This window comes from Streptomyces vulcanius (genome assembly GCF_042653945.1).
Taxonomy (GTDB): domain Bacteria; phylum Actinomycetota; class Actinomycetes; order Streptomycetales; family Streptomycetaceae; genus Streptomyces; species Streptomyces mangrovi.
The window spans coordinates 114361-172031 of sequence record NZ_JBHSFK010000019.1 but is presented as its reverse complement, the minus strand read 5'-3'; the positions used below and the strand labels follow the sequence as shown (position 1 = coordinate 172031).

At 70.3% G+C, this 57671-nt stretch carries 44 protein-coding genes and 2 tRNA genes (2 of these 46 only partly in view); 6 read left to right on the top strand and 40 right to left on the bottom strand.

Translation table 11 applies throughout. The features are described 5' to 3' along the window. The 4 genes from hemW to lepA all read right to left on the bottom strand — a co-directional run. Positions 1-789, bottom strand: the 5' portion of a protein-coding gene (gene hemW, locus ACFPIH_RS27980; RefSeq protein ID WP_381172873.1) for a radical SAM family heme chaperone HemW. 444 nt of this gene lie to the left of the window's left edge; the window shows 789 of its 1233 coding nt (coding positions 1-789); its start codon is at positions 787-789; its stop codon lies beyond the left edge, outside the window. 30 nt (positions 790-819) lie between these two features. After that, positions 820-2799 (bottom strand): SpoIIE family protein phosphatase, encoded by a 1980-nt coding sequence (locus ACFPIH_RS27975; RefSeq protein ID WP_381172876.1) that lies wholly within the window; start codon positions 2797-2799, stop codon positions 820-822. A gap of 170 nt (positions 2800-2969) precedes the next feature. Next, the gene (locus tag ACFPIH_RS27970; protein ID WP_381172878.1) at positions 2970-4844 is read right to left on the bottom strand and encodes an AMP-dependent synthetase/ligase; all 1875 of its coding nucleotides are present in this window, start codon (positions 4842-4844) and stop codon (positions 2970-2972) included. A gap of 252 nt (positions 4845-5096) precedes the next feature. Further along, complete coding sequence (lepA, locus tag ACFPIH_RS27965) at positions 5097-6965, bottom strand: translation elongation factor 4 (protein ID WP_381172880.1); 1869 nt, start codon at positions 6963-6965, stop codon at positions 5097-5099. A gap of 198 nt (positions 6966-7163) precedes the next feature. On the opposite strand from lepA, the gene rpsT reads away from it, so the two are divergent. Next, positions 7164-7430 (top strand): 30S ribosomal protein S20, encoded by a 267-nt coding sequence (gene rpsT, locus ACFPIH_RS27960; protein ID WP_381172882.1) that lies wholly within the window; start codon positions 7164-7166, stop codon positions 7428-7430. A gap of 191 nt (positions 7431-7621) precedes the next feature. Here the strand turns inward: rpsT and ACFPIH_RS27955 are convergent, their stop codons facing one another. From ACFPIH_RS27955 to leuS, 10 genes are all read right to left on the bottom strand, one after another. Continuing rightward, the gene (locus tag ACFPIH_RS27955) at positions 7622-8017 is read right to left on the bottom strand and encodes a nuclear transport factor 2 family protein (RefSeq protein ID WP_381172884.1); all 396 of its coding nucleotides are present in this window, start codon (positions 8015-8017) and stop codon (positions 7622-7624) included. A gap of 78 nt (positions 8018-8095) precedes the next feature. Next, complete coding sequence (gene holA, locus ACFPIH_RS27950; RefSeq protein ID WP_381172886.1) at positions 8096-9082, bottom strand: DNA polymerase III subunit delta; 987 nt, start codon at positions 9080-9082, stop codon at positions 8096-8098. A gap of 81 nt (positions 9083-9163) precedes the next feature. Beyond that, positions 9164-9409, bottom strand: a complete 246-nt coding sequence (locus ACFPIH_RS27945) for an RNA-binding protein (protein WP_381172888.1) — start codon at positions 9407-9409, stop codon at positions 9164-9166. 22 nt (positions 9410-9431) lie between these two features. Continuing rightward, the gene (locus tag ACFPIH_RS27940) at positions 9432-10313 is read right to left on the bottom strand and encodes a YceI family protein (protein WP_381172890.1); all 882 of its coding nucleotides are present in this window, start codon (positions 10311-10313) and stop codon (positions 9432-9434) included. Positions 10314-10469: 156 nt separating this feature from the next. Then, positions 10470-11345 carry an arylamine N-acetyltransferase family protein gene (locus tag ACFPIH_RS27935; protein WP_381172892.1) on the bottom strand — a complete coding sequence of 292 codons (876 nt, stop codon included), beginning with the start codon at positions 11343-11345 and terminating at the stop codon, positions 10470-10472. Between the two features lie 4 nt (positions 11346-11349). Continuing rightward, on the bottom strand, positions 11350-14079 hold the full coding sequence (locus tag ACFPIH_RS27930) for a ComEC/Rec2 family competence protein (RefSeq protein WP_381172894.1): 2730 nt from the start codon (positions 14077-14079) through the stop codon (positions 11350-11352). Continuing rightward, complete coding sequence (locus tag ACFPIH_RS27925) at positions 14076-15014, bottom strand: ComEA family DNA-binding protein (protein ID WP_381172896.1); 939 nt, start codon at positions 15012-15014, stop codon at positions 14076-14078. Before ACFPIH_RS27925 ends, ACFPIH_RS27930 begins: the two co-directional genes overlap by 4 nt. A 101-nt stretch (positions 15015-15115) precedes the next feature. Next, a complete protein-coding gene (locus ACFPIH_RS27920) occupies positions 15116-15961 on the bottom strand; it encodes a DegV family protein (protein ID WP_381172898.1) in 846 nt (281 codons plus the stop codon). 108 nt (positions 15962-16069) lie between these two features. Beyond that, entirely contained in the window at positions 16070-16849 is a 780-nt protein-coding gene (locus ACFPIH_RS27915) for a hypothetical protein (protein WP_381172901.1), read from the bottom strand. A gap of 129 nt (positions 16850-16978) precedes the next feature. Continuing rightward, on the bottom strand, positions 16979-19864 hold the full coding sequence (leuS, locus tag ACFPIH_RS27910) for a leucine--tRNA ligase (RefSeq protein ID WP_381172904.1): 2886 nt from the start codon (positions 19862-19864) through the stop codon (positions 16979-16981). Between the two features lie 421 nt (positions 19865-20285). Here leuS and ACFPIH_RS27905 point away from each other — a divergent pair, with 421 nt between their 5' ends. Together ACFPIH_RS27905 and ACFPIH_RS27900 are read left to right on the top strand one after the other, a co-directional pair. Further along, positions 20286-21614, top strand: a complete 1329-nt coding sequence (locus tag ACFPIH_RS27905) for a ferric reductase-like transmembrane domain-containing protein (RefSeq protein ID WP_381172907.1) — start codon at positions 20286-20288, stop codon at positions 21612-21614. Next, a complete protein-coding gene (locus ACFPIH_RS27900) occupies positions 21611-23221 on the top strand; it encodes an NADH-ubiquinone oxidoreductase-F iron-sulfur binding region domain-containing protein (RefSeq protein ID WP_381172910.1) in 1611 nt (536 codons plus the stop codon). The genes ACFPIH_RS27905 and ACFPIH_RS27900 overlap by 4 nt, the downstream gene beginning before the upstream one ends. A gap of 121 nt (positions 23222-23342) precedes the next feature. On the opposite strand, the gene ACFPIH_RS27895 is transcribed toward ACFPIH_RS27900, so the two are convergent. The 3 genes from ACFPIH_RS27895 to ACFPIH_RS27885 form a co-directional block, all read right to left on the bottom strand. Next, a tRNA-Ala gene (locus ACFPIH_RS27895) sits at positions 23343-23415 on the bottom strand. A gap of 88 nt (positions 23416-23503) precedes the next feature. Continuing rightward, positions 23504-23737 carry a hypothetical protein gene (locus ACFPIH_RS27890; RefSeq protein ID WP_381172913.1) on the bottom strand — a complete coding sequence of 78 codons (234 nt, stop codon included), beginning with the start codon at positions 23735-23737 and terminating at the stop codon, positions 23504-23506. A gap of 246 nt (positions 23738-23983) precedes the next feature. Next, positions 23984-25453 (bottom strand): MFS transporter, encoded by a 1470-nt coding sequence (locus tag ACFPIH_RS27885; RefSeq protein ID WP_381172916.1) that lies wholly within the window; start codon positions 25451-25453, stop codon positions 23984-23986. A 94-nt stretch (positions 25454-25547) separates the two neighbouring features. Between ACFPIH_RS27885 and ACFPIH_RS27880 the strand changes: the two genes are divergently transcribed. Then, the gene (locus ACFPIH_RS27880) at positions 25548-26399 is read left to right on the top strand and encodes a helix-turn-helix transcriptional regulator (RefSeq protein ID WP_381172919.1); all 852 of its coding nucleotides are present in this window, start codon (positions 25548-25550) and stop codon (positions 26397-26399) included. Between the two features lie 41 nt (positions 26400-26440). Here the strand turns inward: ACFPIH_RS27880 and ACFPIH_RS27875 are convergent. From ACFPIH_RS27875 to ACFPIH_RS27845, 7 genes are all read right to left on the bottom strand, one after another. Beyond that, positions 26441-26513, bottom strand: a tRNA-Ala gene (locus ACFPIH_RS27875). A 97-nt stretch (positions 26514-26610) separates the two neighbouring features. Then, the gene (locus tag ACFPIH_RS27870) at positions 26611-27252 is read right to left on the bottom strand and encodes a histidine phosphatase family protein (protein WP_381172922.1); all 642 of its coding nucleotides are present in this window, start codon (positions 27250-27252) and stop codon (positions 26611-26613) included. Further along, complete coding sequence (rsfS, locus tag ACFPIH_RS27865) at positions 27249-27695, bottom strand: ribosome silencing factor (RefSeq protein ID WP_381172925.1); 447 nt, start codon at positions 27693-27695, stop codon at positions 27249-27251. Before rsfS ends, ACFPIH_RS27870 begins: the two co-directional genes overlap by 4 nt. 72 nt (positions 27696-27767) lie before the next feature. Further along, a complete protein-coding gene (locus tag ACFPIH_RS27860; RefSeq protein WP_381172928.1) occupies positions 27768-29573 on the bottom strand; it encodes an LCP family protein in 1806 nt (601 codons plus the stop codon). A 16-nt stretch (positions 29574-29589) separates the two neighbouring features. Then, complete coding sequence (gene nadD, locus ACFPIH_RS27855; protein WP_381172931.1) at positions 29590-30216, bottom strand: nicotinate-nucleotide adenylyltransferase; 627 nt, start codon at positions 30214-30216, stop codon at positions 29590-29592. 79 nt (positions 30217-30295) lie between these two features. After that, positions 30296-30460: a hypothetical protein gene (locus tag ACFPIH_RS27850; RefSeq protein ID WP_381172934.1), complete on the bottom strand. Its 165-nt coding sequence runs from the start codon at positions 30458-30460 to the stop codon at positions 30296-30298. Positions 30461-30570: 110 nt separating this feature from the next. Then, positions 30571-30720 (bottom strand): hypothetical protein, encoded by a 150-nt coding sequence (locus ACFPIH_RS27845; RefSeq protein ID WP_381172937.1) that lies wholly within the window; start codon positions 30718-30720, stop codon positions 30571-30573. Positions 30721-30859: 139 nt separating this feature from the next. Here ACFPIH_RS27845 and ACFPIH_RS27840 point away from each other — a divergent pair, with 139 nt between their 5' ends. Next, positions 30860-31999, top strand: coding sequence for a M48 family metallopeptidase (locus tag ACFPIH_RS27840; protein ID WP_381173350.1), 1140 nt, complete (start codon positions 30860-30862; stop codon positions 31997-31999). A gap of 47 nt (positions 32000-32046) precedes the next feature. Here the strand turns inward: ACFPIH_RS27840 and ACFPIH_RS27835 are convergent, their stop codons facing one another. The 5 genes from ACFPIH_RS27835 to proB all read right to left on the bottom strand — a co-directional run bounded on the left by ACFPIH_RS27835 (position 32047) and on the right by proB (position 37101). Further along, entirely contained in the window at positions 32047-33117 is a 1071-nt protein-coding gene (locus ACFPIH_RS27835; RefSeq protein ID WP_381172941.1) for an SCO2583 family membrane protein, read from the bottom strand. Between the two features lie 88 nt (positions 33118-33205). Next, positions 33206-33772 carry an SCO2584 family spore wall biosynthesis protein gene (locus ACFPIH_RS27830; RefSeq protein ID WP_381172944.1) on the bottom strand — a complete coding sequence of 189 codons (567 nt, stop codon included), beginning with the start codon at positions 33770-33772 and terminating at the stop codon, positions 33206-33208. Positions 33773-33880: 108 nt separating this feature from the next. Further along, entirely contained in the window at positions 33881-35167 is a 1287-nt protein-coding gene (locus ACFPIH_RS27825) for a glutamate-5-semialdehyde dehydrogenase (RefSeq protein ID WP_381172947.1), read from the bottom strand. Positions 35168-35261: 94 nt separating this feature from the next. Continuing rightward, positions 35262-35804: a hypothetical protein gene (locus tag ACFPIH_RS27820; protein ID WP_381172950.1), complete on the bottom strand. Its 543-nt coding sequence runs from the start codon at positions 35802-35804 to the stop codon at positions 35262-35264. 190 nt (positions 35805-35994) lie between these two features. Next, a complete protein-coding gene (gene proB, locus ACFPIH_RS27815) occupies positions 35995-37101 on the bottom strand; it encodes a glutamate 5-kinase (RefSeq protein ID WP_381173353.1) in 1107 nt (368 codons plus the stop codon). 253 nt (positions 37102-37354) lie between these two features. Here proB and ACFPIH_RS27810 point away from each other — a divergent pair, with 253 nt between their 5' ends. Next, positions 37355-38758, top strand: coding sequence for a polysaccharide pyruvyl transferase family protein (locus tag ACFPIH_RS27810; protein WP_381172953.1), 1404 nt, complete (start codon positions 37355-37357; stop codon positions 38756-38758). 1 nt (position 38759) lies between these two features. Here ACFPIH_RS27810 and ACFPIH_RS27805 read toward each other — a convergent pair whose 3' ends face one another. The 11 genes from ACFPIH_RS27805 to ACFPIH_RS27755 form a co-directional block, all read right to left on the bottom strand. After that, entirely contained in the window at positions 38760-39989 is a 1230-nt protein-coding gene (locus ACFPIH_RS27805; RefSeq protein WP_381172956.1) for a glycosyltransferase family 2 protein, read from the bottom strand. A gap of 184 nt (positions 39990-40173) precedes the next feature. Further along, complete coding sequence (locus ACFPIH_RS27800; protein WP_381172959.1) at positions 40174-42285, bottom strand: hypothetical protein; 2112 nt, start codon at positions 42283-42285, stop codon at positions 40174-40176. A gap of 157 nt (positions 42286-42442) precedes the next feature. Continuing rightward, positions 42443-43942 carry an SDR family NAD(P)-dependent oxidoreductase gene (locus tag ACFPIH_RS27795; RefSeq protein ID WP_381172962.1) on the bottom strand — a complete coding sequence of 500 codons (1500 nt, stop codon included), beginning with the start codon at positions 43940-43942 and terminating at the stop codon, positions 42443-42445. 189 nt (positions 43943-44131) lie between these two features. Then, a complete protein-coding gene (locus tag ACFPIH_RS27790; protein WP_381172965.1) occupies positions 44132-45301 on the bottom strand; it encodes a hypothetical protein in 1170 nt (389 codons plus the stop codon). 78 nt (positions 45302-45379) lie between these two features. After that, positions 45380-46942: an alkaline phosphatase D family protein gene (locus ACFPIH_RS27785; protein ID WP_381172968.1), complete on the bottom strand. Its 1563-nt coding sequence runs from the start codon at positions 46940-46942 to the stop codon at positions 45380-45382. A 157-nt stretch (positions 46943-47099) separates the two neighbouring features. Beyond that, positions 47100-48536, bottom strand: coding sequence for a GTPase ObgE (gene obgE / locus ACFPIH_RS27780; RefSeq protein ID WP_381172970.1), 1437 nt, complete (start codon positions 48534-48536; stop codon positions 47100-47102). Between the two features lie 117 nt (positions 48537-48653). Beyond that, positions 48654-48908, bottom strand: a complete 255-nt coding sequence (rpmA, locus tag ACFPIH_RS27775) for a 50S ribosomal protein L27 (RefSeq protein WP_010041940.1) — start codon at positions 48906-48908, stop codon at positions 48654-48656. A 14-nt stretch (positions 48909-48922) separates the two neighbouring features. Continuing rightward, complete coding sequence (gene rplU, locus ACFPIH_RS27770) at positions 48923-49243, bottom strand: 50S ribosomal protein L21 (protein WP_006374708.1); 321 nt, start codon at positions 49241-49243, stop codon at positions 48923-48925. A gap of 204 nt (positions 49244-49447) precedes the next feature. After that, entirely contained in the window at positions 49448-49858 is a 411-nt protein-coding gene (locus ACFPIH_RS27765; protein ID WP_381172976.1) for a hypothetical protein, read from the bottom strand. A 47-nt stretch (positions 49859-49905) separates the two neighbouring features. Further along, positions 49906-56787 (bottom strand): polymorphic toxin-type HINT domain-containing protein, encoded by a 6882-nt coding sequence (locus tag ACFPIH_RS27760; RefSeq protein WP_381172979.1) that lies wholly within the window; start codon positions 56785-56787, stop codon positions 49906-49908. A 123-nt stretch (positions 56788-56910) separates the two neighbouring features. Beyond that, positions 56911-57671 carry the 3' end of a LamG domain-containing protein gene (locus ACFPIH_RS27755; RefSeq protein ID WP_381172982.1) on the bottom strand. 2839 nt of this gene lie beyond the right edge of the window, so 761 of the gene's 3600 nt are visible here — the last part of the coding sequence; its start codon lies beyond the right edge, outside the window — the gene reads right to left on this strand; its stop codon occupies positions 56911-56913.

Here is a 57671-nt window from a genome sequence, read left to right as displayed (position 1 = left end):
GACCTCGTCGGCGATCAGATAGCGGTCCGCGTGGACGTCGTCGTCGGTCATGGGGACCTCGCCCCGGCGGATGCGGCGGGCGAGCTGGGTGCCCTCCTCGACGATCAGGGCGTAGGCCGAGATGTGGTCCGGGCCCGCGCCCAGCGCCGCGTCCAGGGACGCCCGCCAGTCGTCGTCCGACTCGCCCGGGGTGCCGTAGATCAGGTCGAGGTTGACGTGTGCGAAGCCCGCGGCCCGCGCCTCCGCCACGCACGCCTCCGGGCGGCCGGGGGTGTGCGTGCGGTCGAGCACCTTCAGCACGTGCTGCCGGGCGCTCTGCATGCCGAAGGAGACGCGGTTGAAGCCGCCGGCGCGGAGGGCCGCCAGATACGCCGGGTCCACCGACTCCGGGTTCGCCTCGGTGGTGATCTCCGCGTCGGCCGCGAGGCCGAACTCGTCGCGGATCGCCGCCAGCATGCGGACGAGGTCGCCGGCGGCCAGCAGGGTGGGGGTGCCGCCCCCCACGAAGACCGTACGGACGGGTCGCGGGTCGTCGCCGAGGACCTTCCGGGCGAGGCGGATCTCGTCGATCAGGGTGTCGGCGTAGTTGTCGCGGGAGGCGAGGACGCCGCCGGTGCCGCGCAGCTCGGTCGCGGTGTAGGTGTTGAAGTCGCAGTACCCGCAGCGGGTCGCGCAGTAGGGGACGTGCAGATAGAACCCGAGGGGGCGGTCGGCGGCGCCGGTGAGCGCGTACGCCGGGAGCGCGCCGTCGTCGGGCACCGGCTCGCCGTCGGGGAGTGCGGAAGGCATGCCCTCCATTGTCCAGCACCCGGCGGACGGCTACTCCGCCTGGAGCACCAGCAGTGCCAGGTCGTCCTCCGGCGGCAGCTCGCCGAACTCGTGCACCAGGCGGCGGATGCGCTCGGCGATCATGTCCGCGTCCAGGCCGACGCAGCCCGCGAGGGCGACGGCGAGGCCGTCGCCGTCGTCGAACTGGCGGGGGCCGGAGCGGCGCTCGGTCACCCCGTCGGTGACGCACAGCAGACTGTCGCCGGTCCGCAGTTCCAGCACGTCACAGGTGTAGGTGGCGTCCTCGACGACCCCGAGGAGGGTCTGCGGGCGCGCGGCCGTGGCGACCGAGCCGTCCGGTGCCAGCAGCAGCGGCAGCGGGTGTCCGGCGGAGGCGAGGGTGCAGCGGACCCCGCCCTCGAAGGGGGCCAGCTCGCCGTAGAGGAGCGAGAGGAAGCGGGTCTGCGGGCCGTCGCCGGGCCCGGCCGGGCCGACGAAAGCACGGGCGGCGGCGTCGGCGGCCTCGGTGGCGTCGTCGAGGAGGAGCTGGTTGAGGCGGTCCAGGACGTCGGCGACGCCGTAGCCCTCGCGGGCCAGCAGCCGCAGCCAGGGCCGGGCCAGACCGATCACGACGGCCGCCTCGGGGCCCTTGCCCTGGACGTCGCCGATCGCGAAGCACCAGCGGCCCTCGCTCGCCGGGAACAGGTCGTAGAAGTCGCCGCTCGGCCCGCCCTGCTCGCGCGGCTCGTGGACCAGGGCGCTGCGCAGGCCGGGGATCTCGGCGACCGCGCCGGGCAGCAGCCCGCGCTGCAGGACCGCGCTGATGGTGGCCTGCCGGGCGTACTGGCGGGCCGCGCCGATCGCCAGCGCCACCCGGCGGCCGAGGTCCTCGACGAGTCCGGTGACCTCGTCGGGGAAGACGGGCTGCCCGGCCCGCCCGATGACCAGGATGCCCAGCGGCCGGCCTCCCGCGACCAGCCGGTGGGCGAGCGCGGCGCCGCGCGGGCCCAGGGCGGCGCCGGGCCAGGGGAAGGGTTCGGGGCCCGAGGTGAGTGACTCGGGGGGACGCGGCGGGTCCTTCTCCAGGGCCCGGCGCAGGTCCTCGATGAGGTTCTCGCTGCCGTGCCAGACCCGGGCGAGGCGCGGCCCCTGGCCGCCCGCCCACTCCCCCCGGCTGACCTCGTCCTCCAGCCACACCGCGCACCAGTCGGCGAGCCGCGGGACGACCAGCTGGCCGGTGAGCGCGGCGACGAGATCCTCGTCGAGCTGACCGGCGAGCAGGTCGGAGGCTTCGGCGAGGAACGACAGGGCGCCCCGGTTCAGCCACTCCTCGCCCCGGCCGGCGGCCGCCGGCTGGAGTTCCGGGGCGAGCGCCTCTATCAGGCCCAGCGGGGCGGCGGCGGGCGCCAGGCCGGTCACCGGGCCGGTCACCGGGGTGAGACCCGGAGAAAAGCCCGGAGAGAGGCCCGGAGGGAGGCCCGGAGGGAGGCCGTCCTCGCCGTCGTACGGCTCGGGCGGTAACGGCAGCAGCCGCGCCCAGACGGTCTTCGTCCCCCTGCGGTACGTCACTCCCCACGCGTCGGCGAGCGCGGCGACCAGACGCAGCCCGCGGCCGTACTCGGGGATCTCGTACGGCGCTTCGGCGGGGTGGTCGCGCGGGGCGCGGGAGGGGTGGTGGTCGGAGACCTCCACTACGACGGCGGGGTGCTGGGGGTCGTCGGGGTGCTCGGGGTGCGCTTCGAGTCGGCACAGCAGTTCGACGTCGGTGCCGGCGTGCACGACGGCGTTGGTGACGAGTTCGCTCACGACGAGGACCGCGTCCTCGGTGAGGCGTTCGACGGCGTTCTCCACGCCGGGCAGACCGAGCCCGGCCCAGCCGGTCAGCGCGGCGCGCAGCAGGTCACGGGCGGCGCCGGGCGCGTGGGAACCGCCGGCCAGGGTCGCCCGGGTGCAGGGAAGCGCGCCCGGCGTGTGCGCGGGCGCACCACCGGCACGGGAGAAGAACTCCCGCTGGGTCGGAATGGCACCCATGCACAGCTCCCGGACTGCTCGGCGAATGCCGCCAGAGTGACAGACCGGACCCGCCCATAAGCAAGCGGTTACCGAAGTGGATCGCCTTGAGTGAGAAGGGTGATGCGCGTGTGCTCGGAAACGGACGGTTTGATGACGCAAACCGTCCGTTCCGCAGCGGTGCTTTTCGGTCAGGCCTCGCGCGCTCCGGCGTACATCTCGTCGATGAGGTGCTTGTACTCACGCTCCACCACGGGCCGCTTCAGCTTGAGGCTCGGGGTGATCTCGCCGTGCTCCACATCGAGGTCGCGCGGCAGCAGCCGGAACTTCTTGATGGTCTGCCAGCGCTGGAGACCCTCGTTGAGCTGGGTGACGTACCCCTCGACCATCGCGACCGTGGCGGGCGCGGCGACGATGTCGGCGTACGTCCTGCCCTCCAGGCCGTTCTCCTTCGCCCACTCCAGAAGGGACGGCTCGTCCAGGGCGACGAGCGCGGTGCAGAAGTTCCGGTCGGCGCCGTGCACGAGGATGTTGGAGACGTACGGGCACACCGCCTTGAACTGGCCCTCGACCTCGGCGGGCGAGATGTACTTGCCGCCGGACGTCTTGATGAGGTCCTTCTTGCGGTCGGTGATGCGGAGATAGCCGTCGGGGGAGAGTTCGCCGATGTCGCCGGTGTGGAACCAGCCGTCGGCCTCCAGGACCTCGGCGGTCTTCTCGGGCAGCTTGTGGTAGCCCTCCATGATGCCGGGGCCGCGCAGCAGGATCTCGCCGTCCTCGGCGATCCGCACCTCGGTGCCGGGCAGCGGCTTGCCGACCGTGCCGGTGCGGTAGGCCTCGCCGGGATTCACGAAGGAGGCGGCGGAGGACTCGGTGAGGCCGTAGCCCTCCAGGATGTGGATGCCGGCGCCGGCGAAGAAGTAGCCGATCTCGGGCGAGAGGGCGGCGGAGCCGGAGACACAGGCGCGCAGCCGGCCGCCGAAGGCCTCGCGGATCTTCGCGTAGACGAGCGCGTCGGCGACCTTGTGCTTGGCGGCGAGGCCGAAGGGGGCGCCCGCGGTGCCGGTGCGGCGGAAGTTGTCCTGGCTGGCCTTGGCGTACTCGCGGGAGACCTCGGAGGCCCACTGAAAGATCTTGTACTTGGCGCCGCCGCCGGCCCGGGCCTTCGCGGCGACCCCGTTGTAGACCTTCTCGAAGATCCGCGGCACGGCGGCCATGTACGTCGGCTGCACCACCGGCAGATTCTCGATGATCTTGTCCACGCGGCCGTCCATGGCGGTGACATGGCCGACCTCGATCTGGCCCGAGGTGAGCACCTTGCCGAAGACGTGCGCGAGCGGCAGCCACAGGTACTGCACGTCCTCGGCGCTGATCAGCCCGGTCGCGGCGATCGCCTTCGCCATGTACGACCAGTTGTCGTGCGGGAGGCGCACTCCCTTGGGGCGGCCCGTGGTCCCGGAGGTGTAGATGAGGGTGGCGAGCTGGTCCTTGGTGATCGCGCCGACCCGCTCCTTGATCAGCTCCGGCTCCTTCTCCAGCCGGACCGCGCCGCGCTTCTCCAGCTCGTCGAGGGTGAGGATCCAGTCGCCGGCTTCGACTCCGGCCGCGTCGATCACCACGACGTGTGTGAGCTCGGGCAGCTCGGCGCGCTTCTCCACCGCCTTGGCGAGCTGCGCCGCGTCCTCGGCGATCAGCACCCGGCTCTCGGAGTCGGAGAGGATGTACGCCGATTCGTCCGCGTTGGTCTGCGGGTAGACGGTGGTGGTGGCCGCACCGGCGCACATGATGCCGAGGTCGGCGAGGATCCACTCGATCCGGGTGGACGAGGCGAGCGCCACGCGCTGCTCGGGCGTCACGCCCAGCTCGATGAGCCCGGCCGCGATGGCGTACACCCGATCGGCGGCCTGCGCCCAGCTCAGCGACTTCCAGTCGTCGGGACCCTGGCCTGACGCGGCCGGCACCGGGTGGCGGTACGCCTCCGCGTCGGGCGTGGCCGCCACGCGCTCCAGGAAGAGGCCCGCGACGGACGGCGGACGGTTCTCGATCAGGGTCTGTGTGTCGCTCACGACATCCTCCGGGCCCGCGGCGATGCGGCTGGCTGGGTTACACGGCTGACTTGGTCGAACGGCGGCTGGTCAAACGGCAGCCGGGTGGAACGGCCGGCTTGTTTAACTCGCGAGTAACTATCGGGCAGGGACAGAGTAGAGGGCGACCGGCCTGCGCGTAAGGGGCCACAGAGGGTCACTTTCACCTGAACAAGGGCACGGGGCCCGCCACGCCGACGCGTGACGGGCCCCATATTCCGACGTGCCGCGCGGCTACTTCTTGCCCTTGCCGGCGCCGGCGCCGTCGTCACTGCTGAGGACGGCGATGAAGGCCTCCTGCGGAACCTCCACGGAACCCACCATCTTCATCCGCTTCTTGCCTTCCTTCTGCTTCTCCAGCAGCTTCCGCTTACGGGAGATGTCACCGCCGTAGCACTTGGCGAGGACGTCCTTGCGGATGGCGCGGATGGTCTCGCGGGCGATCACCCGGGAGCCGATGGCGGCCTGGATCGGCACCTCGAAGGCCTGCCGCGGGATCAGCTCGCGCAGCTTGGCGACGAGCCGCACCCCGTACGCGTACGCGGCGTCCTTGTGGGTGATCGCCGAGAACGCGTCCACCTTGTCGCCGTGCAGCAGGATGTCGACCTTGACCAGGCTGGAGGTCTGCTCGCCGGTGGGCTCGTAGTCCAGCGACGCGTAACCGCGCGTCTTCGACTTCAGCTGGTCGAAGAAGTCGAAGACGATCTCGGCGAGCGGGAGGGTGTAGCGGATCTCGACCCGGTCCTCGGAGAGGTAGTCCATGCCGAGCAGGGTGCCGCGCCGGGTCTGGCACAGCTCCATGATCGAGCCGATGAACTCGGTCGGCGCGAGGATGGTGGCGCGTACGACCGGCTCGTACACCTCGTCGATCTTCCCCTCGGGGAACTCGCTCGGGTTGGTGACGGTGTGCTCGCTGCCGTCCTCCATCACCACCCGGTAGACCACGTTCGGCGCGGTGGCGATCAGGTCGAGACCGAACTCGCGCTCCAGCCGCTCGCGGATCACGTCGAGGTGGAGCAGGCCGAGGAAGCCGACGCGGAAGCCGAAGCCGAGGGCGGCGGAGGTCTCCGGCTCGTAGACGAGGGCGGCGTCGTTGAGCTGGAGCTTGTCCAGCGCCTCGCGCAGCTCGGGGTAGTCGGAGCCGTCCAGCGGATACAGACCGGAGAAGACCATCGGCTTGGGGTCCTTGTACCCGCCGAGCGCCTCGGTCGCCCCCTTCTGCCGACTGGTGACGGTGTCGCCGACCTTCGACTGGCGGACGTCCTTCACACCGGTGATCAGATAGCCCACCTCGCCGACGCCGAGGCCGTCCGCCGACAGCATCTCGGGCGAGTTCGTGCCGATCTCCAGCAGCTCGTGCGTCGCGCCGGTGGACATCATCTTGATCTGCTCGCGCTTGCTCAGCTGACCGTCGATGACCCGGACGTACGTGACCACGCCCCGGTACGAGTCGTACACCGAGTCGAAGATCATCGCGCGGGCGGGGGCGTCCGCGACGCCGACCGGCGCCGGAATGTCCCGGACCACCCTGTCGAGCAGCGCGTCCACACCGACACCGGTCTTCGCGGACACCCGCAGCACGTCGTCGGGGTCGCAGCCGACGAGGTTCGCGAGTTCCGCCGCGAACTTCTCGGGCTGCGCGGCCGGCAGGTCGATCTTGTTGAGCACCGGGATGATCGTGAGGTCGTTCTCCATCGCCAGGTAGAGGTTGGCGAGGGTCTGGGCCTCGATGCCCTGGGCGGCGTCGACGAGGAGAACGGTCCCTTCACAGGCCGCGAGCGACCGCGAGACCTCGTAGGTGAAGTCGACGTGCCCCGGGGTGTCGATCATGTTGAGGATGTGCGTGTCGTTCTTGTCGTGGGTGGGAGCCCACGGCAGCCGCACCGCCTGGGACTTGATCGTGATGCCGCGCTCGCGCTCGATGTCCATCCGGTCGAGGTACTGAGCACGCATCTGCCGCTGCTCGACCACCCCGGTCAGCTGGAGCATCCGGTCGGCGAGGGTGGACTTGCCGTGGTCGATGTGCGCGATGATGCAGAAGTTGCGGATCAGAGCCGGGTCGGTACGGCTCGGCTCGGGCACATTGTTAGGGGTCGCGGGCACGCAGGGTCCTGATTCTTGAGATATCCGCAGGGGTCAGCGGCTCGGGTCGGATCGATACGTAGGCTCCATGGTCCCACGGGCGGGGACCGGGGGCCGGTTTGGGCCGTTCTCGGGTCCGCTGGTAACGTGGACAGCTGTGTCTCATGCCCTCTCAGCGCGGGACACGTCGGAAACCAGGAAACAGAAGAGGCTTACTTCGTGGCGAACATCAAGTCCCAGATCAAGCGGATCAAGACCAACGAGAAGGCGCGGCTGCGCAACAAGGCCGTCAAGTCCTCCCTCAAGACCGCGATCCGCAAGGCCCGCGAGGCCGCTGCCGCGGGTGACGTCGAGAAGGCCACCGAGCTCCAGCGCGCTGCCGCGCGTCAGCTCGACAAGGCCGTCTCCAAGGGTGTCATCCACAAGAACCAGGCCGCCAACAAGAAGTCGGCGCTGGCCACCAAGGTCACGTCCCTCAAGGGCTGAACCCTTTCCTTGATCTGATCGCCGGAAGGAATCAGGGCGGGCCCTCTCTCATCCGCCCCCGACCGGCACCCTCGGACCCGCGCGCGACCTGCGTTCGCCACGCGGGCGCGGGTCCAACAGCTTGATCTTGAGGCCCGGGTCTCCCGTCCTTGCCCGGACGGGAGACCCGGGCCTCAAGCATGCCTGCTGGTTCATGACCAGAACGCGTTGGCCTTCTCGATGTCCGCCAGGCATTCGTCGAGGTCGCTGATCTTGTCTCCGACGATCCGGAAGACGATGCATCCGGTGTCGTCCATGTGTTTGCCGTTCCGGTCGGCGCTGAAGCGGTGCACGGCGACGGCGTGGCCCCGGTCGTCGACGAGGATGTCGCGCAGTTCGACGCGCATCGTCCCGCCGGTCTCGGAGAAGAGCCGGCCGTACATGTCGATGATCGCGTCCGTGCCCTTGAAGTCGCCCGAGAGCGGGTGGGAGCCGGGTACGTGGTGTGTACAGTCCCCGGTCATCATCCCGCGCAGGGCGTCCATGTCCCCTCGGACGAAGGCCTCGTATCCTCTGCGCACGAGCATGGCGTGCGGGTGTTCAGCCATGGAGATCGCCACCTTTCCCAGACCGGTCCAAGTCCGGCGATATACGGCTGTCACGCACGATTGTCCTCCCCCGCCCGCCTAACGTCCTCTGGAACGGGCCGCCCTCGCGACGGCCACGACCGCCTTCTCCAGGGCGTACTCCGGGTCGTCCCCGCCGCCCTTCACGCCCGCGTCCGCCTCGGCCACGGCCCGCAGCGCGACCGACACACCGTCGGGCGTCCACCCCCGCATCTGCTGTCTGACCCGGTCGATCTTCCACGGCGGCATGCCCAACTCCCTTGCGAGATCCGCCGGCCGGCCACCGCGCGCGGAGGACAGCTTGCCGATGGCCCGGACGCCCTGGGCGAGCGCGCTGGTGATCAGTACCGGCGCAACCCCCGTGGCCAGCGACCAGCGCAGCGCCTCCAGCGCCTCGGCGGCCCGCCCCTCCACCGCCCGGTCGGCGACGGTGAAGCTCGACGCCTCCGCCCGCCCGGTGTAGTACCGCGCCACGACCGCCTCGTCGATGGTCCCCTCGACGTCGGCGACCAGCTGCGTCACCGCGGACGCCAGCTCCCGCAGATCGCTGCCGATGGAGTCGACGAGCGCCTGGCAGGCCTCGGGCGTGGCGGACCGCCCGGTGGCCCGGAACTCCTGTCTGACGAAGGCCAGCCGGTCCGCCGGCTTGGTCATCTTCGGACAGGCCACCTCCCGCGCGCCCGCCTTGCGCGCGGCGTCCAACAGCGCCTTGCCCTTGGCCGCGCCGGCGTGCAGCAGCACGAGCGTGATCTCCTCGGCCGGCGCCCCGAGGTAGTTCTTCACGTCCTTGACGGTGTCGGCGGACAGGTCCTGCGCGTTGCGTACGACCACGACCTTGCGCTCCGCGAAGAGCGACGGGCTGGTCAGCTCGGCGAGCGTGCCGGGCTGCAACTGGTCCGGGGTCAGGTCCCGTACGTCCGTGTCGGCGTCGGAGGCCCTGGCGGCGGCCACCACCTCCCGCACGGCACGGTCGAGCAGGAGGTCCTCCTGGCCCACGGCAAGCGTCACCGGAGCAAGAGGGTCGTCATTCGCAGTCTTCCTGGCCATTGCGCCAAGCATGGCACGAGCCACTGACAACACGGCCGGCGCAAGCGAGCGTACCCACCCCGCGGCTACGGCTCCCCGCAGCTACGGCTCCTCGCGCCACCCCTCCCACTCCCCCGCGAACTCGTCCAACGCCCCCGCGTCCAGCACCCCCGTCTCATCCCCCAGCACCACCAACCACTGCGCGTCCTCCGCGTCGTCCTCCCCCGCCAACGCATCGCGGACGATCCGGGGCTCCTCGACCACCCCGAACCGCTCGGCAAGCTCCCGCACCACCTCCTCCGCGGCGTCACGGTCGGGCAGCACCAGCACATGTCTCACATCACTCACGGAGCGATTCTCCTCCGCGCCGTCAGCCCTTCGGCACGATCTGCACATCCAGCTCGATCCGAATGCTCGGCCCCACCACCGCGATGCCCCGCGCCAGCATCGTCTGCCAGCTCACCGTGAAGTCGTCCCGGTGCAGTTCGGTACGCGCCCGACAGGCCGCCCGCGCCTCGCCGCCCATGCCGGTGCCGAGCCCGAGGTACTCCGCGTCGAGCGTGACCGTGCGCGTCACCCCGTGCAGGGACAGAGCACCCGTGACGGCCCACCGGTTGCCGCCCTTGTGCGCGAACCGGTCGCTGTAGAACTCCAGCGTGGGATACCGCCCCACGTCCAGGAAGTCCGCCGACCGCAGATGGTCGTCCCGCATCTTCACGTTCGTGTCGATGGACGCCGCGTCGATCACCACATGCATCGCCGACTGCTCCATCCGGTCCGCGATGCGCACCGCCCCCGCGAAGGAGTTGAACCGCCCGTGGATCCGGGCGAGCCCGATGTGCCGCGCGGTGAACCCGATCGACGAATGCGTCTGCTCGATCTCCCAGTCCCCGGGCTCCGGCAGCTCCGGCGGCCTGGCCACCTGGAGCGTCACATCGCCGAGCGAGGCCAGCGTGTTCTCCCCGACCGTCGCGGTAACCCGGTAGGGCGTGTACCCCTCGGCGGACACGGCGAGCCGGTACTCCCCGGCCGGCACGGTCGTCATGAACGCCCCGAACGGGTCCGTTCCGCCGCTCACCACCTTGCGCCCCATCGCGTCGCTCACCGCGAACTCCGCGTTCGGCACCGGTTCGTTGACCGGATCGAGCACCCGGCAGCTCAGCACCCCGGCGTTCTCCGGAGTCCGGACCGCCGCGAGGGGACTCGCCCGCTGTATTCGGTTCGTACGGTTTCCCAGCCAACGGCTGATCATCTACGCCACCCCTGCGCGACTCGACTCCACCTGTTAACGAAGACGCATTCGATCACCGATGCGGCTTTCGAGGCAACAGAGGACCACATCACGGGAAACCAACACATCTGCCGACACTACGCATGAGTAACCCCTTGTGCCCGGCTGTATCCGGAATTATCCCGTCCGCCCGCTGTCCCCGGCCCGCACCTCCGGCACCCGCTCCAACTCGATCCCGAACCGCTCCCGGTACACCTCCAGCACCTCCTCGTCCTTCACCAGCTCCTGCTCCTCGCTCCCTCCGTCGGCGGCCGTCACCTTCAGCCGGCGTCCGCTCAGGGTGATCCGCCCGCCCTCCTCCGTCACCCGCGAGCAGACCAGCGACCGCGTGAAGTGCGACCCCGGAGACGTCCGGTGCCACCAGGCCCCCGCCACGAAGTCCCCCAGCGCCCTCGGCCGCGCCTCCAGCCGGTACTCGCGGACCCCGTTGCGCACGACGTCCAGGTCGGCCGCCTCCGCCGACCTGCCCGGCCCGCTCTTCACCCCCGCCGCGTCCGCCCCGGCCTCGGTGATCCGGAACAGCCCGCCGGGGTCCTCCTGTTCACCGCGCGCCTCCCAGCGGAGCGGGTAGTGGCTGTGCGCCCCGAACCCCACGTCGGCCAGCCACTCCCCCGCGTCCACGGTCCGCACCACCAGCACCATGTGGTCGTAGGGGATCCCGAGCCGCCCCTCCTCCCCGTACACCCGCGCCGCGAGCCGTGTCACCTCGAACCCCAGCGCCGAGAGCAGCGCGCCGAACGCGCCGTTCAGCTCGTAACAGAACCCTCCTCTCCGTCTCTTCGTGACCTTCTCCACCAGCCACCGCTCCTCCAGCACGATCTCCTCGCCGAGATGGACCGACAGGTTCTCGAAGGGCACCATCTGCAGATGCCGCAGGTGCAGCTCACGCAGTACGTCGAAGGTGGGCCAGGCCGACTGCCCGACCCCGAGACGGCGCAGATAGGCATCGACAAGACGGGCATCCAGGCGGGAATCGATCCGTGCGGGTGTCATGACCTCAGTCTCGCGCCACCCGCAGCGCCCCGCCCGTACCCACGACCGCGAGTGCGCCGTCCTGGTCCGTCCGCAGCACCGCCGCCCCCGTCGCCCGCAGCGCCGCGACCGTACCGGGCGCCGGATGGCCGTACGGGTTGTCCGCGCCGGCCGAGATGAGCGCGAGCCTCGGCGCCACCGCGCGTATCAGGTCAGGATCCTGGTAGGCCGAGCCGTGATGGGCCACCTTGAGCACGTCCACCCCGCCGATCGAGGCCGCCGGCGCGGATCGTGCCAGCGCCCGCTGGGCCGGGGGTTCGAGGTCCCCGAGCAGCAGCATCCGCAGCCCTGCCGAGCGCACGAGCAGGGTCACACTCGCGTCGTTCGGCCCGTCCGGCTCGAGCACCGGACTCGACGGGGGTCCCCCCGGGGCCGAGCCCGGCCGGGAGCTCGGGGGAGGCCACAGCACCTCCCATTCGAGACCACCGACCCACCGCCGCTCCCCCGCCACGGCCGGCACGACGGGAATCCGCCGCTCCCGAGCCTCCTCCCGTACGAACTCCACCTGGTCGGGCGGCTCCTCGAACCCCGTAGTCTCGATCGCGCCCACGGCCCGCCCGCGCAGCACACCCGGCAGCCCGGTCACATGGTCGGCGTGGAAGTGGGTGAGGACGACGAGCGGCACCCTGGTGATGCCCAGCGTGCGCAGACACCGGTCGACCGGCTCCGGATCGGGCCCCGCGTCCACCACCACGCCGGTGCCCTCGCCCGCCGCGAGGACCATCGCGTCGCCCTGCCCGACATCGCACATCGCCAGTCGCCAGCCCGGCGGCGGCCAGCCCGTGACCACCCGGGTCAGCGGCGCCGGCTGGACCACGGCGAGCAGCAGCAACAGCCCGCAGCCCCCGCACAGCCACGGGTGTCCCAGCAGCCGTCGCCCGAGCAGCGCCACCACCGCCGTGACCAGGGCGAGCAGCAAGGCACCGGCCCAGCTGCCGGGCCAGTCGACTCCCGCACCCGGCAGCGCCGCCCCGGCCCGCGCGACTCCCGCGATCCACCCGGCCGGCCAACTCGCGCCCCACGCCAGCGCTCTGGCCACCGGCATCGCCACCGGAGCCGTCGCCAGCGCCCCGAAGCCCAGCACCGTGGCGGGCGCGACCGCGAACTCCACGAGCAGATTGCACGGCACCGCCACCAGGCTCACCCGCGCCGACAGCACCGCGACGACCGGCGCGCACAGCGCCTGCGCGGCGCCCGCCGCCGCCAACGCCTCCGCCAGCCGGGGCGGCACCCCCCGCCCGCGCAACGCGGCACTCCAGCGCGGCGCCAGCGTCAGCAGGGCGCCCGTGGCGAGGACCGACAGCAGGAACCCGTAACTCCGGGCCAGCCACGGGTCGTACAGCACGAGCACCAGGACCGCCGCCGCCAGCGCGGGCAGCAGTGACCTGCGGCGACCGGTCGCGAGGGCGAGCAGCACCACGGCTCCGCAGGCGGCGGCCCGCAGCACACTCGGATCCGGCCGGCACACCACGACGAAGGCCAGCGTGAGCGCCCCGCCGAGCACCGCGGTCCCCCGCAGCGGGATGCCCAGGCGGGGCGCGAGGCCCCGGCGCTCGACATGCTGGGCCAGCCCCGGCGGCCCGAGGAGCAGGGCGAGGATGATCGTGAGGTTGCTGCCGGAGACGGCCAGCGTGTGGGCGAGGTCGGTCTCCTTGAACGCCTCGTCCAGCTCCGGCGTGATCCGTGCGGTGTCCCCCACCACAAGTCCCGGCAGCAGCGCCCGGGCATCCGCCGGCAGTCCGTCGGTCGCCTCCCGCAGCCCTGCCCGCAGTCGTCCGGCCGTCCGCTGCGCTGCCGACGGCTCCCGCACGACCTCCGGTGCCGTACGGTCCCGTACCCGCAGTACGGCCGCGATCCGGTCGCCTCCCGTCAGCGCGGGAGCCAGCCGCCCGGACACCCGCACCCGCGTGGACGGCAACAGACCGAGCCACGGCGAGGGCTTCTGCGGCCCACCGGCGAGGGCACGGGCGTCCACGATCATCAGCACCGGTGCCCGGGTACCGGCCGCCGTCCCGTCCGGCCCCTCGACGCCGCGCACCTCCGCGTGGACCAGCACGGCGTCCGGAGTCACATGGTCGCCTCTGACCCGGGGCCGGGTCAGCCGTGGGTCGGAGGTGATCTCGACCTCGGCGGTGACGTTCGCGTACTCCCGTGCCAGCCCGGGCACCGGCCCCCGCCGCAGGTCGGCCCCGTGCAGCCCGGCCGAGACGGCCGCCGCGGCGACACAGAGCAGCGAGGCGGCGACGGTGGCCCGCGGCCAGGAGCGCCGCCGGGCCCGCACGGTGGACCTGGTCCGCGAGCTGCCCGGCGCCCCGCGCGAACCCACGGGGGCCCGCTCGCCCACCGACCACGACGCCCCTCGTCCCAGGCCCAGGCCCAGGCCCAGGCCCAGTAGGACGATCGCGGCGACCAGCCCCACGGCCGCGACCGCGCCCACCACCTTCGGCGCCGCGTCCAGCGTCAGCGCGGCCGTCGCCCAGGCCGCGAGCGCGGGTGGCAGCAGACGCAGATCGGCCGGTCCTTCCTGGCGTGGGTTGGCATCGCCCAGGCGACTGCCGGAAGCGGCGTGCACGGCCCTGCGGCGGCGGAAGAAAGAGGAGTCCGGCCCGCTCGGGGCGACCTCGCCGACCGTCGGCCCCGTCCCGCTCGGGGCGACCTCGCCGACCGCCGGCCCCGTCCCGTCCCCGCGCCTCATGGCCGTACGAGGTTCCGCAGGTCGGCGTAGCGCCGCTCGCCGATGCCGTTGACCTCGCGCAGTTCGTCCACCGAGCGGAATCCGCCGTGCTGGGTGCGGTAGTCGACGATGTGCTGCGCCAGCACCGGGCCCACGCCCGGCAGCGCGTCGAGCTGCTCCACGGTGGCCGTGTTGAGGGAGACAGGGGCCGCGGGCCCGGCGGCCGCTCCCCCGACCGCCGCCGCGGTGGGCGGCGCCGGACCCCCCACGACGACCTGCTCCCCATCCACGAGGAACCGCGCCCGGTTGAGACCGTCGGTGTTCGTACCCGGCCGCACCCCACCGGCCGCGCTCAGCGCGTCGACCACCCGGGAACCCGCCGGAAGGCGCTTGATGCCGGGCCGGCGGACCTTGCCGCCGACGTCCACGACGATCTCCACGCCGGCTCCGGCCGAGGCCGTGGGCTCGGGCGTCCCCTTCCGTTCCGTCACGTCGTAGGGTGCCGCCGCCCGCACCACCTCCGGGGCCCGCACGGGCTGGGTGCGGCCGGTCCAGAAGTGCTGCACGGCGAAGACGGCCGCGACGACCAGCACCGCCGTGAGCGCGAGCACGCTCCCGCGCTCCATGCCGCAGCGCGCCTGCACCCACACCGGCAGCCGCTCCCGCAGAGCCGCCCCGGCCCGCTCACGCCAGTCCCCTGGCGGGGCGCCTTCCCGAGGAGGGGGTGGACTCGGCGCATCCGGCAGCTCCGACGGCGGACCGGGTCCGTCCTCATCCCGCGCCGCGAACAACACCTCCGCTCGGCGCCGTAGTTCGGTCGCCGGGGCGGGGCGTTGCCGGACGCGGCCCGGGCCGGGTGGACGGCGGGGGCGGACACGGCTGTCGGAGCCAAGTCCCCGCCCAGGGCCGCTGGTCGCGTGGGGGATGCGTGTGCGTGAGCGTGATCGAAGTGCCATGCCTCGAGGATCGGACACTTCGCCGATTCATGATGATCTTGGTCAAATTCCGTGGACGGCCACCCAGTTGTGGATAACTCGGCCACCCACACGAGTGAGGGTCAGCGGGGCGAGACCACAACTCCCAGCAACCCCGGCCCCGTATGCGCCCCGATCACCGCGCCGACCTCGCTCACATGCAGATCCGCCAGCCCCGGCACCCGCGCCCGCAGCCGGTCCGCGAGGGCGGACGCCCGCTCGTGGGCCGCGAGATGGTGTACCGCGATGTCGACCGGCGCGCTGCCCGCCCGGTCCGCCACGAGTTCCTCCAGGCGCGCGATGGCCCTCGACGCGGTCCTTACCTTCTCCAGGAGGTCGATGCGCCCCCCGTCCAGCTGGAGCAGCGGCTTCACCGCGAGGGCGGAGCCCAACAGGGCCTGGGCGGCGCCGATCCGGCCGCCGCGGCGCAGATAGTCGAGGGTGTCGACGTAGAAGTAGGCGGAGGTGGCGCCGGCCCGTTTCTCCGCGGCCGTGACCGCCTCGTCCACCGTGCCCCCGTTCTCCGCGGCCTCGGCCGCGGAGAGCGCGCAGAAGCCGAGCGCCATCGCGACCATGCCGGTGTCCACCACCCGCACCGGCACCGGCGCCTCCCGCGCCGCGGCGACCGCGGCGTCGTAGGTGCCCGACAACTCGGCGGACAGGTGCAGCGAGACGATTCCGGTGGCGCCCGCCTCGGCGGCCTTGCGGTAGGTCTCGGCGAACTGCTGGGGGCTGGGGCGCGAGGTGGTGACGGGGCGTCGCTTCTGCAACGCCTGGGCGAGGGAACGGGTCGAGATCTCGGTGCCCTCTTCCAGCGCCCGGTCGCCCAGTACGACGGTCAGGGGCACTGTGGTGATGCCGTGGCGCTCCATCGTCCGCTGCGGCAGGTAGGCCGTGGAATCCGTGACGATCGCGACATGGCGGGACATGAGCTGGAGGTTACCTGGCGTAGCCCTCGGACGGCAGCCCGGCCCCTCCCGCCTGGACGGCCCTTGACCGAAACCGGAACCGCTCGCAGACGGCACAACGCGGCCCGGTCAGGCCGTGCTTTCGGGCCGGGGCTTCTTCTGCCAGGGATAGGTGGGGCGCTTTCCCGGCGGGGTGATGGCTGGCCGGGTCGGTTCCTGCGCGGTACCCGAGCCGGGCGCCTCCGGCCAGGTCTGGTCCTTGGCCGCGCGATCGTCGGCCGGGGCCTGCGGCCACGCGGGCGGTGTCTGCGCGGAGGCCGGGGTGCCCGAGGCACGCGGGGTGTCCGAGGTGCCCGGGGTGTCCGAGGTGGTCCAGTGCCGCAGGGCGCCCGCCTCGACGTCGATCTGGGCGCTGAGGGTGTCCAGGTCGTCCTCGGCGAAGCGGCGGGCGCGGTCCTGGGCCGCCCAGCGCAGTGAGTCCGCCGAGCTCGTGATCCGCTCGGTGCGCTCGCGCAGCGAGGGCAGCCGCTCGGCGAGCTTCGCCCGGTCCGGCTCGGACTCCAGGCGCTTGAGTTCGCCGTCCAGTTCGTGTCCGTGCTCGCTGAGCCGCTTGAACAGGCCGAGGGACTCCTTGAGCGACTCGTCCTCCGACACGCCCGCGTGCAGCGCGTCCTGGGTGGCGCGCATGGACGTGCGCAGGCCGAGCCGGAGTTGGGCGATCTCGCCTACCGGGCCGGGCTGGGCGAAGGACTTGGCCCGCAGGGTGTGGTGCTCGACCGTGCGGCGGGCCTGGTCGATGGTGCGGTCCACCCCGCGCTTGGCGGCACCGACCGCCTTCACGGTCGCGTAGGCGCCGAGTGCCAGGAACAGCACGACCAGGAGGGCGAAGACTGCGACCACTGTTTCCACGTGCTCCTCCTCCGGTCCACTTCGCTCTTCCCACCGTAAACGAGACGGGCAGGCCCGGAGTTCCAGGAGAACCCCGAACCTGCCCGCACGGAACCCCTAGGGGGCCGGGAAGGACACTGACGTGCGGCCTTACGCCGGAACGATGTTGACCAGCTTCGGCGCCCGCACGATCACCTTGCGGATCCCCGCCCCGCCCAGTGCCTTGACCACGCCCTCGTCGGCCAGGGCCACCTTCTCCAGCTCCTCGTCGGAGATGGCCGGCGACACCTCCAGCCGGGCCTTGACCTTGCCCTTGATCTGGACGACGCAGGTCACGCTCTCGTCCACGGCGTAGGCCGGGTCGGCGACCGGCAGGTCCTGGTGGACGACCGAGTCGGAGTGGCCCAGTTTGCGCCACAGCTCCTCGGCGATGTGCGGGGCCAGCGGGGCCACCAGCAGCACCAGGTCGTCGGCGACGGTGCGCGGCAGCGCCCCGCCCACCTTGGTCAGGTGGTTGTTCAGCTCGGTGATCTTGGCGATGGCGGTGTTGAAGCGCAGGCCCTCCAGGTCCTGGCGCACGCCGTCGATCGCCTTGTGCAGCGCCCGCAGGGTGGCCGCGTCGATGTCGGCGTCCTCGGTGTCGACGACGGTGACCTCGCCGGTGGCCTCGTCGACGATGTTGCGCCACAGCCGCTGCAGCAGGCGGTACTGGCCGACCACGGCGCGGGTGTCCCACGGCCGGGAGACGTCCAGCGGGCCCATCGCCATCTCGTACAGACGCAGGGTGTCGGCGCCGTACTCGGCGCAGATCGTCTCCGGGGTGACCGCGTTCTTCAGGGACTTGCCCATCTTGCCCAGCTCGCGCCTGACCGGCTCGCCCGCGTGGAAGAAGGCGCCGTCGCGCTCCTCGATCTCGTCGGCCGGTACCGGGAAGCCACGGCTGTCGCGGTAGACGTAGGCCTGGATCATGCCCTGGTTGAACAGCTTGTGGAACGGCTCCGCGGAGGAGACGTGCCCCAGGTCGTACAGGACCTTGGACCAGAAGCGGGCGTACAGCAGGTGCAGCACGGCGTGCTCGGCGCCGCCGACGTACAGGTCGACGCCGCCGTGCGGCCGGCTCTCGCGCGGGCCCATCCAGTACCGCTCGATCTCCGGGTCGACCAGCTTCTCGCTGTTGTGCGGGTCCAGGTAGCGCAGTTCGTACCAGCAGGAGCCGGCCCAGTTGGGCATGGTGTTGGTCTCGCGGCGGTACGCGCGTGCACCACGGCCGTCGCCCAGGTCCAGCGTGACGTTCACCCAGTCCTGGTTGCGGGACAGCGGCGTCTCCGGCGAGGTGTCCGCGTCGTCCGGCTCGAAGGTGCGCGGCGAGTAGTCCTCGACCTCCGGCAGCTCCAGCGGCAGCATCGACTCGGGCAGCGGGTGGGCGACGCCGTCCTCGTCGTAGACGATCGGGAAGGGCTCGCCCCAGTAGCGCTGGCGGCTGAACAGCCAGTCGCGCAGCCGGAAGTTGACGGTGCCCGCGCCGATGCCCTTGCGGGCCAGCCACTCGGTGATGCGGGCCTTGGCCTCGGCGACGGGCAGGCCGTCCAGGGAGATGTCGTCGTTGGCGGAGTTGATGATCTTCGCGTCGTACGACCCGAAGGCGTCCTCCCATGTGGACGTGTCGGTGCCACGGCCGTCGGTCGGCTCGACGATGCAGGTGATCGGCAGCTCGAAGGCGCGGGCGAACTCGAAGTCGCGCTGGTCGCCGGCCGGGACGGCCATGATCGCGCCGGTGCCGTAGCCCATCAGCACGTAGTCGGCGATGAAGACGGGGATCAGCTCGCCGTTGACCGGGTTGGTGGCGTACACGCCCGTGAAGACGCCGGTCTTGTCCTTGGCCTCGGCCTGCCGCTCGACGTCGGACTTGGAGCCGGCCTGTGCGCGGTAGGCGGCGACGGCCTCGGCCGGGTTCGGGTGGCCGCCGGTCCACACGTCGTGGGTGCCCTCGGGCCAGGTGTCCGGGGTGAACTTGTCGACCAGCGGGTGCTCGGGTGCCAGCACCATGTAGCTCGCGCCGAACAGGGTGTCCGGGCGGGTGGTGAAGACGGTGATGTGCTCCCCGTCGACGGGGAAGTCGACGCGGGCGCCCTCGGAGCGGCCGATCCAGTTGCGCTGCTGCAGCTTGATGGCCTCGGGCCAGTCCAGCGCCTCCAGGTCGTCGAGCAGCCGGTCGGCGTAGGCCGTGATGCGCATGTTCCACTGGCGCAGCTTGGCCTTGAAGACGGGGAAGTTGCCGCGCTCGGAGCGGCCGTCGGCGGTGACCTCCTCGTTGGCCAGCACGGTGCCCAGGCCGGGGCACCAGTTGACCGGCGCGTCGGAGGCGTAGGCCAGCCGGAACTCGCCCAGGACGTCGGCGCGCTCGATGGCGGTCAGTTCGCTCCACGCGCGTGTGTGTCCCGGTACCGCGCGCTCACCGGACTCGAACTGGGCGATCAGCTGGGCGATCGGGCGGGCCTTGTCGGCTTCGTCGTCGTACCAGGAGTTGAAGATCTGCAGGAAGATCCACTGGGTCCACTTGTAGTAGTCCGGGTCGATCGTGGCGAACGACCGGCGCTTGTCGTGGCCCAGGCCCAGCCGGCGCAGCTGGGACTTCATGTTCTCGATGTTGGCCTCGGTGGAGACACGCGGGTGCGTGCCGGTCTGCACCGCGTACTGCTCGGCGGGCAGGCCGAAGGCGTCGAAGCCCAGGGTGTGCAGGACGTTGTGGCCGGTCATGCGCTGGAAGCGCGCGTAGACGTCGGTCGCGATGTAGCCCAGAGGGTGGCCGACGTGCAGGCCCGCACCGGAGGGGTATGGGAACATGTCCATGATGAACTTCTCGGGCCGGGCGACGACCGTGGGGTCGCCCTCCAGGTCACCCTTGGGATTGGGAGCGGCGTACGTGCCCTCGGCGTCCCAGAAGTCCTGCCAGCGTGCCTCGATCTCGGCGGCCATGACCGCCGTGTAGCGGTGCGGCGCGGCCACCTCGGCGGCAGCGGGGTTCGTCTCGCTCATGATCCTCAAAGCTCCATCGATCGTCTCTGCCAGCGGCTGCGACTTCCCTGGAAACGAAAAATCCCCTCACACAGGAGGGGGCGCCGCGCCGATGCCGAACCGTCCGGTCCACCGGGGTTCGGGACTGATCAGCGCGGCCCGCTAAGCAGGAGGCGTACGGCACGCATGGCGTTAGGGTACCGCAGGCCTTGAGCAAGCCGCGACGGAGATCCGTATCCCCTCTGGGACGCACGGGCGCACCCAGCCCAAAACTGAACAAAGGTCAAAGATTACTTCGCGTAACAGTCACTAAGCGGACATCGCACCGCCCAGCTTGTCACTTGATAACAACGCAATAACTCAAACCTCGTACCCATCGGTATGGAGCCACTTAGAGTTCGGCACCGGGACCGCTTTCCCGAAACTGCTCGGAGTTGCCCCCATGAACCCTCCTTTCAATAACAGCTCGCTCCCCAAGCCAGGCCGGTCGGCCTACGGGGTGGCCTCGGCTGTCGTCCTGGTCCTCATACCCGTGGTCGTGCTCGCCGGCGGTAACCAAGTCCAGGAGTTCCTCAACTTCGGTGCGGGCGTACTGTCACTGGTGTGCCTCACCTGCTCGGTCATCTGGGGTCTGGTCGCCCAGGACCGGCTGATCCTCAACACCCGCCAGCGGATCATCGCGCAGGGCATCCACCGGGTGACCGCCGTCGCCTCGATCGCCTTCCTGCTGGTGCACATCACCGTCAAGATCGCTCTGGAACACACCGTCCTGATCGCCGCGATCATCCCGTTCTCACTCGGTGTCACCGGAATCGGCGGTCTGATCGGCCTGGGCTCCACGGCCGGTCTGCTCATGATCTTCGTGGGCATCACGGGCGCGCTGCGCAACCGGTTCGCCGCCCCGGCCGAGGTCGCCGCCCGCTGGCGTGCCATGCACATGCTGGCCTACCCGGCGCTGTGCGCGGCCCTGATCCACGGTCTGTTCGCGGGACGCGCGGCGAAGCCGTTCTTCATGCACTCGTACGAGCTCTGCCTGGTCGGCGTCATGGCCGCCCTCGCGCTGCGTGCCGCCCCGCGAGAGTTCAAGCGCAAGTTCGCCGACCAGATCGCCGCCATGATGGGCACCCGGGACCGCTACGGCATGGACGACCTGGAGGCGTCACGCGCGCGCGTGGCGGACGGCGGCCCCCGCGGGCGTGGCCCGGAGACCGGCTCCTCCGCCCTGCCCGGCTACGAGGGCCGTCCGTCCCGGTCGTCCGGGCCCGACACCGGCTCCTTCAGGATGCCCCCGTCGGCCTCGCCGCTCTACGACACGCCGGCCGCTCCGGAGCCCGCGAACGGCTTCGCCGCCGCCTACCGCGCCGTCAACACGCCCGGCCAGCAGCAGCCGTACGCCGCCGACCAGACCGCGCGGATGAACATGTCGTTCGACACACAGGCAACGGAGGCCATCCCGCGCGTGGACAACGGCGGCAGCGTCTCGGGCAACTGGCCGATCCCGTCCCCGCCGCCCGTCGGCGAGGCCCCGCCGTCGGCCTACGACCCGCTCCAGGACACGGGATTCAACATCCCGGTCTATGGCAATTCGGGCACCAACGGGTACCCCGGGCGTGACGTGTACGACACCGGTGAGACGAACACCCAGTACGGCACGTACAACGGGACTGACACGTACAACAGCGGTCCCGCCAGTGCACCATCGCCCGGAGCGTCCACCGACACTCCGGGTTCGGGCGAACCTTGGAACACGCCTTCCGGAGGCTATAGGTGAACGAGGCCCTGCCCGACGTTCCAGAAGTCCGCGTGGTCGGCCTTCCACAACTCACGTCGGGCTTCGACCTTGTAGAGAGACTCGATCTGCCCATGCACCTCAAGGTGCATGGGCCGCTTGAGCCGATGGGCGGAGAGAAGCTCGCGCAGCTCTCCGAACGCATCAACCTCAAGGGACGCGGCGGCGCGGGCTTCCCGTTCCACAAGAAACTGCGCTCGGTCGCCGACTCGGCGATCAAACGCGGCGTACGGCCGGTCGTCGTCGTCAACGGCAGTGAGGACGAACCGGCCTGCCGCAAGGACACGGTGCTGATCAACCGTGCCCCGCACCTCATCCTGGACGGCGCCCTCCTGGTCGCCGAGGCGCTCGGTGCCCGCACGCTCGTGGTGGGGGTCACCCGGGAGTCGACGCAGCGCTCCATGGAGGCCGCCCTGGCCGAACGAGGCCTGAGCAACGGCCGCCGCTCCGCGCTGAAGGCGTTCGTCCAGCGCAACCCGATCCGCATGGTCACCGGCGCGGCGGCCTCGCTGATCCGCTCCATCGACGGCGGCCCTGCCGTCCCGCCCGGCCGCAAGACCAGCGCCTCCGTGAACGGCGTCGGCGGCGCGCCGACCCTGCTCTCCAACGCCGAGACGTTCGCGCAACTGGCCATCGCCGCCCGCATCGGCCCGGAGCGCTACGGCAACACCGGCCTGTACGACGAGCCGGGCACCGTCATGCTGACGGTCTCCGGCGCGGTCGCGCGCCCCATGGTGATCGAGGTCCCCACGGGCGTCCCGCTGCGCTACGTGCTGCAGCTGGCCGGTGCCCCGCCGGTCCCCCAGGGCGTGCTGACCGGCGGCTACCACGGCAAGTGGATCGACGCCGCGACGGTCAACGAGGCGGTCGTCTCCCGCAATTCACTGGACGCGGTGGGCGGCGCGCTCGGCGCCGGCGCGATCCTGCCGATCAGTCAGGAGACCTGCCCGCTGGGCGAGTCGCTGCGCGTGGCGCAGTGGCTCGCGGAGGAGAGCGCGGGACAGTGCGGTCCCTGCTACCTCGGTCTGCCGGCCGCCGCACGCGGCATGGAGGACATCATCAACGGCGGCGGCCCGGCCGCCCTGGAGGCACTCAAGCAGGTTGCCAAGAACGTCAAGCGGCGCGGCGCGTGTTCACACCCCGACGGCTCCGCGATGTTCCTCGAGTCGACCATCAAGGCGTTCACCGACGACCTCGCGGCCCATGTCCTCGGAAACGGCTGCGGACGGCCCGTGGAGGGCGTTCTGCCGCTCTTCGAGGAGGGCATGGCCCCCGCGGGCATCTCGAGCGGCGGAGCGCCCCAGGAGACCGGCGACAGCCGTCAGAAGATCTTCGTCGACTGGACGTTGTGCCGCGGCCACGGCCTGTGCGCGGACATCCTTCCGGAGGTCTTCCAGCTGGGCGCCGACGGCTTCCCCACCGTCGCGCAGGCGAAGGTGCCGCGCTTCGCGGAGGCGAAGGCGCTGCGCGCGGTGCGCCGTTGCCCGGCGCTGGCCCTGCGCCTGGAGGAGGACACACGCGGATCGGCGCCCTCCCGCAACCTGCCGGTGCTCTCCCAGGGCCGGGGCCGCCGCGCTCTCGGCCGCTGACCCCACACCCGGAAGGGGCCGCCTGTTTCTTCGGGCGGCCCCTTCGGCATTCCGTCCACACGCGGGGAACGCAAAGAAAGATCCCGCCGGGTCGAATCCGATCCGGCGGGATCTTCTGCTGTGGAGCTAAGGAGAATTGAACTCCTGACCTCCTGCATGCCATGCAGGCGCTCTACCAACTGAGCTATAGCCCCCTGCGGTGTCGCCCGGTCTCCCTGGCGGCGACGCCAACATTACACGGTCCGGGGGGTGGACCACCAAATCGTTTCCGTCCTGCCCGGTTCAGGCTGTCACGAACGAATAGAACCGCTTGAGCGTGCAGTGCTCCTCGAGGAGCCGGCCGTAGATCGGCTCGCCCTCCAGCTCGCGGTACGTCTCGATCGGGTCGCCTTTTATGATCAGCGCCCGCGCGCATTCCTCGCACCAGTACTGGTAGTCGGGGTTGACCGGCTCCATGTCGCGGACGATCGGGGTGCCGTTGCCGCACCAGTCGCACTTCCGCCTGTGTGCACCCATCGATCAGCTCCAGCTGTGGCCGCAGGCCGTGCACACGTAGGAGATTCCGCCATTGTCCCCGAGGACTTGCGCCACATGCCCGGAACCACAGGAGGGGCAGCTGAGCCGGGTGGCCTTGTCCCGTGTCAACGCCGCTTCGGAGAGGTGACCGACCTCTCCGAGGATGCTCGCAGGCATCGCTACTCCCTCCCGTCGGGTCGCGCCCCCTTCCGGCCGTTTGATTCTGCCACGGCCAGAGCGATACGGTCAGCGACGCCTCAGTACCAGTCCGGACACGGCACCCAGCGCGGCTGTCGCAGCGAGCGCGAACATGCATGTGAGAAGCGCTTCCGAAGAGCTATACGCCTGCGGAGCCCCAAGTGACTCAAGCCGGTTGAAGAACAAGGTGCCGAAAACCGCCACACCGATGAGCTGGCCGAGCTGGACGACCGTGGCGAGCAGTCCGCTCGCGTCCGCCGCGTCCTCGGGCCGCACCGTCGCCAGGGCCCGGGTGAGGGTGGGGCTGAAGGCCAGCGCGAGCCCGGCGCCCACGCCGAGGTACGCCACGTACAGCCACCAGCCTCCGTGGTCGCCGCCCCTGAGCACCAGCCCGACGCCCGCCACGGACAGCCCGGTAAGAGTGAACCCGGTCGGGATCAGGGCCCGTTGCCAGGCGGCGGGCCAACGGCGCCAGGTCAGGCCGACCGCCCCGAAGACGACCGCGGTCGGCACGAACGTCAGCCCGGCCCGCAGCGCGCTGTAGCCGAGGCCGCCCTGGACGTGCAGCGTGAGCACGAACAGGAAGCCGCCGTTGACCGCCATCACGGCCAGCAGGCGCAGGACGGCCAGGGCCATGCCGGGGTGACGCAGGACGCGCGGAGCGATCAGCGGTGCGCCGCCGCGCCGGGCCAGCCGGGACTCGTAGCCGCAGAACAGGGCCAGCAGGAGCCCGCCGGTGGCCAGGGACAGCCAGGACCACAGCGGCCAGTCCTCCTCCTGCCCGAGCACGAGCGGCACCGTGACCAGGGAGACGGCCGCCCCGAGCAGCACCAGACCGGGCCCGTCCAGGCCGCGCGCCCGTTCCCGCGGTGCGGCCCCGCCCCGCGGCAGGACCCGGCGTCCTACGGCGAGCAGGACGAGGCCCACCGGAACGTTCACCAGGAAGACCGGGCGCCAGCCGGTGCCCAGGAGGTCGGCGCTGACCAGGACGCCGCCCACCGCCTGTCCGGCCGCGGCGCCGACGGCGAGGACCGCCGAGTAGGCGCCGAGCGCCCGCACCCGGGCCTCACCGGTGAAGGTGCGCTGGATCAGGCTGAGCACCTGCGGGATCATCACCGCCGCCCCGGCGCCCTGCGCCAGCCGGAAGACGATCAGCTCGGTGCTGCCCCGCGCCAGTCCGCAGGCCAGCGAGGCGGCCGTGAAGAGGGCCAGCCCGACGAGGTGGACCCGGCCGTGGCCGAACCGGTCGCCGAGCCGCGCGCCGGTGATCAGCAGCACGGAGTAGGTGATCGCGTAGCCGGCCACGACCAGTTGGAGGTCGGCGCCGGAGGCGTACAGGTCGGAACCGATCGTGGGAGCCGCGACGTTCACGATGAAGACGTCGAGCAGCGCCATGAACTGGGCCGCGAGCAGGACCGCCAGCAGCAGCCGGGGCCGGTTGTCAGTGCCGTGGTCTTTACTGGCAGCAGGACGTGAAACGGGGGCGGGACCCGGGCTCGTCCGGGGTGTGGTCGTCATGCCGTCGAGCGTGACGACACTCCGGTACGGGTGCCGAGAGCCCACCGATGCTGGTACTGACAGCACCTGGCAGGGGACGGGTGGGGCATCGACCATGGGGGGCGTGACGATGAGCACACACGCGGGTACGGGCACGGCACACCGGCGCCGGCCGGAGCTGGCCGCCTTTCTGCGCAGCAGGCGCGCCCGGGTGACACCGGCCGATGTCGGCATGCCACCGGGACTGCGCCGCCGCACACCGGGGCTGCGGCGCGAGGAGGTCGCCCAGCTCTCCGGTGTCGGTGTCACCTGGTACACCTGGCTGGAGCAGGGCCGGCCGATCAACGCCTCCCCGCAGGTCCTGGACGCAGTGGCGCGCACCCTGCGGCTGGACGCTCCGGAGCGGGAGCATCTGTACCACCTGGCGGAGGTGCCGTACGCGCCGGAACCGGAGCCGGAGGCACCGGCGCGGAGCGTGGGCCCGGAGATCCGGGGCATCGTCGACGCCCTCGCTCCCCGCCCGGCGGTCGTCTACAACTCGCGCTACGACGTCCTCGCCTCCAACGCCCCCTTCCGCGACCTGTTCTTCCGTCCGCAGGACAGGTCGGTGCCACGGCTCAACGCGCTGTGGCGGCTGTTCATGACCTCGGAGGAGGACTGCCCGCTGGTGTTCCGTGAGGCGGAGCTTCCACACATGGTGGCGACCCTGCGGGCCGGGTACGGGCTGCATGCGGGAGAGCCGCTCTGGGAGGACTTCTTACGCGACCTGTCCGCGGCGAGTCCGCTCTTCGCCCGGCTGTGGAGGTCCGGGGACGTGGCGGAGCCCGGAGGGCGGGTGAAGGTCTTCCGGCACGCGAGGCTGGGCGAGATACGGATGACGTCCACGTCGTTGTCGATCAACGGGATGCCGGAGTGCCGGATCGTGGTCTACACACCGGAGGAGGAACGTTCGCGGGAGGAGCAATGAAGAAATCCCGCCCCCTGGGGGACGGGATCTTCTTGGAACTGTGGAGCTAAGGAGAATTGAACTCCTGACCTCCTGCATGCCATGCAGGCGCTCTACCAACTGAGCTATAGCCCCTTGCGTTCTTCTGTCCCGCTCGGCGGGGCGAACAAGAAGAACTTTAGCCTGCGCCCTGCCGGAAAGTGAAATCCGGGTCCCGGGCCACGGGGGCGGCTCAGTCGTCGTCGCCGAGCACCGGTTCCGGCAGGGTGCCGGCGTTGTGCTCGAGAAGGCGCCAGCCGCGGGCGCCCTCTCCGAGGACGGACCAGCAGCAGTTGGAGAGGCCGCCGAGGCTCTCCCAGTGCCGGGCCTCCAGGCCGAGGAGGCGGCCGATGGTGGTGCGGATCGTGCCGCCGTGGCTGACGACGACGAGCGTGCCCTCGTCCGGGAGCTTCTCCGCGTGCCGCAGCACCACGGGGGCGGCGCGGTCGGCGACCTCGGACTCCAGTTCGCCGCCGCCGCGGCGGACCGGCTCGCCGCGCTTCCAGGCGGCGTACTCGTCGCCGTACCGGCCGACGATCTCCTCGTGCGTCAGCCCCTGCCACACGCCCGCGTAGGTCTCCCGCAGGCCCTCGTCGTGGGTGATCTCCAGGCCGGTGAGCGCGGCCAGCTCGGCGGCGGTGTTCGCGGCGCGGGAGAGGTCCGAGGCGACGATGGCGTCGGGCTCCAGGGAGGCGAGGAGCCGGGCGGCGCGGCGGGCCTGGCCCACGCCGGTCTCGGTCAGCTCGACGTCCGTGGTGCCCTGGAAGCGGCGCTCCACGTTCCAGGCGGTCTGGCCGTGCCGCCAGAGGATGACGCGGCGGCCCCGGCCACTCACCGCAGCTCCCCGAAGCCGGCCGTGTCGCCCTCCTCGGCCTGCAGCTTGGCGTGCTCCGCGGCCTTGCCCCGGGTCGCCCTGGCGTCCTCGGGCAGCTCGAGCTCGGGGCAGTCCTTCCACAGCCGCTCCAGGGCGTAGAAGACACGCTCCTCGCTGTGCTGGACGTGGACGACGATGTCGACGTAGTCGAGCAGGATCCAGCGGGCGTCACGGTCGCCCTCGCGGCGCACCGGCTTGGCGCCGAGCTCCTTGTTGAGGCGCTCCTCGATCTCGTCGACGATCGACTTGACCTGGCGGTCGTTGGGAGCGGAGGCCAGCAGGAAGGCGTCCGTGATCGACAGCACGTCGCTGACGTCGTAGGCGATGATGTCGTGCGCGAGCTTGTCGGCAGCCGCCTGGGCGGCGGCGGTGATCAGCTCGATGGAGCGGTCGGTGGCGGTCACTACGTGGCTTTCCGTCGGCGGTCGTTTGCCCTCAAGGGTCTCACGGACCGCCGACGGCGCCCCACATGATTGCTACGGAGAGGACTGCGAGGCGGACGAGGGCTTGTAGTCCCGGCCCAGGACGACCCCGACATCCGCGTTCGAGGAAACCGTGCCCTTCTTCACCGCGCTGGTGGGCAGGTCGAGGGTCTTGGCGACCTCGGTGGCGTTCTCCTTGTCGGCCGTGTCCTCGTACAGCACCTGGGAGGCGGCCTGGGTACCGGACGGCGTGGCGGCCTCCACGAACGTGAAGCCGCCGTTGAGGAGGACCACGCGCGCGTCCTCGGTGTTGGCCTTGGTGCCGCTGGCGTTCTGGACGGAGACGCTGACGGCCGCGTCCTTGTCGGGGCTCTTCGCCGTGCCGCCGAGGACGTCCTTCACCACCCCGGAGCTCTCCTCCGCGCTGAGCGTGCCGTCGGTCTGCACCGGCAGCAGGGCGGTCTTGTAGTCGCCGCCCTTGGCGAAGTCGGAGAGCTTGGCGAGGAAGGTGCCGAGGTCCTTGTCGGTGAGGGAGGGGTCGAGGATCTGCGCCAGCGTCTGCACGGTGGTGGTCGCCGCCGTCGGATCGGAGGAGACCTTGCGCAGCACGCCCTGCATGACCTGGCCGAACCGCTCCAGCTGGGCGTTCTGGGTCTCGCCCTCGGCGCGGTAGGTGGCGTAGCCGACGGCCATCTTGCCGCTGAGGGTCTGGTCCTGGCCCTTCTTGACCAGGGGGGCCTGGCCCTTCTTCTTGGCCGCAGGGTCGGGGACGTCGGTGTCGGTGTCGACCTCGATGTTGCCGACGAGATCGACGAGGTTCTGCAGATAGGGGGTGTCCAGCCGCCAGGTGCCCTCGATGTCGGTGCCGAGGACGGTGTCCAGCGCGTCGCGTGTGCCGGCGGAGCCGTCGTCGTCGACGGACTTGGCGAGGGTGGTCGTGCTGCCGTCCTCGTCCGTGAGGACGAGGGAGTTGGGCAGCAGCACGGTGGTGCCCTTCTTGGTGGTGGTGTTGTCGACCAGCAGTGCCGTGGAGGTGCCGCCCGCCCCGGTGTTGTGGAGGTGCACGACGATCACGTCGCGCTTCTGGGCGGCGCTCGCGGTGGTGGTGTCGGCCTTGGAGCCGGAGGAGGACGACAGACCGGGCAGCTTCCCGGCGTACCAGAGGTAGCCGACTCCGCCGACCGCGACGAGGGCGAGGACCACGACCAGGGCGACGACCCGGCTGCGGGCGCGGCGCTTGGCCTCCTCACGGCGCTCGGTGCGGTTCTCGGTGAAGTTCAGCCAGTCGATAACGTCCTCGGAGTCGCCGCTGGGCTCCTCCACGAACGCGAACTGCTCGGTGTGGTAATCCCGTTGGGGCTGCCCGGTGTACTCCGGACTCTCCGGGCCCTCTTGGCCGTCCGGGCTCCCCGGCTGATCCGTCCGGTCCGTCCGGTCCGTCCGGCCCGTCCGCTCCTCGGCGGGGCCGGCCTGCTGGGGGATGTGCGCGGTCTGTTCGGCGACCCGGGACTGTTCGACCCGGGGCTGCTGTCCGCTGGTCGCGGTCTGCCCGTAGGGGTCGTAGGGAGCGGCGGTGGCGGTGCCGTAGGGGTCGTAGCCTCCGGGGACCGGCTGCTGCTGCCCGGTGTCGTACGGGTCGTAGGCGGGAGCCTGCTGCTGCATGCCGTTGGCGTACGGGTCGTAGCCGTATCCCTGCTGAGGGTGCTGCCCCTGCTGCCCCTGCTGCCCGTACGGGTCGTAGGGCTGCTGCTGGGGAATCTGCTGGGACGGGACCTGCCGGTAGACCGGTTGGCCGTACTCGTCGTAGCCGACGAGTTCGTACGGGTCGCCCCCGTACCCCGCGTCGTATCGGTCGTTCACCGGTACCCCTCTCGGCTCACTGGCCGCGGTACAGCTCGCGCTTGTCGATGTACCGCACGACGCCGTCCGGCACCAGGTACCAGACGGGGTCGCCCTTGGCGACTCTCGCACGGCAGTCTGTGGAGGAGATGGCGAGCGCGGGAACCTCGACGAGCGAGACACCGCCCTCCGGAAGGCCGGGGTCCGCGAGGTGGTGGCCGGGCCGGGTGACCCCGATGAAGTGCGCGAGGGAGAACAGTTCCTCGCTGTCCCGCCAGGTGATGATCTGGCCGAGGGCGTCGGCGCCGGTGATGAAGAAGAGGTCGGTGTCCGGGTTGATGGCGGCGAGGTCGCGCAGGGTGTCCACGGTGTAGGTGGGTCCGCCGCGGTCGATGTCGATGCGGCTCACCGAGAACTGCGGGTTCTCGGCGGTCGCGATGACCGTCATCAGATAGCGGTCCTCGGCCGGGGAGACCCGGCGGTGGCTCTTCTGCCACGGTTCGCCGGTCGGAACGAACACGACCTCGTCCAGGTGGAACTGCGCGGCGACCTCACTGGCCGCCACGAGGTGTCCGTGGTGGATCGGATCGAACGTCCCGCCCATGACGCCGATACGGCGCTTGCCAGGGTTCGACGGGCCGGTAGGCATGTCGTGCTCTCCCATGCGTGCAGACCCTACCGGCCCGGCCTGGGGGCGCCGGCCGACCGGTGCCCGGAGTGCCCCGGTATGGACAAGGGGTGCCTCAGCGGTCTCGGTTGAAGCGGGTGGTGATCCACAGCAGGAGCAGCAGGATGAGGAACGCGCTGCCACCGGTGACCAGAGGTTCCAGGCTGTTGTGGTTGCCGCCGTGTTCCTCGCCCTCGGCGGCAAGGGTGACCAGCTGTGCAGCGGCGCTGTGAAGGTTCATCTTCGGCAGGACCTATCCGGTGTGGGCGGGATAAAGACGTCGGCCACATCGTAAGCGGGCGGCTGTTCGCCGATCACCCCGACTCCGCCTTTGGGAACCTTCCCGTCGGCTCAGTCGTCCTTCCGCTTGTAGCCCCGCAGCAGGAACCACGCGGTGAGCACACAGCCCAGGATCATCACGATCAGTACGACACGGAGCAGGTTCCCCGCCCCTTGTTGCTGGGCGGCCTCGGTCAGCCAGACGGCGGGGGTGTGCTCCATGACGTGGGACTCCTTCGGTGTGGTGCCCGTCCAAGGTAACTCCGCCTAGGCTGGGCTCTGCTTCGGGGGCGCAAAGGGCCGAAAAAGGGTCCGCAAAGGGCCGACAACGAGGGCCACACAGACGCACATGGGGGAAGACATGTCCGACGACGGCCACCAGAACAACGGCTCCGAGAACGTGCCGAGCAGACAGCGCAAGCGGTTCCCGGGGATCTCCTCCCGGGCCTACGAGCACCCTGCCGACCGCTCCGCCCTGGTGGCGCTGCGCAAGCTGAGCGGTTTCGACACGGTGTTCAAGGCGCTCAGCGGTCTGCTGCCGGAGCGAAGCCTCAGGCTGCTGTTCCTGTCCGACTCGGTTCGGGTCTCCGACGAGCAGTTCTCACACCTCAACGACATGCTGCGGGACGCGTGTTACATCCTGGACCTGGAGAAGGTCCCGCCGATGTACGTGAACCAGGACCCGCAGCCGAACGCGATGTGCATCGGCCTGGACGAGCCGATCATCGTGGTCACCACCGGCCTCGTCGAGCTGCTGGACGAGGAGGAGATGCGGGCGGTCATCGGCCACGAGGTCGGCCACGCGCTCTCCGGGCACGCGGTGTACCGCACCATCCTGCTGTTCCTCACCAACCTCGCCGTCCGGGTCGCCTGGATCCCGCTGGGCGCCATAGCGATCATGGCGATCGTCACCGCGCTGCGGGAGTGGTTCCGCAAGTCGGAGCTGTCCGCCGACCGGGCCGGTCTCCTCGTCGGGCAGGACGTACGGGCGTCGATGCGCGGTCTGATGAAGATCGCGGGCGGCAACCACCTGCACGAGATGAACGTGGACGCGTTCCTGAAGCAGGCCGAGGAGTACGAGGCGGGCGGCGACCTGCGCGACTCCGTGCTGAAGATCCTGAACGTGCTGCCCCGCTCGCACCCCTTCACCACCGTGCGGGCGGCCGAGCTGAAGAAGTGGGCCGAGTCCCGCGACTACCAGCGGATCATGGACGGTCATTACCCGCGGCGCGACGCGGACAAGGACGCCTCGGTCAGCGACTCCTTCAAGGAGTCCGCCGCGCACTACACGAGCAGCGTCAAGAGCTCCAAGGACCCGCTGATGAAGCTGGTCAGCGACATCGCCGGCGGAGCGGGCGGCCTGGGCGGCCGGGTCCGCCGCGGCTTCGACGGCTTCACCAGCTCGTCCCCGGCGAACGACCAGTCCCCGGGAGACGGTGACGACTCCCCGAGGAACGGTTCGGACGGCCCGACGGACACCCCGCCGCGCGACACGGACTGAAGGGGCACCAGCCGCACCACCGGGCGGGCGAGCGCCCGCCCGGTTTCTCACACCTTCGGCTGTGCGCTGGTCGCCAGCGTTCCACACAGGGCTGTCGCGCTGCCCGTCGCGTAGGGGTCGGTGCCGGCGGGGCCGCCGGTCTTGGCGGTCTGGGTGGCCAGGAGGGGGCGGAGGCTGGTGGTGGAGTCCTCGGCGCAGGAGAGCGGACCCGCCTGGACGTAGGCGACGATCAGCTGGGTCTGGTGGGTGCGCAGGTCGTCGCGGTCGAAGCGGAAGTGCATCTCGCGACGGACGGTGAACAGGGAGACCGGGGAGTTCGCGGCGGCGCCGGCCGGTCGCAGCGCGTACACGAAGGTGTGGTCCGCGGTCACCTCGAGGGTCGCGGAGTCGGTCTCGGCGGCCTGCAGGGTGCCCTGGACGCGGATCTTGCGGTCGGCGAGCTCGGTCTGGGAGGGGTCGAAGCGAACCACCCAGCCGGTCGGGCCGTGCCGTCCGTCCGCGGCCGGATGGCTGAAGCTCTCGTCGAACTGCTCGAGCTGACCGCCGTCGATCAGCCCGCGCACGGACTGCACCTCCTGGCCGGTGAGCACCTCCGGGTACAGGGCGGAGCGCACGAGGTACTCCTTGGCGGTGATCAGCGCGGTGACGACCTGGCTGTCGGAGAAGTGCGCGGTGCTCCGCGAGGCCGGCAGCGGAATGCCCTCGGCACCGATGCGGAACTGCGCGGCGGGGCTGTGCGCGTACAGCTTCTCCGGGTCGGCGGCACCGGGCACGGCGCCCTGCGGGGCGAGCGGGATGACGGTCATCCGCAGGGGTTCCACCGGCCGGCTCTCCACCGGGTTCCGGTAGGGGCTGCGGATGCCCATGTAGATCGCGGTGCCGAAGGCGAGGGCGATCAGGAGGACGAGGATCAGGGCCTGCCGGGACAGCCCCCGGTGCAGAGGCGGCCGACGCCGTACGGCGGGCGTGTGGTCGGCCATGCGCTCCTGCGCGGAGTACTCCTGGAGGCGGGCAGCGCGGACGAACGATTCGTCGAACACGACGGATCGGTACTCGTCCTCACCACCTGCGGGAGCACCCTCGGGTGGTCCCTCCGGTGGGTCTCCAGGCCCGGCCATACTTTCAGAGTAGGTCGTGCGGAGCTCAGGTAAACGCCCTGCTGCGCGACAAGTTCTGACAGGTTCTCACCAGGCTCGCCACAGATCCTCAGGGCGTGCGCGGAACCGCGGAGAGGGGTGGCCGGGAGGAATCGGCGGACGCGGAGGGTGGCGCCGCGCTTCCCTGTTCGAGGCCGGTGCGGGCGGGCGACGGCACCTGGTCGCGGCTGCCCGAGGAAGCTCCCCGGTACACCGCGGCGAAGGCCAGCGCGACCATGCCGACGCCCATGACGACGGCGAGCATCCAGGCGACGGGGCGGTGCCAGCGGACCTGCTTGCCGTACGGCCCGAAGGGTCCGTGGCGGCCGTCGGCGTCGTCCAGGTCGTCGAAGTCCGGATCATGGCCGAAATCGCCGGGGCCGTCGGGACCGAACGCGTCCTCGTAGCGGTCGCCCCGGGCGCGGGCGCGGCGGGCCTCGGCCTCCGAGGCCTCGGCTCTCGCCTCGGCGGCGGCCAGGAGGCGCTCGACGGCGGTCGGCTCGTGCACCACGGCCGCCTGTACGAAGGCCTCGTCGAAGACCACGGAGGCGAACTCTTCGTCCGACACCCCGCGGTCGTAGTCGTCGTCGGGCTCCCAGCCGTCAGGGAACGGCATACCCCCCACGTCCTCCGGCACGCTTCCAGAGTAGACCTGGGGGTTCAATTTGGGCAGACGGTACGGAAATTCATCCGCCAGATGAGACGCCTTTCACGCCCCCGTCCGCACGCCCCCGTCCGGGGGACGTCAGCGCCGTACGTGCCCGTCGCCGGTGACGATGTACTTGGTGCTGGTCAGCTCCGGCAGGCCCATGGGGCCCCTGGCGTGCAGCTTCTGGGTGGAGATGCCGATCTCCGCGCCGAAGCCGAACTGGCCGCCGTCGGTGAAGCGGGTGGAGGCGTTCACGGCGACGGTGGTGGAGTCGACCAGCTGGGTGAAGCGGCGGGCGGCCTGCTGCGAGGTGGTGACGATGGCCTCGGTGTGGCCGGAGGTCCACAGCCGGATGTGTTCGACGGCCCGGTCGAGGGAGTCGACGACGGCGGCGGCGATGTCGTAGGAGAGGTACTCGGTCTCCCAGTCCTCGGTGGTGGCCTCGACGACGGTCGCCTTGGAGTCCTTGGCGTAGGCCATGACCCGCTCGTCGGCGTGGACGGTGACCCCGGCCTCGGCGAGGGCGTCCAGGGCGCGGGGCAGGAACTCGGGGGCGATGTCCTGGTGGACCAGGAGGGTCTCGGCGGAGTTGCAGACGCTGACCCGCTGGGCCTTGGAGTTGATCAGGATGTCGACGGCCATGTCGAGGTCGGCCGCCGCGTCGACGTAGACATGGCAGTTGCCGGTGCCGGTCTCGATCACCGGGACGGTGGACTCGGAGACGACGGTCCGGATGAGGGAGGCGCCGCCGCGCGGGATCAGGACGTCGACCAGACCGCGGGCACGCATCAGCTCGCGCACGCTCTCCCGGCTCTCCCCCGGCACCAGCTGCACGGCGTCGGCGGGCAGCCCGGCGCCGCCGACGGCGTCGCGCAGCACCCGCACCAGCGCGGTGTTCGACTCGTAGGCGGAGGCGGAGCCGCGCAGCAGGACCGCGTTGCCGGCCTTCAGGCAGAGGACGGCGGCGTCCACGGTGACGTTCGGGCGGGCCTCGTAGATGATGCCGACGACGCCGAGGGGGACGCGGACCTGGCGCAGGTCGATGCCGTTGGGGAGGGTGGAGCCGCGGACGACCTCGCCGACCGGGTCGGGCAGCGCGACGACGTCGCGGACGTCCGAGGCGATGGCCCGCACCCGCTCCGGGGTGAGGGTCAGCCGGTCGACGACCGACTCCGCCGTACCGGCCTCGCGGGCCTTGGCGATGTCCCGGGCGTTGGCCTCGACGATCTCACTCGTACGGACTTCCAGCGCGTCCGCGATGGCGAGCAGCGCGTCGTCCTTGGCGGCCCTGGGCAGCGGCGCGAGGTCGGCGGCGGCGGCCTTGGCGCGGTAGGCGGCCCGGGTGACCGGAGACATGGCGTCGTACGGCGAGAGCGTGGTCATACGGGAAGGGTAGTGGCCCGGGCCGAGGCGTCCACGTTTCATCCCACACCCCGAGACACACTCCGAGACGCGCTCCGAGACAGCCTGGCAGGGGTCAGAAGGGGTGGACCCCCACCGGGGTCGCCGGGGCCGGGCCGTAGCCCTCGGCGATGCGCTGGTGGTAGGTCTGGCGGTCGATGACCTCCAGGCCGACGATCTCCCAGGGCGGCAGCCCGGCCGTCTGGCGGTGCTCGCCCCACAGCCGCAGCGCGACGGCGGCGGCGTCGTGCAGGTCGCGGGCCTCCTCCCAGTACCGGATCTCCGCGTGGTCGGGGGCGTATCTGCTGGTCAGGAGGAAGGGGTGGTCGTGGGCGAGCTGTTCGAGGGCGCGCCGGACCTCCCCCAGCGGTGCCTTCTCGCCGGAGACGCTCAGGGTGACGTGCCACAGCCGGGGCACATCGCTGGGGCGCGTGTTCTCGGGCCCCTCGCGCTCCTCGGCCCCCTCGGCGCTCTCCCGCTCCTCGGCCCGGTACCGCTCCCCCGCCGCCACACTCGTCAGGGCACGTTCCTCACCGGGCGCCCGCGACGGCATGGCGCCGTCTCCGCCGGTGCTGGTACTCCCGCGGGCCGCTGCCACCCCAGGGCGCACTCGTCTCACGACGGCCTCCTTCACGCAGCGCTCGTGCGGGATCTGTCCCCGAGAAGTCCCCGAGGAGTCCCTGAGAACAAAGGTGTGTCCCCGAGAACAAAGTTGAGCAGGCCGCAGCGTTCCTTGGGGCGGTTTCACGGAACGTCCTCCACCGGTACGGACCGTTCGAGCGCGCCGGGAGACGGCCGTTCGAGGATCTTCAGGGGTGGAGAATCACCAGGTCGTCGCGGTGGACGACCTCCCGCTCGTACTCCGCGCCGAGCTCCCGCGCGAGTTCACGGGTGGACCGCCCGATGAGCTGGGGGATCTCCTTGGCGTCGAAGTTGACGAGCCCGCGGGCGACGGCGTGCCCGGCGGTGTCGCGCAGCTCGACGGGGTCACCGGCGCTGAACTCGCCCTCGACGGCGGCGATCCCGGCCGGCAGCAGTGACGTGCGCCGCTCGACGACCGCCCGGACCGCCCCGTCGTCCAGGGTGAGCGAGCCCTGCGGGGTGGAGGCGTGCTGGAGCCACAGCAGCCGGTCGGCGGAGCGTTTGCCGGTGGGATGGAAGTAGGTGCCGGTGTCGCCGCCGGCGAGGGCGTCGGCGGCGTGGACGGCCGAGGTGAGGACGACGGGGATGCCGGCGGCGGCGGCGATCCTGGCGGCCTCGACCTTGGTGACCATGCCGCCGGTGCCGACGCCCGCCCTGCCGGTGCTGCCGATCTCGATGCCCGCCAGATCCGAGGGGCCCCGCACCTCCGCGATCCGGGAGGTCCCCGGCCTGCTGGGGTCGCCGTCGTAGACGCCGTCGACGTCGGACAGCAGGACGAGCAGGTCGGCGTGGACGAGGTGGGCGACGAGGGCGGCGAGCCGGTCGTTGTCGCCGAAGCGGATCTCGTCGGTGGCGACGGTGTCGTTCTCGTTGACGATCGGGAACGCGCCCATCGCGAGCAGCTTGTCGAGGGTGCGGGAGGCGTTGCGGTGGTGGGCGCGGCGGCTCATGTCGTCGCTGGTCAGCAGCACCTGGCCGACGCGGACGCCGTAGCGGGCGAAGGAGGCGGTGTAGCGGGCGACGAGGAGGCCCTGGCCGACGCTGGCGGCGGCCTGCTGGCGGGCCAGGTCCTTGGGGCGGCGGCGCAGGCCCAGCGGGGAGAGACCGGCGGCGATGGCTCCGGAGGAGACGAGGACGATCTCCCGCTCTCCCCCGCTGCGGATCTTGGCGAGGACGTCGACGAGCGCGTCGACGCGGTCGGCGTCGAGGCCGCCGGCGGCGGTGGTCAGCGACGAGGAGCCGACCTTGACGACGATCCTGCGGGCCTCGCCCACGGCCTGCCTTGCCCCTGCCACCTTGTTCTTCGTCTCCTCGCGCAGCCGTCCCGACACCTCGGATGCCCGGCAATCTACGCGAACCGGCCCCCGCGCCGCGCGCGGGTTTCACTCCCCGGACAGCACTGCGGGGATCCACGCCGTGACACTCCGTTCACTCTTTGCGTACGGCAAAAAGGTTGTACGGGTTCCATATGGAAATTGAAGAGAACTCAAATTTATTTTGAAGTTTGTGTCACCTACAGTTCGCCCTGTGAAGCGCATACTCCTCAGGTCGGGGAAGAGCCCCTTCGACGTGGTCCCCGTCGAGGAAGCCCTCCATCGCGACGTCATCGCCACCAACGCCGGCAACCTGATCTTCAGCGACGCCGCGCACAAGATCCTCACGGTGCCCGGCGCCGCGGAGGTCGTGTCCAACGGGATGCGGACGGACCTGGGCGCGGCGGGGCGTATCAACGAGGAGTACGACGCCTTCGTCGTGCCGCTCGCCAACGCCTTCCGGCCCTCCTTCGAGGGGTCGCTCCAGCGGCTGACACGGCTGATATCCCGGCTGCGGATCCCGGTCGTGGTGCTCGGCGTCGGCGCGCAGGCAGGCCTGGACAACGACCCCGCGCGGCTGAAGGCCATGGAGCCCTCGGTGCGGGAGTTCGTCTCGGCGGTGCTGGAGCGCAGCGCGTCCATCGGGGTGCGCGGCGAGTTCACCGCGAAGTACCTCACCGACATGGGCTTCAAGGACGTCGAGATCATCGGCTGCCCGTCGCTGTTCATGTACGGCGACCGGCTCAAGGTGGAGAAGCGGGTGCCGGCGCTCACCGCCGCGTCACGGATCGCGATCAACGGCTCGCACAGCGCGGTGCGTTACGGCGGCCTGGAGCCGATCATCACCGGGGCCCACGCGCGCTACCCGAACCTCTGCTTCATCGGCCAGAACATCACCGACGCACGGCAGTTGCACTGGCGGGACGTGGACTCCTCGGCCGGCCGGGTCAGGCAGATGCCGACCCACCCCGAGCACCCGATGTACCAGGAGGACAAGGTCCGGGTGTACGTCGACCCGGTCACCTGGATCGACGACCTGGAGGAGTACGACTTCTCGTTCGGTTCGCGCATCCACGGCAACATCGCGGCGCTGCTGGCGGGTACGCCGGTGACCGTGCTGTGCGGCGACTCACGGACGCTGGAGCTGTGCCGCTACTTCGAGATCCCGCACCGGCAGCTGGACGAGGTGCCCTCGGACGTCGACCCGGCGCGGCTGTACGAGGAGGCCGACTTCGGCGGGCTGACCGGCAACCACCGTGAGCGCTTCGACCGCTTCACGGCGTTCCTGGAGAAGAACGGCCTGGAGAACACCTTCACGCACGGCGACGGCGGCGAGGCCTTCGAGAAGAAGCTGGGCTCGCTGAACTTCCCGGCGGGCGTGCGGCCCTGGATCGACCCCGATCTCGCCTCGCTGACCAGCAGGTTCGGCTGGCTGCAGCAGCGCATCACCGAACTGGACACCAACAACGCCCAGTTGAAGCGCGAGCTGGCGAAGTCCCGGGCGAACGCGAAGGCGGCCAAGGCCGCGGCGGCCGCCCTCCCGGTCCCGTCCATCTACCGCCGGGCGCGACGCGCGGTGGGCGCTCCGCTGCGCCGCGCCCTGAAGCCGTCGAAGTAACTCAGACCGCCGCCGTCCCCCGGGGGCGCGTCAGGCGTCTTTTCACCCGGCTCAGTTTGCGCCGCACCTTGCGGGTGGCGCCGCGCAGGAAGGTCTCCGCCGGGGTCTCCCGCCAGCCCGGGTAGGCCTTGGCCTCGCGGGGTTCGGCGAGGTAGACCCGGTCGGGGACACCGGCCCTGCGGGAGCGGTAGTGCGGGTAGGCCAGGTAGAGCTGGGTGCCGCGCTTGCGGAGGACCGGCTTGGGCTCGGTCTTGGCCTTCATGAACTCCAGGACGTCCACCAGGAGGTCCGGGCGCCCCATGGCCACCAGGTGCAGCCGCAGCCGCTCGTGGACCTTGAGGCGCTGGGCGACGCCCTCGTTCCAGTACGCCTCCATCAGCGGCTGGGCCAGCTCGAACTTCTTGCGCCGTATCTCCTCGTCCTGCCGGAGGAAGACCGGGCCGAACTGGGGCAGCAGGGTGACCAGGAAGGGGCGGACCATCAGCACGTCCCGCTTGGGGCCGGGCGGCACCATCCGCTCCAGCAGGCCCATCAGGGCGCGCGCGGAGTCGAAGCGGAGCGTGTAGCTGCCGCTCTTGGTGACGTGCTTGCCGTCGTCGCGGCCCACCAGGTAGTAGCAGGTGTGGTCGGCGACGATCGAGACGCCGTCGGCGCGCAGATACGCCTCCATGGTGAACAGCGCGTCCTCGCCGGTCCACAGGGACTCGTCGAAGCGCATCCCGTGCCGCTCCAGGAACGCGCGCCGGAACAGCTTCTGCGCGCTCAGCGTGAACTTGATGTTGGACGAGAAGACGTCCGTACGGTCGCGGTTCTTGCCCCACATCGACTTGGGCGCGTTGCGGTTGACGCCCTCGACCTTGCCGAGGACGACGTCCGTGCCGTTGCGGTCGGCCATGGCGACCATCCGCTCCAGGGCCTCGGTACCGAGCCGGTCGTCGGCGTCGAGGAAGAACACGTACCGCCCGGCGGCCTTGCCCAGACCCACGTTGCGCGGGCCGCTGGGGCCGCCGGAGTTCTCCTGGCGGATCACGGTGACCGCCATGGGAGCCCGGGCGGCGAACTCCTCCAGGTAGTCCCCGGTGCCGTCCGCCGAGCCGTCGTCCACGGCGACGACCTCGATCCGCGCCGGGTCCAGGGTCTGTGCCTCCACCGAGGCCAGGCATTCGACCAGGTACGGCATTGCTTCGTACGCCCCGATGATCACGGTGACGTCAGGCTGCGTAGGAGTCACAGCTCCCTCATCACGCAACGGTTCCCCCTAGTCCACTCTCCAGATACCCGATAGACGACTGACCGACAGGGTGGGTTGCTCCGGTTTCGGTACGTGTTCCACATCACAGCATGCACACCGGCACGCACAGAGGCCCGGTTTCCGGAGAACGCCTCCGCAAACCGGGCCTCTGCGTGCGACACCGTCAGCCGGTGGTGATTTCCTTCGGCAGCTCCGCCTCGCCGCCGACCCCACCGGGCACGGCCTCCGCCACGCCGCCCACCGCGTCCTCCGCCGCGGCGGTGTGGGACTCCTGGCCCACGTTGCGCGCCTCCGCCTGGAGGGCGAGGTTGGCGACCGCCGTGTTGAACTGCTCGAGGGAGGTCGGCTCGTCGGGGCCGAGCAGGTACTCCTTGAGTTCCGCGCGGTCCGCGGCCAGCGTGTCGGCGGCCGGGTCGCGCACGGCCTCAAGGAGCTGGTCCAGGCCGTCGGCGCCGTTGGTGAGGATCACGGCCGCGCGCACCGCGGTGTTCTGCCGCCGGAACTCCTCCGCGCCCAGCTCGGCCGAGTCCGTGACCGCGTACGGCTTGCCGCTCTCGATGAAGTCGGAGACCACGCTGGAGATGTCGGAGACCATCGCCTCGGCGGCGTTGAAGCAGTCGTACAGGCGCGGTTCGGCGCCCGTGACGACGCGGTGCTCGAAGTCGGGGAAGGAGCGCCAGTAGGCGTCGTTCCACTCGGTGCGCAGCCGGGCGGCCTCCTGGTGCTTGCGCAGGTCCACGATGCCGTCCCGGCTGGTCACCGCCTCGTCGGCCTTGTCGTCGAAGGACAGCGAGAGCGAGTCGAGCCGGGCCTTGAGACGGGTCAGGCCGGCCTTGGCCTCGGCCTGGGCCGCCGGGTCGGCGGTGAAGCGGGCGTCGGCGGCGCGCTGTTCGGCGGCCTTCTTGATCAGGGCGGTGATCCGGCGGTGCGCGGCGGCGGCCTGGGCGCTGCGGGTGCCGGTGAACGGGTGCGGTTTGTACAGGACGCGGACCGGCGGGTCGGCCGCGACCAGCTTCTTCACGATGTTCTCGCCGGCCAGCAGGATCGAGGTGTTGCCCGGGTTGTCGTCCCAGCCCTCCCAGGTGGGCGCGTAGAGAACCGTGGGCATACGGTCCTTCCGGTCACCCGCCCCCTTCTCGATGGGCGCGAGCTGCGGGCGGCCGACCTCGACGATGTCCTCGTCGCGGATGCCGACGTCGGCGATGGCGTAGCGGTCGCGGCCGGCCCGGCCGGCGGTCCACACCTCGTCGTACACCTTGCTGAACGGGTTGACGCTGGCCAGCTTGTCGCTGTCGCCGTGGCCGATGAAGACGTGCTTCATGGTGGGCACGCGCAGCATGTGGATGTTCTTGCCGACGTTCGCGGCGTACAGCGTGACCCGCACCATGGAGAGGTCCATGTTCATCAGGTGCACCCCCCCGGGCACGCAGACGACAGGGACCGTGGTGGGCGCCATGCGCTCCAGGACGGAACGCTCACGCAGGATCACCATCGGCCGCGAGTCCAGCTGCTCCATGGTCTCCAGCCACATGTTGACCTGGTAGGCGGAGTCCTTGGAGCCCGAGAAGTACAGCACCGTCTCGGGGCGGTACTCGCGCAGCCAGGCGCTGACCGTCTCCAGCACCTTGTCGGGCCTGGGCGGCAGCCGGCGCGCGCGCAGGTACGGGGCGAGCAGGGCGACGTACAGGGTGCCGAGGGCCAGGGTGGCGGCCACGCCCGCGTAGCCGGCGGCCGCGGCGTCGGTGAAGGCGTAGACGACCAGGCCGACGACGGCTGCGAGGTCCAGGTGGAGCATCTTCTGGCCGGCCTTGGTGAGCAGGCGGCGCGGCGGGGCTTCCGGGATGGTCAGCCGGGAGGCCAGGTCGACGTTGCGGGTCACCACCGGCAGCTGCCGGCGCTTGCCGATCAGGGTGACCAGGGCGCCGTGCGGGGCCTGGAGGCCGAAGAAGACCGTGAAGCAGGCGATCGCCGCGTAGAAGACCGGCTCCTCCGCGAGCTCGAGCCGGGCCAGCAGCAGGATCAGCAGCAGCTCACGGACCAGGAACCGGGTGGACAGACCGGCCCTCACCTTGTTGAGCAGGTTGATGAGGTAGGTGCCCTTGCGGTGGAGGTAGAGGTCCGTCAGGTACGTCACGGCGGCCGCGGCGGCGAAGGCGGGGGTGCTCGGGACGAGCGCGGCCAGCATGAGGCAGGGGTAACCCAGCATCATGAGGACCGCCGCGGCCAGTTCGGCCGCGCTGCCCACCCGGGCCACGCGAATGGCAGTGGATATCACGGAGAAACCTGCTCTGGGAGGGGTGCCGGTCATAGAAACCTAAAAGTCCGGAAAATCCTTTGTGAAGGTTTCGGGATTTTTACGGTTCAGGCCCCTGTGAATTCTCCGTGAACAAGGAGCGACAGGGGCCTGAATTCCAAAGGCTATTTGCGCTTGATTATGCCACGCCGTCCTGGCGGTCGAGCACCGAGGCCAGCGCCTGCTCGAAGCCGGTGGCCCGGCTGGCGTCCGCCGTGGGGTCCTGCTGGCGGACGTCGATGACATGCCCGGTGAGCTCGGAAAGCAGCACGTCGAGGGAGGTACGGGCGACGGCCTCGGAGGAGAGCAGGCTGCCCGCGGGCTCCTGCCCGAAGGCCTTGGTACGCATGGGGGTTGCGGTCCGCTCCGGGTTCACGCAGTTCACCCGGACGGAGTCACCGGCCCACTCGTCGGACAGGGCCTGGGTGAGGTTCACCATGGCGGCCTTGGTGGAGGAGTAGAGGCTGTACTCGGCGCGGCCCCGGGTGTAACTGCTGGAGGTGTACAGCAGCAGCTGGCCCTTTGTTTCCGCCAGGTACTTGTAGGCCGAACGGGCGATCTGCACCGGCGCGAGGTAGTTGACCTTGAGCGCTTCCTCGATGGTCGCGTTGTCGGTCTCGGCCAGCTTGCCGATGCGCAGGACGCCCGCGGTGTTGACGACGTAGTCGATGCGCCCGGTCTCGCTGTACGCCTTGGACAGCGCGTCGTCGACCTCCTCCGGGTTCTCCACGTGGGTGCCGGTGGTGGAGCGGCCCAGCGCGTACACCGTCGCGCCGTAGGACTCGGCGAGCTCGGCGATGTCCTTGCCGATGCCGTAGGAGCCGCCGAAGACGACGACGGTCCGGCCGGTCAGCAGCTCGCGGTAGACCTCCTCGCCCATCGGCTCGGGCGTGGCGGTGGAGGCCAGCTGGAACAGCTTGTCGGCGATGAAGACATCGACCGGCTGGGTGACCTTCATGTTGTACTCGTCACCCGCGACGACGTTGATCGGCACGTCCGGCAGATAGCGCAGGACGACCGTGCAGTCGTCCGTGGCCTGGAAGTTGGGGTCGCCCGCCGCCACCTCGTAGGCGCGCCGGATGGTGGAGAGCTTGAAGGCCTGCGGGGTCTGGCCGCGGCGCAGCCGGGAGCGGTCCGGGATCTCGGTGATGAACTCGCCGTCCTCGCCGTGCGTCCGGGTGACGATGATGGTGTCGGCGGACGGGATGGCGACGTCGACGGCCTGGTAGCGCTCCAGCGCCGCCACGCAGTCGTCGATGACGCGCTGCGAGAGCAGCGGCCGTACGGCGTCGTGGAAGAGGACGTTGAGGTCCTCGCCCTCGGCCAGCCCCTCGCCCAGGGCGGCGATGGCGCGCTCGGTGGTCTCGTTCCGCGTGGCGCCGCCCTCGATGATCCTGGAGACCTTCGTGAATCCGGCCCTGGCGACGATCTTCTCGATGTCGGGCACGAAGCCCGGCGCCATCAGCACGATGACGTCGTCGATGGAGTCCGCCTTCTCGAAGGTGGCCAGGGTGTGCTCGACGACTGCCTTGCCGGCGATCTTCAGCAGCTGCTTGGGGATCGAAAGACCCACGCGCTGACCGGTACCCCCGGCCAGGATCACTGCGGTGGTGCGGGGCTTGGCTATGTGCTTCGACACAGAGGACCTACCTTGGGGCGACAGGGAACGGGGAAATGGTCCCACTTGCAGTAACCGCGATGCAAGGTGAGCGCCCTTCACTACATATCTGCACGCTACCCCCCATTCACCTTGCGGTGCTGGTGACGGCCGAGACGGGTAAGCACCCTGTGGGTGCTCCCGGGAATTGCTGTGAGTAACTCCACGTGTTCAGCGGCGACCCAGCCGCCTGAGACAACGATGCCCGAGTACCTTCACGAGTTCCCTGGAAGACGTCTGGTGAACGCCTCGCGTCGCCGGCCGGTCCGGTACCGCGGCCACCGCCGCGAGCGCCCCGTACAGGGCCTGGGCCGCCACCTCGGGCGCCATCCTGGCCTCCGCCGCGGGGGCCGCCGAGGGCTTCGGCGCGGCGGACAGCAGGGCCGGGTCGCCGATGACCCGTACGCCCGTTCCGGCGATGCGTTCGGCCATCTCGGCGCCGATCCCGGCCGCCGCCTCGACGGCCCAGCCGGGTGTCGGGATCCTCACGTCCTGTGAGGACGGGCTGCACGCGTTCTTCATATGCATGACGGCGCCGTTACGAATGAGTTTTGAATAGAGTTCGTCGGGCAGGCCATTGCCCCGGAATTCCCGGTTGAGGTTCCGCAGCATTTCGGTCTCGGCGAGGGTGAGAGAGCGGTTCGCGGTGTCCGGAACGGGCCGCAGAAGACCGGCCGGAAGCCCGAGCAGCGTCTCGAAGGTCCGCATCAGCCCCTCCCGGTCCCGGTCGTCGACCACGACGACGGTGACCCGGTCGGCACCGGCCACCCGCACCCACCGCTCCACCAGCCGGTCGTGCCGGTGCCGGCGCCAGAAGCTCGGGTTCGGCTTCTCGTAGGGCGCCTTGCGGAGCATGTGCTCCAGCCAGTCCTCGTAGCCCATGCGCAGGCCGTTCTGCACGTACTGCTGCCACTGCGAGGGCATGATCCTCGCCAGCGGGCGCAGCGTGACCAGGACGTGCACCCGGTCGCCGCCGAGCTGCTCGACGACCCGGGCGGCCGTCGCGTCGTCCGGGGCGTCGGCGAAGAACTCGCTGCTGACCACCGCGGTCCTGCGGCCGGTGGCCGCCACCTGTTCCACCAGCTGCCGCCAGTGCCGCTCGGTGGGCGCGCTGTCACCGATCATCCCGCCGCAGGAGCAGGCCGCCTGCACGGCCTGCATGGGGTGTCTGCTGGTCGCCGGGAACTCGACGCCGTACGCCGGCAGTTTCTCCCTGGCGCCGAACAGGGCGCCCTGGATCGAGGTGGTCCCGGTTTTGTGCGGGCCGATGTGCAACAGCCGAGTCCCCTTGGGCAACTGGGTGTTCACCGCGGCGTCACCGCTCGTACAGTCCGTCTCCATGGTTAGGGGATGGTAAGAGGCATTCCTGAGGACACGCTGAGAAGAGCTGAGAGGATCCTGGGAGTCGGATGAGAGGTCTCAGACCTTCCGGACGCCCGGCTTCCCGTCCGTGACGCGCAGGGTCGCGAGCGTACGGGCGGTCGCCTTCGGCTTCAGGACCGTGCTGACGACCCGCACCCGGGCGTCGATCGCGTCCCGCCGGATGTCGAAGAGGTGGTAGCCGCGGTGGGCGTCGATCAGCTTCCAGTGCGGGTTGTCGGCCTTCAGCGGGTCCCACTGGGCGTGGAAGGCGGCCTGGTCCTGGTCGCCGCCGCTGGAGATCGACGTGCCGACGAACTCGGCGCCGACGGCCGCGGAGGAGGGGTCGGCGAAGTCCCGCTTCAGATCGCTGATCATCGTCAGATGCCGGTCCCCGCTGAGCACGACCGGGTTGCGCACGGAGGCCAGCTCGCCCATCAGCGCGTTGCGTTCGGCCTGGTAGCCGTCCCAGGCGTCGTAGTACCAGAGCTCGCCCGAGCCGCGCAGCAGGTCGGTCTCCGCCATCATGATCTGCGAGGCGACCAGGTTCCAGCGGGTCGGGGAGTTGTGCAGCGACTTCAGCAGCCACTGCTTCTGCGCGGCACCGAGCATGGTGTTCGCCGGGTCCTGGGCGCCGGCCTGGGTGGTGGCCTGGTCGGTGCGGTACTGCCGGGTGTCCAGCACGTTGAGCCTGGCGAGCCGGCCGAACTGGAGGCTGCGGTACATCCGGATGTGCGGCCCGTTCGGGACCGCGCTCGCGCGGACCGGCATGTGCTCGTAGTACGCCTGGTAGGCGGCGGTCAGCCGGGCCACGAACGCGGCGTGCGACTGCTTGTCGGGGTCCTGCGGCACCTCCCCGGCGAAGTCGTTGTCCACCTCGTGGTCGTCGAAGGTGACCACCCAGGGCGCGCGGGCGTGCATCCGCTTCAGATCGGGGTCGCTGCGGTACTGCGCGTACCGGTTGCGGTACTGGGTGAGCGTGTACGGCTCACCGTTCCCCTCGTGCTTGCGGACGCCCGTCGTGACGGGCCCCGACTCGTAGATGTAGTCGCCGACGAAGAGGACGACGTCCGGGTCCTGGGCCGCCATGTCGGCGTACGGCGTGAAGTGGCCCTGCTGCCAGTTCTGGCAGGAGGCGAGCGCGACGCGCAGCGAGCTGTTGGAGCTGAGGGGATGGGGCGCGGTACGGGTGCGGCCGACCGGGGAGAGCTGCCCGCCGGCCCGGAAGCGGTACCAGTAGACCCGGCCCGGCTTCAGCCCTCGTACATCGACGTGAACGCTGTGCCCGTACTCGGGCCGGGCGGTGGCGGTGCCCCGGCGTACGGAGGAGGCGAAGCGGGAGTCGGGCGAGATCTCCCACTGCACCGTGACGTTCCGCTTCGGCATCCCGCCACCGTGCAGCGGGTCCGGGGCGAGGCGCGTCCACAGCACGATTCCCTCGGGCAGCGGGTCGCCGGAGGCCACGCCGAGCTTGAACAGCCCGTCGGGCAGGGCGGCTTGGGCGGCCTGGGCGGAGGTGGGCAGCCACAGCTGGGCGGACGCGGCGGCGCCGGCCAGGGCGGCACCGGCGGTGAGGAGACGACGGCGGTCGGGGGAAGCGGCTCGGTCGGTTCCGGCAGCCATGGGGGGAACTCCCTTGCGTCGCAAGCGTCTTGACGCAAGAAAGGTGGCATGGCCAGCTAGTCAGCCTGCTGAACAGAGAGTCGCGTATACATGACAAGCAGAGGGACAACGAAGAACCCGTCGCGGGGCTGCCGCGACGGGTCCGTTCGTGAGGTGGTCAGAAGGGCTTGAAGCCCTCGAACTCCTCTGTCGCCTCGTCCCGTTCGGCCTGCCGGTCCCGGCGGCGCTGGGTCGCGGGACGCGGCTCGTCCAGGCGGTGGTCCTCGCCACGGCGGCCGAGCATCTCCGCACCGGCCATCACGGACGGCTCCCAGTCGAAGACGACCGCATTGTCCTCGGGCCCGATCGCGACGCCGTCGCCGGAGCGGGCGCCCGCCTTCATCAACTGCTCTTCCACACCGAGGCGGTTGAGCCGGTCGGCCAGGTATCCGACGGCCTCGTCGTTGCTGAAGTCGGTCTGCCGCACCCAGCGTTCGGGCTTCTCGCCGCGAACGCGGTACAGCCCGTCCTCCTCCAGTACGACGGTGAAACCGGCGTCGTCCACGGCCTTGGGCCGGATGACGATCCGCGTCGCCTCCTCCGTGGGCTTGGCCGCCCGCGCCTGCCCCACCAGCTCGGCGAGCGCGAAGGACAGCTCCTTGAGCCCGAGGTGGGCGACGGCGGACACCTCGAAGACGCGGTAGCCGCGCGCCTCCAGATCGGGGCGCACCAGCTCCGCGAGGTCCTTGCCGTCCGGTACGTCGATCTTGTTCAGGACGACGAGCCGGGGCCGGTTGCCGAGCCCGCCGTACTGCCGCAGCTCCTCCTCGATGATGTCGAGGTCGGAGACCGGGTCGCGGTCGGACTCCAGGGTCGCCGTGTCCAGGACATGGACCAGCACGCTGCACCGCTCCACGTGCCGCAGGAACTCCAGGCCGAGGCCCTTGCCCTGGCTGGCGCCCGGGATGAGGCCCGGCACGTCGGCGATGGTGTAGACGGTCGATCCGGCGGTCACCACGCCGAGGTTCGGCACGAGGGTGGTGAACGGGTAGTCGGCGATCTTCGGCTTGGCGGCGGAGAGCACGGAGATCAGGGAGGACTTCCCGGCGCTCGGGTACCCCACCAGCGCCACGTCCGCGACGGTCTTCAGCTCCAGTACGACGTCCCGCAGGTCCCCCGGCTCACCGAGCAGCGCGAATCCGGGCGCCTTGCGGCGGGCGGAGGCGAGGGCGGCGTTGCCCAGGCCGCCGCGACCGCCCTGGGCGGCGATGAAGGAGGTGCCCTGTCCGACCAGGTCGGCGACGACGTTGCCCGCGCGGTCGAGGACGACGGTGCCGTCCGGCACGGGCAGGACCAGGTCCTGGCCCTCCTTGCCCGACCGGTTGCCGCCCTCGCCCGGCTTGCCGTTGGTGGCCTTGCGGTGCGGGGAGTGGTGGTACTCGAGGAGCGTGGTGACGGACTGGTCGACGGTGAGGATCACGTCGCCGCCGCGTCCGCCGTTGCCGCCGTCGGGTCCGCCGAGCGGCTTGAACTTCTCCCGGTGGACGGAGGCACAGCCGTGACCTCCGTTACCCGCGGCGACATGCAGTTCGACGCGGTCCACGAAGGTGGTCATGGTGGGGTGCCTCCAAAGACGTAAAGGGTGTTGCCTGCATAACACGCGAAAGGCGGACCCGCCTTCCCGGAAGGGAAGTGAGGTCCGCCTCGCGAAGTGTTCGGTCTGTACCTGAGATCAGGCGACCGGAACGATGTTCACGACCTTGCGGCCGCGGTGGGTGCCGAACTGCACCGAACCGGCCTGCAGCGCGAACAGCGTGTCGTCGCCGCCACGGCCGACGCCGGCGCCGGGGTGGAAGTGCGTGCCACGCTGGCGGACCAGGATCTCACCCGCGTTGACGACCTGACCGCCGAAGCGCTTCACGCCGAGCCGCTGGGCATTGGAGTCGCGACCGTTCCGGGTGGACGATGCGCCCTTCTTGTGTGCCATGTCTCCTCAGTCCCTTACTTCGCAGCCGCGGGGATCTCAGTGACCTTGATCGCCGTGTACTGCTGGCGGTGGCCCTGACGACGGCGGTAGCCGGTCTTGTTCTTGTAGCGAAGGATGTCGATCTTGACGCCCTTGTGGTGGTCCACGATCTCGGCCTGGACCTTGATGCCGGCCAGCACCCACGGGTCGCTGGTCACAGCGTCGCCGTCGACAACGAGCAGGGTCGAGAGCTCGACCGTGTCGCCAACCTTGGCAGTGGAAATCTTGTCAACCTCAACGATGTCGCCGACAGCAACCTTGTGCTGGCGACCACCGCTGCGCACGATGGCGTACACGCTGATCTCACTCTCTCGCTCTGGGACGGCATCCCCGCAGTCCAGCCGCCCGGGAACGAACACGGACGGCCTCTCCCGACCACCGAGGTACCGGTACCCGGAAGGAAGAGGGTTTACAGGGATGTGGCATGCCATCCGACACGCCGAGGGTCAAGGCTACGGGGCCCGGCTTGAGGGGTCAAACCGGGCCCCGTACGGCCTGCGTCAGTCGCGGCCCCTGTACGCCTCCCAGGCCATCCAGTGGAGCAGTTGATCTCTTTCTCCGGGGGTGGCCACGGGAAGTTTCTCCAGGTCCGCTGTCGCGATGTCGAGCCTCCCGAATTCACATTCAGGCCTGACTCCCGGCTCCAGAACCATGGAGTGGGCGAGAGCGACAATCAGGCACATCCAGCTCTCCTCGGGAGACGACTCCTGGAGGTAGGGGACGACCGCAAACGTCTTCCCCGCCTCCAGATCCAGGCCCTGCGCCTTTCTGCTGTAGCCGCGCGCGTTCGCCGCGGCCACGAGTTCACGCAGCTGAGGAAGCGACGCCAGCCTGACGGCGGCAGGCACGGGCCACCCCAGCCAGGACTGGACGAGCCTCGAGCCCGCGAACCACCCCTTCAGATTGGGCATCGCATACCTCATTTCCAGACTTCCAGGGCGATTTCTGCCCAGAGTCCCTAAGGGACAGCCAATATCTCGGTATCCGGCGTGATACCGGGATAGTGCGGATTATCCATACGCCGCAAGGCCTCGCCCAGTCGATGGTTTCCGTTGATTACTTCGCCGTCGCCGAGGATGACACTTCCGCCGAGTTCGTCGGGATCGTTGATCGCTTCCAGAAGCCGGTCGTCGCTCATGCCGCCGACGTCCCGCACCTTGGTGGCGTCCCCGTAGTCGGGCAGTTCGATGTCCCGCAGGTCACCGAGCTTCATGGGAACCCTCTTGGCCCGCATGGCATCGTCGGCCGTTTGCGCCGCCGACTTCTTCCCGCCGCCGAAGAGCTTACTGAGGAAGCCACCGCCACCGCCGCCACCAGCAGGGCAGTTGTGGACCAGGACCGGCGTGGCACCCGCCAGCACGTAGTACGCGTGGATCCCGCTGATCGTCAGGTCGTGCGTGCGCTGCCGCTTGTCGAAGTGGCGGTTGGCCGTGATCTCGACCTTGTCGCCCAACGGGGTGCGCAGCTTCATGCCGGGTTCGAGATCGCCGGCCTTGATCCACGCATGCTCGGATTCCACCCAGAAGGGGTGCGTGGTCGTGGCGATGAGAGCTTGTACCTTGCCCTTCGCCGTCTTCACCGCAAGGTCGGAGAAGCTCTTGTCGTCCTCGGTCACGATGGTGCCCGCGACTTCGCGGACCGTGGTCTTACCGGTCTTCGAGTCGGTGGTGACGACCTTGTCGCCGAGTGTGACCTTCTCGATGGACTTCGTACTGCCGTCGGCAAGCAGCACCTTCGTGCCTGGCAGGAAGCTGTGGCACTCAGGATCCGGCGTCTTGCTCTTCGTGACCGCAGCCGCGGCCTTCTCCCTGGCCTGGGCCAGTTTCTCCGTGGCCTTGGTCAGCCCCGCTCTCGCCTTGCCCAGCGCCTTGCTCGCCTTGAAGTAGCCCTTCGCGCCGCCGATCAGGTCCTTGACCAGCCCGACGACACGTTTGACGAGCTTGAGCCCCTTGGCCCACTTCCACGGCACCCCGTACTTGGCCATGATCTTGCCGGCCAGGCCGCCCGCGAAGCTGCCCGCGATGTTGAGCAGGGTTTCGCCGCAGGCTCCGACGTCGCCGGAGGAGATGCAGTCCAGGGCCGCGTCCACACCCAGGATGTCCCGGGCGATCTTGACCAGCGCCTTGCCGGCTGACTTCATGCGCTGCTTGGCGGAGGACTGCTGCGCCTGCGCCGACGCCACGTCGGCGGAGGCCGCGTCAGCATCCGACTGCGCGTCGTCGACGGCCTTGTTGCCGGTCTCCTTCTTGTAGGTGCCCGAGTAGGCCGAGCAGTAGACCGGGTAGCAGCTCTCCAGTCCCGACGGGTCGGACAGGGTCACCGGGGTGTTGTCGGCGTACGCGTAGCCGTTGATCTGGTCCGGTCTGGTGTAGTCGATGATCGGGTCGACGGAGATGAACTTGCCGATCGCCGAGTCGTACTCCCGCGCCCCCAGGTGGGTCAGGCCGGTCGTGGCGTCGATCGTGCCGCCGACAAAGCCCTTTTCCCCCGACCAGGGACCGAGCTTCTGGCCGCGCTCCACACCGTAGGGGTCGAAGCGCCGCTGGGAGATCACCCCGGTGGCGGAATCGATCGCGAGTTCGCCCGTGCCGTGGTGATCGGCAGCTGTGAAGGAGAGTTTCGCGGCGGTGCGGACCGCGACGGTCTGACCGCCGTACGCGTAGTAGCGGGTGGCCTCCTTCTTGGTGCCGTCGGCCGACAGCTTCAGCTCGGTGCCCGGCAGGTAGACGGTCGTGCCGGAGGGGTCCTTGCGCACGAGGCGGTTGCCGGAAGCGTCGTACAGGTAGCTGGTCTTCGAGCCGTTCGCCTCGGTGACCTCGTTGACCTTGCCCTGGTCGTTCCAGAGGAGGGCCTGTGCGTCGCCACCGATGGTGCGCTTGGTGGTGTTCCCGGAGTCGTCGTATTCGTACGACGACTGCCGCTGCCCGGTCGGGGTCTTCTCGGTGACCTTGGTGACCTGGTGCGGTCCGTCACCGAGGGCGCCCGCGCCGCCGTACTCGTAGGTGCGGGTGATGTTGTTCGTCGCGTTGAGCGCGGTGTCGTGGTTGGTCTCGGTGGTGCGGTTGCCGATGGCGTCGGTCTCGTACGACTTCCAGTACGGGGCCGGACCGCCGAGTGCGCTCGAACCGGCGGCGGAGGTGCACGCCGAGGGTCCGGTGCCGTCCACCGGCGTGGTGGAGCCGCGGGTTCCGGAGCCGGCCGCGGTCGTGGCGGTGGCCGACGGGGTCCAGGCGTCCTGCAGTCGCTGCCGGCTGTCGTAGGCGAAGCACTGCAGGTCCGGCGAGGCGGAGTTCGCGGTGTCCGCGATGGACAGGACGTTGCCCGCCTGGTCGTAGGAGTAGTTCGAGTCCTTCGCCGGGGCGGTCGCGCCGTAGACGTCGACCAGCGACCGGGTCAGCCGGTCGGTTCCCTTCTCATAGCTGAAGGTCTGCCAGACCTTCTTGCCACTGCCCGTGGACAGCTCGAGCTGCTGGAGCTGACTGGTCCTGGAGTAGACGGTGTCGGTGACGTACGAGTTGGCCGTGCCCGTCATCGTCGTCGGACGCTGCAGCGAGTCGTACGTGTAGGTGACCGCCTCCGCCGGCAGGTCGCCGATGGCGGGCATGCCGGTGGTCCGGACCGTTCCGTCCCGGTTGTACGTGGTGGTGAAGGCGTACGTTCCGGCCAGGTCACCTTGTGAGGCCGGGACCTGGTAGGCGGTCTGCAGCGGGCGGTAGAACTCGTCCATCGACTGGACGGCCGTGGCGAAGTACTCCGTCGGCGAGATGTAGCTGAGGAAGCCGTAAGCGTGGCCCAGCCAGCCCGCCTTGTCGTACCTCGTCTCGCTCAGCTTCGTGCCGGTACCGGCGTCACCCTGCCAGGTCGTGAGGACACGCCCGAGCTTGTCGTAGACCGTGGAGGTCTTCTTGTTTCGGCCGTCGTACGACACGACCGGCCGGTCCAGTTCGTCGTACTCGGTACGCGAGGTCCCCGCGTCGGGGTCGATCGACTTCTTCTTGCGGCCCAGCTGGTCGTACTCGTAGCGCCACACGTTGTTCTTGGCGTCGGTGACCGTCTCCAGCAGACCGGCCACGTTGTACGTGTACTTCGTCGAGTCGTACGGCACGCCCACACCCGGCGAGGCGCCCTGGTAATGGCGGATCTCGGAGACATTGCCCTGACCGTCCGTGACGGACGTCGTGGGAACGCCACCGACCGGCGGGTCGACGTGCGTCAGCTCGCCGTCATAGGTGGTTTTCGTACGCCACTGCTCGGCACCCGAGACCGCGAAGATCTCGGCGGTCGTCCGGCCAAGGCCGTCGTACTCCAGCAGGCTCTGCGCACCGACCTGACCGTTGCTCACCAGCAGCAGCTCGCCCTCGGCCGCGCCATCCGCGTTGTAGGTCGAGTTGGTCTTCCTGACGTTCCCGGTGGCGTCGTACCAGGTGTCGGCGACCATGCGGGTGCCGTCCGGGCCCTCGGTCTGAATCTGGCGGGCCCTGAGCATGCTGTCGTACAGCTGGTACTCGGCGCCGTAGGAGCCGTCGTTCTCGATCTTCTCCGTCTTGATCGCGGTGACCTTGTCCTTGCGGACGTTGTACGAGTACTTGATGCTCGGCGTCTGGGTCGAGGCCCGGTCCGCCAGCCACACCGAGGTCAACCGGCCCAGCGCGTCGTAGGCGAGGTCCGTCCGCTTGCCGTTCGGGTCGGTCTGTCCGGTCGACATGCCCCAGGCGGGGGCGAAGTCGGTCGTGGTGATGTGGCCGACCGCGTTGGTGAGGACCGTCTTCGACAGCAGCCCGTTGGTCTCGGTGTAGACGGTCTTCGTCAGGTCCGATGTCCCGAACTGCTTCGCGTCCTGCTGGGACTTCGGACGGCCGAAATCGTCGTAGGTCGTGGCGCCGGTGACCTGGTAGGTCGCCGTGGTGCCGTCGTGCGACGTCAGCCGCTCGGTCTTTGTCGCGTCACCCTTCGTGGGCGCCGCGCCGAACGCGCCGCTGTCGTAGGACGTGCGCTCGTCCGCCAGAACCTGTGTCTTGCGGTCGGGTGTCGTCGCGCACTTGACCGACACGCTCTCGCTGCGGGCGGGCAGCGAGAGGATGTTCTTCGCCGTGCTGTCCGCGTAGGTGGTGCGGGTGCAGGTGTCGTCCTTCGTGGTGGACACGTCGCCCTGGTCGTCGACGGTCAGGACGCGGCCGGTGCCGTTCGCCGTGTCGTACGTCGTCGTGGACTTCGTCTCGCGCCAGGTGCCGTCGGACTTCAGACTGAAGCCACGACCGGTCTGGGTACGTACGATCGCCGCGTTGGTGGTGCCCCAGCTCCTGGTCTGGGTCGCCGTGTAGTGCTTCCACGGGGTGTCGATCGTCCTGCCGACCAGCTTGGCACCGTCGTAGGTGGCGGCCTCCAACTGGTGGCCCGTGAACTCCTCGGAGTCCGTGTAGGAGGCGCCGGTGGAGTCCTTGACCGTCACCGAGCGGGTGTTGCCGTCGGCGTCCTTGTCGCCGTCCATGCCCTGCAGGTACGTGTAGTCGACCCGGGTGGTCTGCTTGTCGGCACTGCCGCTGGTGACCTTGACCTTGCCGTAGCCCTGCCAGCCGCCCCAGGTCAGGTACTTGGCGTCGGTGATGCCGTCCGGCTTCGCCTTACGCCAGGCCGCGTCACCCTGGTAGTCGTAGCGGGTGACCATGCCGTCGCTGCCGCCGGTGCGGTCGGTCTCGATGACCGCCGACACCACGTACTTGTGGAACCAGTCCGTGATCGGCTCGGTGTACCCGGGCGGCGCCCACTTCACCGGGTAGCAGCGCTTCGTCGACTCACCCGGCTTCGGCAGAGAGGCCTTCGCGCAGTCGGTCGGCGCGTAGGTGACGTCGAGCTGCGCGCCCGTCTCGCTGAGCACCATCGAGAGGCGGAAGCGGTGGAACGGGGCGATGTTGTCGCCGATCGCGTCGACACGGTTCGCCAGCTGCTCACCGAACAGTTCGACCGCGGGCAGCTTCGCGGCGGTGCCGACCCGTCCCTCGTGCTCGATCTTCGACAGCCACAGCGTCTTGGAGTCGTCGCCGTTGTCGGTGAACAGGTGGGTGAAGGTCCAGGCGTCCACGTCCTGGTAGGTGGTGGCGTCCTTGCGCATCTGCGTGACGACCGACGCCAGGCGCTTGGTGGTGAAGAAGGTCTGCACGGGCGAGGTGCACTTGGTGGCGGACTTGCACTCCTGGTCGACCGGGACATCCGGCCAGTGGGAGGCATTCGCCTTCGTGCGCTTGCTCTCCGCACAGTCGAAGTCGGATGTCACCAGGCAGCGTTCGGCGGTGTTGAACACGACCCGGGCCGGAGCCTTCGCCGCGTAGACACTGCCGTCCCGCTGACCGTAGTCGACACGCTTCAGCCAGCCGCCGCGGTGGTACGCGGTGCCGTTGACGTCCGTCTTGCCGTTGAGCGCGTAGTAGTTGGTCTCGCGGTCGTAGAAGTAGGACATCACGTTGCCGTGGGTGTCCTTGACGTAGTCCAGGCTCCAGCGCCATGCCTGCTGGCAGTACGCGCTGGTGAACGTTGCGTTGTAGCAGGGCTCACCCGTGTCGTCGCCGAAGACCGGCGCCGTCCAGACCGAGTTGGTCTCCTCGTTGCCCGTGGCCCAGCCCGGCAGCCGGTTCAGACCGAAGACGTACTCCGTGCCCTCCGAAGTAGTGATCTTCCAGTGCTCGCCCTTGTCATCGGCACTGCCGTCGTCGCCGTTCGTGGCGCCCGTCAGCCGCTCGACCTTGGCACCGTCGTCGGACGACATGTGCCACTTGCCCGTGGTGTCGTCCTGGACCAGCTCACCGGACGAACCATCGAGCATGATCGTGGCGTTCTCGAACGCCCAGCACTGCTCACCGGAACTGTCGTGACCGTCCTCGGAACAGGGCTTGTAACGACGCTCGATGTAACCGGGGTCGTAGGAGAAGCCCTCACCTATCCACGAACCCTGGTTGTTCGTGGCCGAGGTGCGGCCGTCCGCCGACTGGGACGAGTAGCCGAGACCCACCGTGGGGGTCAGACCGCCCGGCGTCGGGACTGAGTTCAGCGGATAGTTCCAGCTGAACCCACCGGACGAGGGAGCCACACTCCAACTCGCCGAGGGGGCGAGGGCGGTCGCCTTGTAGGTGCCCTGCGCGCTGGACGGACCCGCCGCCACCGCTACCAGGGACGCCGCGTCGGCCGCCATCGTGGAGACGCCGTCGGCCGCAGCCGGCCCGGCCGTAACGTCGGCGGAGACGGTGCCCGCCTCCACGTCGTTCACCGTCGGCAGCGCCTTGGGCTGCTCCGGGCACGCCTTGCTGCCCGGCGTGGCGACGGTGGCACACGCAGGGAGCTGGACCAGCTGGAGCCGTGAGGCGTAGGAGCCGCCGAAGCCCTCGGCGAACTCCGAATAGTCGACCGTCAGGCGGACCTTGGCGGTCTTTTTCTCACCGTCGGCGCGCTCGACGCCCAAGAGGACTCCGGCGCCGAGCTCGGCGGCGCGCTGGGGGTCGAGTACGTCGACGCGCACCTTGTCGGCGGCCTTCGCGGCCTTCGCCTTCGCCTTGCCGATCCTGACCGGCAGGCCGCCCGCTTCCGCGGTGGCTCCCAGTTTCACCTCGGCGCCGCCCTGCCTGGGCCACACCGGCTTGTCGAGGCCCTTGACCGCGGCCTTGCGTGCCGGATCGGAAGGGCGGGACGTGGACTTGGCGTCGGACCCCTTGGCGGGATCCCCGTCGTCCTGGACGCCGGGGCGGCTGGTGCGGCCCCGGTCGCCGTCGTCGAGCGCCAATGCCTGGACCGACGACGCGGACAGCGCGAGCGTGAGCCCGAGCACTGTCGCGACGACCGTCGGTCTGGGCATGCGGCGGCTCAGTGAGCGGCCACGCAGAAACATCGGACAACTCCCTGATCGAAGGAGAAAGTCATGGCGAGGAGGCTGTGCCGGGCCGTGACAGGCCCGGCACAGCCAGGAAGTGACGACCCGTCACATGTCGGGGGTCGCCGTCAGACCGGACATCAGCTGCACCGCGATCTGGTCGGCCGCACCGCTGTAGACGCGGACCTCGTCGATCGCGCCGGCGAAGTACTCGCTGGCGCCGCGCATCGAACGGCCCACCTGGAGGCCGCCGGTGGCGGACCACAGGGTGTCGTCCGTGCCGTAGGCGCCGGCGACCAGCTGGCCCTCCACGTACAGGCGGACGGAGTTGGCGAAGGCGTCGTAGACCACCGCCAGGTGCTGGCCGGAGCCGCCCGTGTCGGGCAGTTCGTGGTCGTCGGTGAAGGTGACGACCTCGGGGGCGGCCACGTCCGACTTGGCGACCGCGAGTTCCCACTGCCGCGTCGCGGCCTGGTAACGGACCTGGACGCGGTTGGCGTTGGCACCCGGCAGGGACAGCACCGTCTGCGACTTCTCCGCGTCCAGCGAGCTGAGCTGGGCGCGGGCGGTCACGGTGAAGCTGCTGTTGCCCGTGACCGGAGCGGTCGCGGTGGACGCGTAGTCCCCTTCGCCGTCCAGCACCAGATTGCCGTCACCGACCAGGGCGGCGTTGTCGAACACGTCGGCTGGCCTGTAGATCGTGGCGTTGCCCGCCAGGGTGAGCGCCTGGCCGCCGCCGGTCTCGACGGAGGCGCCGCTGCTGGCGTCGTCGAGCTGCCAGTAGCCCTTGCGGGCCGGCTTGACGGTCATCAGCTCGGAGACCTCGGTCGCCGAGACGACGCGGTCGAAGACGCGGACCTCGGCGAGGT

Coding starts and splice junctions, on each gene's coding strand:
- ACFPIH_RS27975 (WP_381172876.1), bottom strand. CDS start 2,799: ATGGGTGCCATTCCGACCCAGCGGGAGTTCTTCTCCCGTGCCGGTGGT.
- ACFPIH_RS27955 (WP_381172884.1), bottom strand. CDS start 8,017: ATGGCTGAACACCCGCACGCCATGCTCGTGCGCAGAGGATACGAGGCC.
- holA (WP_381172886.1), bottom strand. CDS start 9,082: ATGGCCAGGAAGACTGCGAATGACGACCCTCTTGCTCCGGTGACGCTT.
- ACFPIH_RS27940 (WP_381172890.1), bottom strand. CDS start 10,313: ATGATCAGCCGTTGGCTGGGAAACCGTACGAACCGAATACAGCGGGCG.
- ACFPIH_RS27935 (WP_381172892.1), bottom strand. CDS start 11,345: ATGACACCCGCACGGATCGATTCCCGCCTGGATGCCCGTCTTGTCGAT.
- ACFPIH_RS27930 (WP_381172894.1), bottom strand. CDS start 14,079: ATGAGGCGCGGGGACGGGACGGGGCCGGCGGTCGGCGAGGTCGCCCCG.
- ACFPIH_RS27925 (WP_381172896.1), bottom strand. CDS start 15,014: ATGGCACTTCGATCACGCTCACGCACACGCATCCCCCACGCGACCAGC.
- ACFPIH_RS27920 (WP_381172898.1), bottom strand. CDS start 15,961: ATGTCCCGCCATGTCGCGATCGTCACGGATTCCACGGCCTACCTGCCG.
- leuS (WP_381172904.1), bottom strand. CDS start 19,864: ATGAGCGAGACGAACCCCGCTGCCGCCGAGGTGGCCGCGCCGCACCGC.
- ACFPIH_RS27905 (WP_381172907.1), top strand. CDS start 20,286: ATGAACCCTCCTTTCAATAACAGCTCGCTCCCCAAGCCAGGCCGGTCG.
- ACFPIH_RS27890 (WP_381172913.1), bottom strand. CDS start 23,737: ATGGGTGCACACAGGCGGAAGTGCGACTGGTGCGGCAACGGCACCCCG.
- ACFPIH_RS27885 (WP_381172916.1), bottom strand. CDS start 25,453: ATGACGACCACACCCCGGACGAGCCCGGGTCCCGCCCCCGTTTCACGT.
- ACFPIH_RS27880 (WP_381172919.1), top strand. CDS start 25,548: ATGGGGGGCGTGACGATGAGCACACACGCGGGTACGGGCACGGCACAC.
- nadD (WP_381172931.1), bottom strand. CDS start 30,216: ATGGGAGAGCACGACATGCCTACCGGCCCGTCGAACCCTGGCAAGCGC.
- ACFPIH_RS27850 (WP_381172934.1), bottom strand. CDS start 30,460: ATGAACCTTCACAGCGCCGCTGCACAGCTGGTCACCCTTGCCGCCGAG.
- ACFPIH_RS27845 (WP_381172937.1), bottom strand. CDS start 30,720: ATGGAGCACACCCCCGCCGTCTGGCTGACCGAGGCCGCCCAGCAACAA.
- ACFPIH_RS27840 (WP_381173350.1), top strand. CDS start 30,860: ATGTCCGACGACGGCCACCAGAACAACGGCTCCGAGAACGTGCCGAGC.
- ACFPIH_RS27835 (WP_381172941.1), bottom strand. CDS start 33,117: ATGGCCGGGCCTGGAGACCCACCGGAGGGACCACCCGAGGGTGCTCCC.
- ACFPIH_RS27825 (WP_381172947.1), bottom strand. CDS start 35,167: ATGACCACGCTCTCGCCGTACGACGCCATGTCTCCGGTCACCCGGGCC.
- ACFPIH_RS27790 (WP_381172965.1), bottom strand. CDS start 45,301: ATGGAGACGGACTGTACGAGCGGTGACGCCGCGGTGAACACCCAGTTG.
- ACFPIH_RS27785 (WP_381172968.1), bottom strand. CDS start 46,942: ATGGCTGCCGGAACCGACCGAGCCGCTTCCCCCGACCGCCGTCGTCTC.
- obgE (WP_381172970.1), bottom strand. CDS start 48,536: ATGACCACCTTCGTGGACCGCGTCGAACTGCATGTCGCCGCGGGTAAC.
- rpmA (WP_010041940.1), bottom strand. CDS start 48,908: ATGGCACACAAGAAGGGCGCATCGTCCACCCGGAACGGTCGCGACTCC.
- ACFPIH_RS27765 (WP_381172976.1), bottom strand. CDS start 49,858: ATGCCCAATCTGAAGGGGTGGTTCGCGGGCTCGAGGCTCGTCCAGTCC.
- ACFPIH_RS27760 (WP_381172979.1), bottom strand. CDS start 56,787: ATGCCCAGACCGACGGTCGTCGCGACAGTGCTCGGGCTCACGCTCGCG.